General features: G+C 39.3%; 49 protein-coding genes and 1 riboswitch (1 of these 50 running past the window's edge). Of the genes, 9 read left to right on the plus strand and 40 right to left on the minus strand.

Annotated features, from left to right (window positions below; translation table 11 throughout):
• Positions 1–197: 197 nt before the first annotated feature.
• A complete protein-coding gene (locus tag EO120_RS02250; protein WP_127133886.1) occupies positions 198–1,826 on the minus strand; it encodes a phosphoenolpyruvate carboxykinase (ATP) in 1,629 nt (542 codons plus the stop codon).
• 302 nt (positions 1,827–2,128) lie between these two features.
• Positions 2,129–3,829, minus strand: a complete 1,701-nt coding sequence (locus tag EO120_RS02255) for a PAS domain-containing protein (RefSeq protein WP_127133887.1) — start codon at positions 3,827–3,829, stop codon at positions 2,129–2,131.
• A gap of 528 nt (positions 3,830–4,357) precedes the next feature.
• Here EO120_RS02255 and EO120_RS02260 point away from each other — a divergent pair.
• Complete coding sequence (locus EO120_RS02260; protein WP_127133888.1) at positions 4,358–5,131, plus strand: dioxygenase family protein; 774 nt, start codon at positions 4,358–4,360, stop codon at positions 5,129–5,131.
• 148 nt (positions 5,132–5,279) lie between these two features.
• Here the strand turns inward: EO120_RS02260 and EO120_RS02265 are convergent, their stop codons facing one another.
• Together EO120_RS02265 and EO120_RS02270 are read right to left on the minus strand one after the other, a co-directional pair.
• Positions 5,280–5,618, minus strand: a complete 339-nt coding sequence (locus tag EO120_RS02265) for an energy transducer TonB (RefSeq protein ID WP_127133889.1) — start codon at positions 5,616–5,618, stop codon at positions 5,280–5,282.
• A 12-nt stretch (positions 5,619–5,630) separates the two neighbouring features.
• Complete coding sequence (locus tag EO120_RS02270) at positions 5,631–5,999, minus strand: energy transducer TonB family protein (protein WP_127133890.1); 369 nt, start codon at positions 5,997–5,999, stop codon at positions 5,631–5,633.
• A 270-nt stretch (positions 6,000–6,269) separates the two neighbouring features.
• On the opposite strand from EO120_RS02270, the gene EO120_RS02275 reads away from it, so the two are divergent.
• Positions 6,270–6,446 (plus strand): type II toxin-antitoxin system HicA family toxin, encoded by a 177-nt coding sequence (locus EO120_RS02275; RefSeq protein WP_127133891.1) that lies wholly within the window; start codon positions 6,270–6,272, stop codon positions 6,444–6,446.
• Positions 6,447–6,460: 14 nt separating this feature from the next.
• A complete protein-coding gene (locus EO120_RS02280; protein WP_127133892.1) occupies positions 6,461–6,838 on the plus strand; it encodes a type II toxin-antitoxin system HicB family antitoxin in 378 nt (125 codons plus the stop codon).
• 121 nt (positions 6,839–6,959) lie between these two features.
• Here EO120_RS02280 and EO120_RS02285 read toward each other — a convergent pair whose 3' ends face one another.
• The 20 genes from EO120_RS02285 to EO120_RS02380 form a co-directional block, all read right to left on the minus strand.
• Entirely contained in the window at positions 6,960–7,643 is a 684-nt protein-coding gene (locus EO120_RS02285) for an energy transducer TonB (protein WP_127133893.1), read from the minus strand.
• 11 nt (positions 7,644–7,654) lie between these two features.
• Positions 7,655–8,059 (minus strand): ExbD/TolR family protein, encoded by a 405-nt coding sequence (locus EO120_RS02290; protein WP_127133894.1) that lies wholly within the window; start codon positions 8,057–8,059, stop codon positions 7,655–7,657.
• Positions 8,049–8,675, minus strand: coding sequence for a MotA/TolQ/ExbB proton channel family protein (locus EO120_RS02295; RefSeq protein ID WP_127133895.1), 627 nt, complete (start codon positions 8,673–8,675; stop codon positions 8,049–8,051). The genes EO120_RS02290 and EO120_RS02295 overlap by 11 nt, the downstream gene beginning before the upstream one ends.
• A 180-nt stretch (positions 8,676–8,855) precedes the next feature.
• Positions 8,856–10,736: a TonB-dependent receptor plug domain-containing protein gene (locus EO120_RS02300; protein ID WP_164725712.1), complete on the minus strand. Its 1,881-nt coding sequence runs from the start codon at positions 10,734–10,736 to the stop codon at positions 8,856–8,858.
• A gap of 116 nt (positions 10,737–10,852) precedes the next feature.
• Entirely contained in the window at positions 10,853–11,875 is a 1,023-nt protein-coding gene (locus EO120_RS02305; protein WP_127133897.1) for an ABC transporter substrate-binding protein, read from the minus strand.
• Positions 11,868–12,716, minus strand: coding sequence for an ABC transporter ATP-binding protein (locus EO120_RS02310; RefSeq protein ID WP_127133898.1), 849 nt, complete (start codon positions 12,714–12,716; stop codon positions 11,868–11,870). Before EO120_RS02310 ends, EO120_RS02305 begins: the two co-directional genes overlap by 8 nt.
• A 1-nt stretch (position 12,717) precedes the next feature.
• The gene (locus EO120_RS02315) at positions 12,718–13,764 is read right to left on the minus strand and encodes a FecCD family ABC transporter permease (protein WP_206512458.1); all 1,047 of its coding nucleotides are present in this window, start codon (positions 13,762–13,764) and stop codon (positions 12,718–12,720) included.
• A gap of 591 nt (positions 13,765–14,355) precedes the next feature.
• On the minus strand, positions 14,356–16,509 hold the full coding sequence (locus EO120_RS02320; RefSeq protein WP_127133899.1) for a TonB-dependent receptor: 2,154 nt from the start codon (positions 16,507–16,509) through the stop codon (positions 14,356–14,358).
• A gap of 369 nt (positions 16,510–16,878) precedes the next feature.
• A complete protein-coding gene (locus tag EO120_RS02325; protein ID WP_127133900.1) occupies positions 16,879–17,661 on the minus strand; it encodes an ABC transporter ATP-binding protein in 783 nt (260 codons plus the stop codon).
• Positions 17,662–17,666: 5 nt separating this feature from the next.
• The gene (locus tag EO120_RS02330) at positions 17,667–18,452 is read right to left on the minus strand and encodes an ATP-binding cassette domain-containing protein (RefSeq protein ID WP_241234858.1); all 786 of its coding nucleotides are present in this window, start codon (positions 18,450–18,452) and stop codon (positions 17,667–17,669) included.
• Positions 18,452–19,252, minus strand: a complete 801-nt coding sequence (locus EO120_RS02335; protein WP_127133902.1) for an ABC transporter permease — start codon at positions 19,250–19,252, stop codon at positions 18,452–18,454. Before EO120_RS02335 ends, EO120_RS02330 begins: the two co-directional genes overlap by 1 nt.
• On the minus strand, positions 19,242–20,189 hold the full coding sequence (locus tag EO120_RS02340; RefSeq protein ID WP_127133903.1) for an ABC transporter permease: 948 nt from the start codon (positions 20,187–20,189) through the stop codon (positions 19,242–19,244). Before EO120_RS02340 ends, EO120_RS02335 begins: the two co-directional genes overlap by 11 nt.
• 1 nt (position 20,190) lies before the next feature.
• Entirely contained in the window at positions 20,191–21,657 is a 1,467-nt protein-coding gene (locus EO120_RS02345) for an ABC transporter substrate-binding protein (protein ID WP_164725713.1), read from the minus strand.
• A 127-nt stretch (positions 21,658–21,784) separates the two neighbouring features.
• Positions 21,785–23,944: a TonB-dependent receptor gene (locus EO120_RS02350; protein WP_127133905.1), complete on the minus strand. Its 2,160-nt coding sequence runs from the start codon at positions 23,942–23,944 to the stop codon at positions 21,785–21,787.
• A 144-nt stretch (positions 23,945–24,088) separates the two neighbouring features.
• Positions 24,089–24,255: riboswitch (cobalamin riboswitch) on the minus strand.
• Positions 24,256–24,323: 68 nt separating this feature from the next.
• Positions 24,324–24,827, minus strand: a complete 504-nt coding sequence (locus EO120_RS02355) for a GNAT family N-acetyltransferase (protein WP_127133906.1) — start codon at positions 24,825–24,827, stop codon at positions 24,324–24,326.
• 55 nt (positions 24,828–24,882) lie between these two features.
• Complete coding sequence (locus EO120_RS02360; RefSeq protein ID WP_206512459.1) at positions 24,883–25,344, minus strand: GNAT family N-acetyltransferase; 462 nt, start codon at positions 25,342–25,344, stop codon at positions 24,883–24,885.
• A gap of 219 nt (positions 25,345–25,563) precedes the next feature.
• On the minus strand, positions 25,564–27,099 hold the full coding sequence (gene guaA, locus EO120_RS02365) for a glutamine-hydrolyzing GMP synthase (protein WP_127133907.1): 1,536 nt from the start codon (positions 27,097–27,099) through the stop codon (positions 25,564–25,566).
• A gap of 246 nt (positions 27,100–27,345) precedes the next feature.
• Positions 27,346–27,546, minus strand: a complete 201-nt coding sequence (locus tag EO120_RS02370; protein WP_127133908.1) for a 4Fe-4S binding protein — start codon at positions 27,544–27,546, stop codon at positions 27,346–27,348.
• Between the two features lie 209 nt (positions 27,547–27,755).
• The gene (locus EO120_RS02375; protein WP_241234856.1) at positions 27,756–28,688 is read right to left on the minus strand and encodes an HAD family hydrolase; all 933 of its coding nucleotides are present in this window, start codon (positions 28,686–28,688) and stop codon (positions 27,756–27,758) included.
• Between the two features lie 86 nt (positions 28,689–28,774).
• The gene (locus EO120_RS02380) at positions 28,775–29,962 is read right to left on the minus strand and encodes an amidohydrolase (protein WP_127133910.1); all 1,188 of its coding nucleotides are present in this window, start codon (positions 29,960–29,962) and stop codon (positions 28,775–28,777) included.
• Positions 29,963–30,256: 294 nt separating this feature from the next.
• On the opposite strand from EO120_RS02380, the gene EO120_RS02385 reads away from it, so the two are divergent.
• The 4 genes from EO120_RS02385 (at position 30,257) to pnuC (ending at position 35,168) form a co-directional block, all read left to right on the plus strand.
• Positions 30,257–31,039 carry a basic amino acid ABC transporter substrate-binding protein gene (locus tag EO120_RS02385; protein WP_127133911.1) on the plus strand — a complete coding sequence of 261 codons (783 nt, stop codon included), beginning with the start codon at positions 30,257–30,259 and terminating at the stop codon, positions 31,037–31,039.
• Between the two features lie 278 nt (positions 31,040–31,317).
• Complete coding sequence (locus EO120_RS02390; RefSeq protein WP_127133912.1) at positions 31,318–33,627, plus strand: tetratricopeptide repeat protein; 2,310 nt, start codon at positions 31,318–31,320, stop codon at positions 33,625–33,627.
• Between the two features lie 57 nt (positions 33,628–33,684).
• Positions 33,685–34,449: a nucleoside phosphorylase gene (locus tag EO120_RS02395; RefSeq protein ID WP_127133913.1), complete on the plus strand. Its 765-nt coding sequence runs from the start codon at positions 33,685–33,687 to the stop codon at positions 34,447–34,449.
• The gene (pnuC, locus tag EO120_RS02400) at positions 34,449–35,168 is read left to right on the plus strand and encodes a nicotinamide riboside transporter PnuC (RefSeq protein WP_127133914.1); all 720 of its coding nucleotides are present in this window, start codon (positions 34,449–34,451) and stop codon (positions 35,166–35,168) included. Before EO120_RS02395 ends, pnuC begins: the two co-directional genes overlap by 1 nt.
• 239 nt (positions 35,169–35,407) lie before the next feature.
• On the opposite strand, the gene ileS is transcribed toward pnuC, so the two are convergent.
• Positions 35,408–38,248 carry an isoleucine--tRNA ligase gene (gene ileS / locus EO120_RS02405; protein ID WP_127133915.1) on the minus strand — a complete coding sequence of 947 codons (2,841 nt, stop codon included), beginning with the start codon at positions 38,246–38,248 and terminating at the stop codon, positions 35,408–35,410.
• Positions 38,249–38,823: 575 nt separating this feature from the next.
• On the opposite strand from ileS, the gene EO120_RS02410 reads away from it, so the two are divergent.
• On the plus strand, positions 38,824–39,087 hold the full coding sequence (locus EO120_RS02410) for a hypothetical protein (RefSeq protein WP_127133916.1): 264 nt from the start codon (positions 38,824–38,826) through the stop codon (positions 39,085–39,087).
• A gap of 261 nt (positions 39,088–39,348) precedes the next feature.
• Here the strand turns inward: EO120_RS02410 and trpA are convergent, their stop codons facing one another.
• The 6 genes from trpA to EO120_RS02440 form a co-directional block, all read right to left on the minus strand.
• Positions 39,349–40,134 (minus strand): tryptophan synthase subunit alpha, encoded by a 786-nt coding sequence (gene trpA / locus EO120_RS02415; protein WP_127133917.1) that lies wholly within the window; start codon positions 40,132–40,134, stop codon positions 39,349–39,351.
• The gene (trpB, locus tag EO120_RS02420; RefSeq protein ID WP_127133918.1) at positions 40,127–41,323 is read right to left on the minus strand and encodes a tryptophan synthase subunit beta; all 1,197 of its coding nucleotides are present in this window, start codon (positions 41,321–41,323) and stop codon (positions 40,127–40,129) included. The genes trpA and trpB overlap by 8 nt, the downstream gene beginning before the upstream one ends.
• Positions 41,324–41,362: 39 nt before the next feature.
• Positions 41,363–42,886: an indole-3-glycerol phosphate synthase TrpC gene (gene trpC, locus EO120_RS02425; protein ID WP_127133919.1), complete on the minus strand. Its 1,524-nt coding sequence runs from the start codon at positions 42,884–42,886 to the stop codon at positions 41,363–41,365.
• A 184-nt stretch (positions 42,887–43,070) separates the two neighbouring features.
• The gene (trpD, locus tag EO120_RS02430; RefSeq protein ID WP_127133920.1) at positions 43,071–44,081 is read right to left on the minus strand and encodes an anthranilate phosphoribosyltransferase; all 1,011 of its coding nucleotides are present in this window, start codon (positions 44,079–44,081) and stop codon (positions 43,071–43,073) included.
• Between the two features lie 71 nt (positions 44,082–44,152).
• Positions 44,153–44,719 carry an anthranilate synthase component II gene (locus EO120_RS02435; RefSeq protein WP_127133921.1) on the minus strand — a complete coding sequence of 189 codons (567 nt, stop codon included), beginning with the start codon at positions 44,717–44,719 and terminating at the stop codon, positions 44,153–44,155.
• Positions 44,719–46,188 carry an anthranilate synthase component I family protein gene (locus EO120_RS02440; protein ID WP_127133922.1) on the minus strand — a complete coding sequence of 490 codons (1,470 nt, stop codon included), beginning with the start codon at positions 46,186–46,188 and terminating at the stop codon, positions 44,719–44,721. Before EO120_RS02440 ends, EO120_RS02435 begins: the two co-directional genes overlap by 1 nt.
• Before the next feature lie 541 nt (positions 46,189–46,729).
• Between EO120_RS02440 and EO120_RS02445 the strand changes: the two genes are divergently transcribed.
• On the plus strand, positions 46,730–48,031 hold the full coding sequence (locus tag EO120_RS02445; RefSeq protein ID WP_127133923.1) for an MFS transporter: 1,302 nt from the start codon (positions 46,730–46,732) through the stop codon (positions 48,029–48,031).
• A 326-nt stretch (positions 48,032–48,357) separates the two neighbouring features.
• Here EO120_RS02445 and EO120_RS02450 read toward each other — a convergent pair whose 3' ends face one another.
• From EO120_RS02450 to EO120_RS02490, 9 genes are all read right to left on the minus strand, one after another.
• Positions 48,358–49,290: a DMT family transporter gene (locus EO120_RS02450; RefSeq protein WP_127133924.1), complete on the minus strand. Its 933-nt coding sequence runs from the start codon at positions 49,288–49,290 to the stop codon at positions 48,358–48,360.
• Positions 49,291–49,418: 128 nt separating this feature from the next.
• The gene (locus EO120_RS02455) at positions 49,419–50,318 is read right to left on the minus strand and encodes a DMT family transporter (protein WP_127133925.1); all 900 of its coding nucleotides are present in this window, start codon (positions 50,316–50,318) and stop codon (positions 49,419–49,421) included.
• A 92-nt stretch (positions 50,319–50,410) separates the two neighbouring features.
• Complete coding sequence (locus EO120_RS02460; RefSeq protein ID WP_127133926.1) at positions 50,411–50,884, minus strand: NanQ anomerase/TabA/YiaL family protein; 474 nt, start codon at positions 50,882–50,884, stop codon at positions 50,411–50,413.
• Positions 50,885–51,071: 187 nt separating this feature from the next.
• Positions 51,072–53,141 carry an elongation factor G gene (gene fusA / locus EO120_RS02465; protein ID WP_127133927.1) on the minus strand — a complete coding sequence of 690 codons (2,070 nt, stop codon included), beginning with the start codon at positions 53,139–53,141 and terminating at the stop codon, positions 51,072–51,074.
• A 267-nt stretch (positions 53,142–53,408) separates the two neighbouring features.
• Positions 53,409–54,527, minus strand: coding sequence for a [FeFe] hydrogenase H-cluster radical SAM maturase HydE (gene hydE / locus EO120_RS02470; protein ID WP_127133928.1), 1,119 nt, complete (start codon positions 54,525–54,527; stop codon positions 53,409–53,411).
• A gap of 171 nt (positions 54,528–54,698) precedes the next feature.
• Positions 54,699–55,424, minus strand: a complete 726-nt coding sequence (locus tag EO120_RS02475; protein WP_127133929.1) for a YaaA family protein — start codon at positions 55,422–55,424, stop codon at positions 54,699–54,701.
• Positions 55,402–56,013 carry a hypothetical protein gene (locus EO120_RS02480; RefSeq protein ID WP_127133930.1) on the minus strand — a complete coding sequence of 204 codons (612 nt, stop codon included), beginning with the start codon at positions 56,011–56,013 and terminating at the stop codon, positions 55,402–55,404. Before EO120_RS02480 ends, EO120_RS02475 begins: the two co-directional genes overlap by 23 nt.
• Before the next feature lie 124 nt (positions 56,014–56,137).
• On the minus strand, positions 56,138–57,397 hold the full coding sequence (locus EO120_RS02485) for an Nramp family divalent metal transporter (RefSeq protein ID WP_127133931.1): 1,260 nt from the start codon (positions 57,395–57,397) through the stop codon (positions 56,138–56,140).
• A 29-nt stretch (positions 57,398–57,426) separates the two neighbouring features.
• On the minus strand, positions 57,427–57,671 hold the 3' portion of the coding sequence (locus EO120_RS02490; RefSeq protein WP_127133932.1) for a hypothetical protein. The gene runs 472 nt beyond the window's last position; 245 of the gene's 717 nt are visible here — the last part of the coding sequence; its start codon lies beyond the right edge, outside the window; it ends in the stop codon at positions 57,427–57,429.

The raw sequence follows: 57,671 nt of genomic DNA on the forward strand, positions 1-57,671 counted from the left end.
AGATTAAACCCTTATAACACTAGATATTTACTAGTATTACAAGGGTTTTTACACACACTTTTTGTCCTATAAGCCTATATCCGCAGCATAAAAAAAACATGGCCTACAAGATGAATTTACGTAGCCCCCAAAGGGGGCGTTAAGCGTACTGAATCTTGTAGGACATGTTTTTTTTACACACTAAAAGCAATATAAAATTACATTAATGTTTTAAGTACATCAAGCACCTCTTGAGGCAACTCATTTTTCCCATCTTTTAAGTTTTCCACGTATGTATAGCGGAATTCAAAAGCTTGGTGCAATTGATGGTGATATTCGCGCACATCGAATGGTGGCTCAAAACCTGGCACTTCTACATAGGACAAGTTTTCATACGCACCAAATGGTTCAAATATCAAATCACCTTCTACGAGGCGTTCTAATAAATCAAGGGTAATTTCTTTAGGAATTTTCTTTTCTAAGAAGAATCCTGTGTTCATAATGTAGCAATCAACACCACATTCTTTGAATAGTTTTTTGTAGCTTTCATAATCACGTACTAAAGGGTAAGTACGGAATGGATTTGCATATGGTTCGATAACAAGCGCATTTGGATCCACATTGGCATCTAATTTTTCTGCTGTAGAACGACGTGTTGCCAATGTAGCACCCATTGTCGATGCCAATACAGGGTCATCAATTTTAAGGATTGGTGGTAACGTTTTATCTTTCATTAACCACACGATAGCATTAACAGGTTCACCTACGTAGTTAACACGATTATCTGTCCAGAATTGAGATTTAATAGCACGACCGTTATTATTGCGCACATCCTCAGCTAATACTACTTTGCGACCATCCTCATCAAGAGTAACACCTACATTTTGCAAAGTTAACAAGAATTTATTCGCTGGATGTTCTACAGGGTAGTCCTGCATTTTATCAAAATAAGTCGGTTCCATCGCAATAGAAGACAAGTCACCCGTATTAATGATGTACGCATCATCATGCAAAATAGAAATATCGTAGCGACCATTATGTTTCTCATGGGTCAATGTAGATTTACCAGAGCCGGACAAACCGAATACACCGATAGTGTAAGAGCTACCATTTTTAAGATTATAGCGTTTCATACCACCGTGGCATGCCACATAACCATAGCGGTTTGCCAAGGACCATGCCAAAGTTAATGTACCTTTTTTATGTTCTCCAAAATAACGCATACCGAGAATCATAGCACAGTTATGAGCAGGATCAAAAATAGCAAGACCGCCTGGATGACCAGGAACTACATAATCAGGATCAGAATAGATATAAATATCCCCTTCTGGAATCTCTTGGCTATTTTTATAGAATTCTTTTACTGCATCATCAAAGAATTTAAAATTCATCACCCACGAATACATAATAGATGCGTGATCTTTTGGAATCATCAAATGAGCGCGAGCAGTAAATTTTTCATCTAAACCTACGATAACTTGTGTAGAAATCCACGCTTTATTACGGCTATCGTATACAGCGTCGCGTGCAATACCAGCTAATTCTACCTCATCGATGCCTTCATCACCGATAATGCGACGCGCTTTCGCATAACGACCAGTAGTTTTTCCATCATTCGTAACAAGCACCTTCGCATCCTGTGGCAAACCTTGCTCTTCAGGTTTACATACAGGCATATCTAATACGATAACACCTGGCTCTTCTGTGGCTAATGTATACGCTTCTGCTACAGATGTAACAGGATGCACATTATTACCGTAAAATGCAGTTTCAATAGTACTCCGTAATTTAGAAAATAATGGATTTGTTTTAATTTCGCTTTGATTCCAAACGCGTCTTGTTGACATGTTGCTCCTCACCTTTACTTATGGACTAGTATCTATAAAACAGCTTGTTTCTTGTGAAAGCTAAGGCTTATTAATCTAGCAATCTATACTTTCACGAAACATAGCAAATACTCTCATGTATATCTATTTTACCTTGTTATTTCAAATTTGTATACACAAAGCAATATATATTACATAACAATAAGCATTTTTCTTTCATTAGTGCAACATAATTAAAGGTGAATTATATATCAAACCAATTTATTTTTTATTAACAAATCCATCAATAACACAATTAAAAGTGAGTTATTTTTCAACCTAGTTTATTTTTTGTTAATAAATGTATCAATATTACGAATCAAATCATGTACATCAACATCAGCTCGTTGCGCAATCATTTCAACGGTCGCTACTTTTGCCATAATTTTCACCATTGGGGATTTAAGTTTTTCAAATTTAGGATTTAGGCTAATGAGGTAGTCCACAAGTTCAGGGCTTTGTTTGATTAATTTAGACAATGTTGTTTTTTCGTCTACTTTAAAAACGCCATTTGCATCAATTATTAATGCCTCGGCATCGGATTCTTTAGCTACTGTATTTACACTAGTTGCATCTTGAGTGCCACTATTCGCCATAGCCCCTATATTGCCTGTTGCTTGGCTTTCACCAACGTTAACGATAGAGCTTTCACCAGAATTATCCCCTACATAGCCCTTATCCCATGTGAGCAATGTTTGGGATCCAGTCAATTCGCGAATGTGCGTACAATCCTGCATCATTTCGAGAACGCCGCGGAATTTGCCATTCTCATCGCGCACAGCAGTGTATAACACATAGATAAATAGACCTGGTTTATTTATCCAGAACTCAGCTTGACTTTGCTCGCCAGAACGGAATTTTTCAATAATTTCTTCCACTACGTGCACCGATTTAGCAGGGTGACAATTTTTTACCTCACGACCGATTACATTGGCACTGCGTGGGAAGATACGATGCGAGGTATCACTATAGAACGCCACTAATTCGTTTTCATCTACATAGGATAAATCCACCGGCAAATGACGGAACAAGAGATTAATTTGTTCCAATGTCAACTTACCTGTAGCTACATCGAGGACTTGATTCTTCGCTGGCGCACCGCCATTAATAGGCCCTACATATTTAGATAAAAGGCCTGCCAAATCTTGAAGGAATGCATTAGACACATTACTAGCACTAGCTATGCCTTCTCCACCTATTGCACCACAACCATTTGCTGTAACATCATCGTCATTAACACCTTCTACTACATATACCGGTGGTGCTGAAATAATAGCATATCCGATTTCATGATCGCTTGCACTCATCCGTCCAAATTCTTCGTCAGACAATACTTTAACCGCTGTTGGATACAACACCTCTAACTCTTTAGCATTTAAATCGCGTAATTTTTCCAAGGTTTCTGGCATAGATGCAATAAATTCACTGAGTTTGTCTTCTCTGAGCAATGCATAGCTAGTGCTAATAGCATCACGCACGCCATCATCAAAGGTCCACATAATTCGTGTAGGACGGTCAAAACCATGGTCCTCTAACATTGGATATAATTGATTCTGTTTACGAGATAAATGGATACGCCATTGAGCTAAATTATCAAATACACCGAGCCAAGGATTTTTGATAAACTTATCTTGTTTCAATAATTCATCCGCTTCAATCGCCACTTTTTCTACAGCGTTGATCTCCTCAACATAGACCCACAAAGGATGATTTTTAGGATACACATTATTTGTGCGAACTAATACGCCGTCAAACAAGGCGAGCAAATCATCCATTCTATCTAAAATTTCCTCGTCTTGGTAAACACCTTTCAAACTTTGCTCTGCAAAGGCAAACTCATCTGGTGTGCATGTGCCTAATTTCTCTTTTAAAATGCGATTGCCTTCCATCAAAGACAATTTACCGTCCAAATACTCTTCTTTTACGGACACAATCACTCTATATCGTTCGTTGTTAATATCTAATTGTTGTTTTAATTCGTTCATATAGTGCCTCCTTATGGATTGTTTATGAAAATAATCTATATCGCTCACAACAGAAAGCTTATTTCTACAGTTGTGAACATCTATTGATAGGATTCTATCGGTGCTTACCTCATATAATAGTATATTTGTTTTGAAAGTAATTTTCAGTAGCCCAGGTTACACTTTTAAAAAATATTCAAAAATCCTATTCCCTCGAATGAGTCGGTTTAGCTCACCCATGTCTAGTATATAAGAATCTAATCATTACAATCTTTAATTCATAACAATGTAAAGCCACTGCTATTCACCTCAAATCTATCCATAAAGATAGTCACTATATCAAAATATCCTACTTGCAGTTATAGGTGCATAAGCATATACTTTAGATATATCGAAAATATTAAATTTATCTAAATATTAACAAGTATTATATGGATTCCATTCATTTTACTATGACACAAACCATTCTACCTGCTAATGACATTTAAAGATACTTTCACAAATACATTCACTATGACAAGGATTTATACGAGAAAGGATGTATGCTCTATGAAACGCATGCCCGTTATATTCGCCGGTCACGGCAGCCCTATGCTAGCCATCGAAGATAGCGAACAAACTAGAGGATTACAACAAATTGGAAAAGAGATTCTCCAAAATTATGGAAAACCAAAGGCTATTCTAGCCATTTCTGCTCATTGGTATACGAAGGGAACTTTCATCCAAAGTACTCCTGAACCAAAACAAATTTACGATATGTACGGTTTTCCCGATGAATTATACAAGATAACCTATCCTGTAAAAGGCTATATGCCACTCACCAAAACCGTGCAATCACAATTAGGTAACACTGTATCTATTCATGATTCATGGGGTATTGATCACGGCACATGGACAATACTTATCCACATGTTTCCTAACGCTGATATACCAGTTGTGCAACTGTCTATCAACGGTTATCTCAATGCTAAAAAGTCCTACGAATTAGGCAAACAGCTCATTACATTACGCGACGAAGGGTATCTCATTATTGGCAGTGGCAACATCGTACACAACCTAGGTGAACTAGAATGGAATAATGTTGGTGGTTCTACAGAAGCAATTGAATTTAACACCGCTATTACTAACGCTGTAACAAGTGGTGATATAAAAACTGTAACACATTTTGAAAGCCTACCTCATGCTTCCTATGCGGTACCAACACCAGAGCATTATTTACCGTTATCCTACACACTAGGTGCTGCCGATGGTGATGATGTGCGGATATTTAATGATTTATACAGCACAGGCTCATTATCATTGACTAGTTATATATGGGGCTAATGTTTTATAATCCAGTAATGCCCTACGTTTACACTCCATATATGGCGCAATATATATGCGCTATACACCACAAAAGGGTTATAGAACCAATCTACATTGGCCTATAACCCTTTTTTCTCATTCATTACTAGTCAAAACATCCCATTGTTTAAACATCTAAATCGATATATTCAGTTTTCGATGCTTCTACAGGATTACCAGCACTATCAGTAGCAGGTACATACCGCCAAGTAGATACGGCCTCAACGATAGCTGTATCTACCGCCCAATCACCAGTAGAGCCCTGCAATTCTACATTCTCTACCTCGCCATCCTTGTTGATATCAAAGTGAACATTAATACCTCCCACATCGCCATTATAGTGTTCTAATACATCAGTATCAAAAGATGGTGTAGACACTGGCATTGGCGATTGATAGGTAGCACCATAGGATATACTTGTGCCAAGTATAAAAGCACCTAAGCATGCAATAATTAATTTTTTCATGGAAAAATACCTCTACTTCTTAGTCACTGGCAATGTAATCGTCATGCCAATAATAGATTCATGTGGGGTCTTATCTTTACCAATCGCCGGTTTAAATTCCCATTGTTTCACAGCATCTTTTACGGCTTCATCTACTGGTTCATACCCTGAAGATCGTTCTACAAATACATTTTTTACTTTGCCTTTTTTATCGATTAAGAAACGAATGCGCATGTCATCTGCTACAACAGTTCCTTGAGGAATAATAGGCATCACTGGTTTGACTATAAAAACTTCCTTAGGTGGGGAAACAAAACCTGCTGCATCAACAGAGCTAGGTGTATATATGCCAACAGCTAAAGCCGCTACGGCAGTTACGAGCATGCGTTTTAGTACATTCATAATAAGACCTCTTTTACAATAATATTAGTATATAGATATAATACTAAATTCATGTATAGAAAAAAAGCAGTTTCATCTATTTTACTCGTATAATAACAAATATACTTAGTACCTTGACACAAAATATCCAAATTAAAATACACAATTTCCCTTAACAAATTCTTATAGATAAGAACAGTAGTACACTATATAATTAATAGTAAGTCAGGATTAATTTGTTTCTTTTATATTGAAAAATACGTGTATACGTGTTAATATAAGGAGAGAAATATGAAAGACAAAGATTTGCTAAAACTACTACTTCAAAATGGATGGAAAGATGTACGACAACGAGGTAGCCATCATCGATTAAAGAAAGACAATAAAGTCGAAGTAATCGCCATTCATGGAAAAGATGTCCCCACAGGACTATTAAATGCAATCTTGAAACGAACTGGACTAAAATAAAAGGAGTGATATATATGAGATTTATCTACCCTGCCATAATCCATGATGATACAGATGGATTATGGATTGAATTCCCAGACTTGGAATATACCTCTTCCACAGGAGATACTTTAACCGAACTATTGCAGAATGCCCGTGAAGCAATGGAATTATTTATACTAGGGGCTCTAGAAGATGGCGAAATATTAGCAACTCCATCAGCCATACGTGACTTTCCTATTACAGATTCTACATACCCTACACTAGTAGAATGTGATGTCGATTTAGCTAAAAATACAAAATCTGTAAAGAAAACACTAACTATTCCTGCTTGGTTAAACGAACGAGCATTGGCAAAAAATCTAAACTTCTCGCAAATACTGCAAGAAGCATTGATTGAAAAAACGATATAATAATATAAAAATACCTAGAGAAGAGGGGCATGACCTTCACTCTAGGTATTTTTAGTATTTCATAACAGTGTAGACTTCTCACTTATTTATGAATATCATGGTTCATCAACACTTATCTATTCTATTTAATATCTACTTGGAAACGTTGTATTGCACTCGCTTCAATAGGGTTACCATCAGAATCTTTAGCCGGATAGAATGACCAACCATAGACTGCAGATACCACCGCATCATCAGCTGGACCATAACCAGAAGATTTATCAACCTCAACAAATGTTACATTACCACTAGTGCCTACATAAAGGCGAACTACGATTGTGTCACCAACAGCTTGTGCTTTTGGCACTTCTGGAATCGATGGGTACGGTCGGCTAATAGGGCGCAAACCTTCTGACTTATCCACCTTTCCTTCACCTTTGTTACCACCAACTAATTGATTTTGTCCATCAGTTGGATCCTGAGCAGTAGAATTATTTTGATCTTGGTTCTGATTTTGTGGCATCGGTGGTGTTGGCGTGTTATCATCTACCTTCTTATCCTCTACAGGAATAGTATTAGGTGCATCTTTCACCATTTGCTGTACTTCTTCTTTAGTTGGTGGCGGTGGGATATCCACTTTTTGCTGTTTCGGTGCAGAAATTTGTGGTGCCGATGGCGCCACATCATCAGAAACAATTTCCATTTCGATGGCTTCTGGTTTTGCATTAGCTTCCGGTGCGGAGTAGTTAAGGTATACTGCGCCACCTGTTAATAGTAAACAGTTAATAAGAAGGGAGCCTGCAAGAGATGATTTCCATCTAGACATAGGGCACCTCCTTATTTACTTTCAGTAGCAATAGCAATTTTCGTGATATTCATTTGTTTCAACGTATCTAATACTTGTACGAATGCACCATATTGAGCAGCTGTATCAGCACGCAACACGACAGTCATATCAGTACCTTTAACTTGCTCAATTTGCAAATATTTAATCATGCCCTCAATATCTGTTTTCGTATCATTTACAAATACAGAGCCATCAGCAGTAACTGTAATGGGCACTTTCTTTTGAATGTCTACCTTAGCTGTTTGTGCACCTGGCAAATTGACTGGTACAGATTTTTGTACAACCATAGAGAGCATACTCATCATAAAGAATACGAGCAAGAAAAAGATGATATCAATCATAGGGATAATCATCAATCTTGGTTTATTTGTAGTACGTAAGCTTCTAAGCTGCATCGTTGTCACCTACCAATGCTGTCATGTATACGGCGCCCACTTCTTCCATTTCAGATACTAAGCTATCTTCACGTTGTACTAAATACGCATGAATAACAAGAGCAATGATAGCTACGCAAAGACCTGTAGCTGTAGCGATTAAGGCCTCCCCTACACCGCCAGTAATAGCGAATGGTTCACCATCGGAAACGGACAATACGGAAAAAGAACCAATCATACCAGTTACAGTCCCCAACAAACCTAATAAAGGAGCTAGTGTAACGATTGTTTCAAGATAGTTTAAATGCGCACGCAAACGAGCTGCAATGGCGCCTGCTGCACCTTGTAAAGCTTGTGTTTGTTTATCCACATCGTGAGGCTGAGATGCTGCAGTTTCAACAAGCTCCGCTGCTACCCCGCCATCTTCTTCACAGACTTGGCGCAATTCCTTCCATTTACCTTGTGGCACAAGTTCAGCAACTTTAGCTTTTAATGTATCCATATTGGATTTTGCTGCATTGTACATGCATACACGTTCAATCAAAATCGTAATAGCAATAATAGAACAAATCAATAAAGGCCACATAACAAGGCCCCCTTGTAGGAACAAATGTCCTGCATTAGTAATGAATTCCATAAAAACCTCCTATAGAATAAAACAAAATAGATTAATATCGTTATCCTACAATTCACAACTGAGAAATAACGACTAATAAGACTTGAATTATAACCATTTAATGATAATACATATCATCAATTAACGTCAAATTACCTTTCACTATTTTTTCACCAATTACAAAAATAGCCAAAACTTATATTAGAATGTATGACTCACACCAAATACAAAATGACGTTCTGGCATAGCATAAGCACCACGCACTAAGTTTGTAGCCGCACTAGATTCATAATGTTCATTCGTCAAGTTATAGCCTTTAATATAGAATTTCGTATCTGGTCGCCATTGATAATTGATATTCATATCCCATAAGAAGTAATTGTTGCTGGTATACAAATCACTGCGACCAGTTACATATGTAAAGTTATTGGAAATATCCCATTTATGTTTACTATATGTCAATCCTAGAATATACCCATTGGGACGAGTGTTACGATCATCACTAGCAAAACCTCTACCATTGGCATTAATGCGAATTCGACTATAATCATATCCAGCCCGTACACGCCAAGCATCATTGATTTTATAAGTAGCTCCAAGGCTCAATCCACGACGTTTCTCCTCATCCACATTGTAATAGCGAGTAATTCCATTCCATTGCCAGTTCAAAGCATTTTTCAATTTAGAATCGTATACGCTAGCAGATAAAGTTAATGTATCATTAATCTTGCTATCAACGCCAACCGTTACTGTTCTTGACTTTTCTTGCTCTAAATCAGGATTGCCTTTCATATACGGAGTATTAGCATAACGCATTTTTAATGTTGGATTATTTACTGCAGACCCCCAAGATGCATACACATGAGTATCTTCACTAATCCGTTTATTAACACCAATATGACTCGTCCAGTCCCCACCATAATCACTATGATGTTCATAACGTCCACCTAAATTCATGGACCACCCATCACCTAAAGTCCAACGGTCTTCCGCAAAGATGGATTTCGTAATAGCTTTAGCATCCATTGTAGAGCCATCATTGTTTTCCCATAAGTGTTGCTCTTCCCAAGAAACACCGCCTACAATATCATGATTCTTCAAAGTCCAATTTTTCTGACCTTCAAAGGTATAGTTTCTTAAATCATGCTCATACGGTGTGCCTGCAAATGGAGAATTCGTTTGATCACCATTACGAGTAAAGCGAAGGAATGTGCCTTCACCTTTTTCTTTCTGGTTAAACGTATAAGTCAAGCCTATATTAGTAATCGTAGAATCGAATGTAGAACCACGACCATATACAACACCTTGGGTTGGATTAGTTAAATAAATACCATATCCATCTTTAGCACGAGATCGTCCAAAATCAACAGTAGCACGATCTTTACCAAAATAGCGATCATAGCGGAAAGTCATATCTTCATGATCGCGATAACTATCATAGAATTCATGACTATTACCGTTAATATCGCGATAATCGTAATTGCCGCGTTTTTCTTTTGAATACGTTATCATATAACGATTTAGCTCATCCCCACCAGAATGAGCAATAGCGCCACGGCGGTGATTCCACGTACCATATTCAGCAGTAATAGATGTTTTAGTTTCTGGTGCAGGGTCTTTTGTAATAATATTAATAACACCAGCTACCGCCTTTTGACCATACAACGCAGAATTTGGTCCACGTACAATTTCGATATGATCTACATTATCCATCGGAATTTGATTAATATCTACAGCATTATCATTTCCAGAAACAGTAAGATGATCGAAATTTACACGCCGCCCATTTACAAGAACTAGAACACGAGTATCACCGTTCAACACAGGATACGCTGCAGAGCCATGATCTACTACATCAACATTAGATGCTTGTAATGCTTGAGATACAGAGCCAAAGTTTCCTTTTTCGATACTTTCACTATTAATAACACTAATATTCGCCGCTACGTCTTGAACCGCTGTTTTTACCCGCGTACCAGTAACGATGATATCATCTAATTGATACTCCACCGCCAATGCACTAGGCACAATGGACATAGCAATAGCACTTAATACAATGGATTTCAACACTCTTGTCTTCATAGTCATCTCCTACACAATCCCATAGGGGGATATTACACATTATTGTGAAAGCTAATTATAGCAATACTTCACAGCCATATACATTCCTAATTTTCTAATCTACTAGGGCTATATCATTAATTATCAGTTTCCAATCTATTTACAATCATTTCTAAGGCATCTACGACACGGCCATTACCATTATTAACAGCGCTAAACAGAACAGGTATAATACGTCGTTGTGCTACAGCCCGCATATGTTGCAGATTGGGGTCCTCCGCAATAGACTGAATGCCTTTTTGGGTGAAAGCATCCATATTAGCAACATCATTAGTCATCACCAAAACTATATAGTCAGGGTCATAACCGAGGATACGTTCAGGCCCCACCGTCATCATTCCTTTGGAAGCCAATGTAATAGCGCCAGCTTTATGAACAATATCATGAATAATATATCTATCGCCATATACCGTATAAGTGCTATTGCCATACGTTTGTAAGATAAGCACGGTGGGGCTTGTGCCCCGTCGTGTGGCACGCAGTTCTGCATCAGCGATGCGATTCATCAAACTTTGCTTATACGCATCTGTTCTGTCAGATACGCCAAAAATACGCCCCATATCGTCAATAAAAGGATATACGGTGCTCTCTACTGTCGGTTTACCTTGACGCACCGTAGCAGGCACAATATAGGTACCTACACCTCGCTTGTACCAGTTCCGAACATCACCTAATGCATTAGGTAAAAAATGATGATTCCACCCTATAATTAAATCGGGCTGCAGGGCTAGTACTTCTTCTTTAGATGGTACAAAAGGCGCCTGTAATGTCGGTAACGCACTATAGGCACTCGCCAATTCAACTGGTTCTACGCCATAAGGCTTTAAGGTTCCTATAATGCGATTATCTAGCCCTAAGGCAATGAGCAGTTCCGTCGCCCCTGGATACGTAACAAGTACACGCTGTGGTGGCACTTGATAAGCCACATCAATAGAATGTCCTTCTCCATCATAATTTTGAATTATCACCGCATCACTGCGGTCTAAATTTCTCAACGACTCCACTGTAACACCAGTACCATGAGTATAGCCTAGCCATAAAATACCAATGGATACGATTGTTCCTACCAGTATCTGTGCCCATTTAGATATCCTATACATGATGGTCACCTATCATAGGGGATTCCTTTACATTACAGATATTAGGTGCCGCTTCATAACATTTACTACTGTGCAAGTCTTCTACTACATAACGAGCATGAGGAATATCGTATTCATCATAATTAATAACCGACTCTACTCCATAGACATTAAACAAAGTAGATTCTGTAATGACCTCTTTCGGCGTTCCTAATTGCTGAATAATACCATCTTTTAAGACGCAAATACGATCACAGAATAGAGCCGCTAAATTGAGTTCATGCAAAGCCGCTACCACACCAATACCAAGAGATTTTACAATTTTTAATAATTCCAGTTGATATGTAATATCTAAATGATTAGTTGGCTCATCAAGGATGAGATATTCAGGTTCTTGTACCAAAGCTCTGGCTAACATAACTCGTTGTTGTTCACCACCGGATAATGTCATAAACGAGCGATTCTTAGCATGCCACATCCCCACCTTATTTAGAGAACTTTCAGCCAAAGCATAATCATATTCATTATCATCATCAAAACTCTTTTTATAAGGTGTACGCCCCATAAGAGCAATATCCATAACCGAAAAATCAAAATCAAGGTGTGTAAATTGCCCCATAACAGCAATCTTTTGAGCACTCTCACGAATGGATACATCTGCCAACGGCACATCATCAAAATAAATTTGCCCTTGTTGAATAGGATTAACTCGATAGAGGTGTTTTAACAGTGTAGATTTACCGCAACCATTAGGTCCAATAAGCCCTACAAATTCATGCCCACCTAAAGTCAAAGATATATCCTGTAAAATCTGTTTTCCTTCAACTACATATCGCAAATGTTCAATACGAATCGCTCTCATATTAACCTCCAAAATTCCGCGAATTACCAAATAGTAATTTCATAAATAATGGAGCACCCATAAGGGCTGTAATAATACCGATTGGCAAATCACCAGATGAGAGAAGTACACGACTCAATACATCTGCCCATACGAGGAAGATGGCACCAAACAATACGCCTACAGGCAAAAGGTTACGATGCGATGCACCCACTAAAGAGCGCATCATATGCGGAATTACTAGCCCCACAAAACCAATAATGCCACATTGAGATACAAGAACACCTACGAGAAGTGCAATAAGCCCCATATAGATACGACGTTGTTTCGTCACATCGATACCAAGTGTAATAGCAGCCTCTTCACCGAGAAGGAGGGCATCTAAAATGCGTACCCGGCTCATAAAATATGCTGTTATAACGGCTACAACAGCCATAGGCAAGACAAGACCATCCCATTTAGCATCTGCCAAAGAGCCCATAGTCCAAAATGTAGCCGATTGCATCCCTTCTGCATCACCTGCCATGTAAATGATAAAATTCGATAATGCCGTGCACAAGGCACTCACTACTGCACCTGCTAGGATAAGACGCACAGTAGACATACGACTTCGAATACCCGCTAATAAGAGTACGCCTACAGTGGCTACCATAGCGCCGATGAAAGCACCCATAGGAACACCGATAACAACACCTTGAACCGCCAATATACTACCTAATAAGATAGTAGCAACAGCTCCTACCGATGCCCCGGATGCAATGCCTAAAATAAAAGGTTCTGCCAAAGGATTTTGTACAGATGCTTGCATAACAAGTCCTGACAATGCTAGCCCTGCCCCTACAATAGCCGCTAGGAGAGCTCGAGGTACCCGAATATCCCAAACGATATCAGCTATAGCTGGTGCTACTAGAGGCTCCAGCCCCCACAGCTTGGCAACGATAATATGCCACACATCACTAGGTTGTATAGATACAGCTCCTGCTGATACAGCCAATACAATAGATACTACTAAAAGCAATATTAACCCCCACTGTACAACCACTAATCGAGTTTGACTGATATAACTCACCTACACTTTCTACTATACCAATACACTAGATATAATTTATCCCCTACCAGCCTATATATCTTCACATTACACATTCATTCCATCAAATGAGTCAATCAAATATATTAAACTATTCTCATACGAAAAGGTTCTTATGATTGTGACAATCATAAGAACCAATCTATTTGACAAATTATATCACTACCACATCATATGATAATGTATATTATTTTCATTGTCAATTTAGTTATTATATTTTACCAATGCTTATACAGATGTTACATAATATTACTACCTAACGTACAACCATCCTTTATTTGGCTAGCAAAACATATATAGACACATACTATAACACCAATTCCTATCATGGAATTTACGCAAATATAAGCGATGCGCCACACTGATAATGGTTGCTTGTGGACACAATATTCTCAATAACTCATACATACGTGCCTCATTATCCACATCCAAAGCCCCTAATAGTAGAAGTATAATTTTTGATACGACAAAGACTCACATCAAAAACAATGTGAGTCTTTCATTAGAACCTAGACAATTCCACTATGTAGTTTTAAATTAGAATGTATTTTTAAATTAGAATGTATTTTTAAATTAGAATTTAGTTTCCAAAGATACAACAGCGGTACGGCCTTTGCCAACATATACTGCTGGGTTATTACTCATAGCATTCCAGTAATCTTTGTTGAATACATTGTATACATCAGCACGCAATGTCATTGGGTGTCCACCAAAACCTTTAAACTCATAGCGAGCGCCTAAATCCCAAGTAACGCGGCCACCTACTTTATAAGTGTTCCATTGATCAATATAAGATGGACCTTGGTAGTTCGCACGAAGGTTAACAGATAAACCTTCCACAGATTTAATATCTTGCTCAACACGAGCCACTGCTTGCCAACGTGGAGTTCCCATTACGTCATTGCCTTCGTAGGAAGCTAGAGATTTGTGATATTTAGAGGTCAAGAACATTACAGAGCCCATAACACGAGTGCCTTCACGAGGTTCCCCAGCTACGGATACTTCTAAACCACGATTACGCACTTTCCCACCACTAGTTAAGTATTCACGACCATTACGTGTTTCTACGAGTGTTCCTGCTTGCTCCATTTGGAATGCCGATACAGTAGTCAAATATTTACCTGTATTGAACTTAGTGCCTACTTCAAACTGTTTAGTTTTATATGGTGCCAATACTTCGCCGTCATTAGCATAATTATTATCTACCAAATCACCAGCCGTCAAACCTTGCATATAATTTGCATAAACAGATGTTTTATCATTCAATTTATGAACTACTGCAAATGCTGGAGAGAATGCATGTTCTTTATAGGTTTTACCAGATGTGTTCACATTTTGTTTAATATGTTGGTAACGACCACCTACAACGAACGTCCATTTATCATCTTTTGTAGAAATAACATCAGTTAAAGCAACACCAGTAAGTAAATTGGAATCGTTTAAAGCTGCCCCCCAACCATAACTGTGATCATAGTTGGATACCGTATTAGCAGTCAATTTATTCATAGCCGTCCACTCACCAGTTTCATTAGTCATGTACCGTTTCCATGCTAATCGAGTAGCTACACCAGTTACTTCATGTTTTACAGATCCAGTCTGGAAGCGACCTTTTAAGCCAGCCTCTGCAGATATCGCTTTATTAATGTGATTATTATTGTGTAAACGATATTGCGCATTACCCTTTGCTTGGTAACGGAAATCATTATACACATAATCCATCTTAGTTTCACGCATACCAAGAGCAGCAAAACCTGTTAAATGTTTGGAGAAATCGTATTCATAGCGAGCAACACCGAATTTTTCAGTAACGTGACGATATGTATCAGGCAAACCATACTTTGCATTGTGATCCGCTTTAGGTAAACCATTTTGACCTATGTAATTATCCTGGATTTTTGTATTTGTAATTCCTGAAAACTGTAATCGATATTGAGGATTCTCAATATTATTATATACATAACCAGCATCTAAATAGAAACGAGAATGACTACCTTGACGGTCTACACCTAAGAATGCCGAATTAGTATTGATTTTTTCATCTTTAAAAGATGTAGAGCCATTTGTATGATACCCAGTAAAATGTACACCCCATTTATTATCAGCTGTACGTGCCCCTAAATCGATTTGTTGGCCGAATTGCTTACCGTCACCATAAGTAAATTTAATAGAATTTTGGTTTTCCCCTTGTTTAGCACGTTTTGGTACATAATTTACATTACCACCAACAGAACCATTAGGAGACATACCGTATAGCAACGCACTAGCGCCTTTTAGTACTTCTACACGATCAATGCCTTCCACACCAGTGTAGAATCGAGGAGCAATACCATGAAGGCCATTGAAGGATACGTCTTGTTGTTGCGCACGGAAACCACGAATAGCCCACGCTTGCGATGCACCAGACAATGTTTGATTATTTGTAGATGCGTCCATAGCAATAACATCGGTAATATTACTAGCCTGAATATCTGTAATCGTCTTATCTGTGAAAGTAGTAGCATTAAATGGTGTTGTCATAGTATCTCGATTACCCAATACACCATAGTCTGCCGTTCTAGCCACTTGCCCACCAGGAACTTCATTATGTTCACTAATTGGTGCTTCGTGAACACGCACACCAGTAACTACGATATCATCTAATTGATATTCCGCAGCATAGCCAGTAAATGGTAAAGACACCAAAAGAGCCGCACATAGCCAGTTTCGGTATTGTTGTTGCTTTTTCATACCCTATCTCCTTGTACACACTGAGAAAACACACCTATAATGTAACGCACCATTCCACAATTAATATAATTTCCAAAATAAATGGGAATAAGAACCGTTTCCAGTATAGAACTAATAATATATTTTACCAAAACAACAACAAATATCAATACCTAATTTAAAAACATATTAAACTAATCACAAAATTCCTATTTTATAATATTTATCATAACTTTGTATAATATAGCACTCATAGTTATTCTCAACTCTAAACATTCATAATGTAAAATCATTGTTTATAAGAAAGCAACCATTGAATTCCTTTCGCAATACGTAGCGTTTCGTCTTTAAAAAGCCCTACCACGAACTATTATGGTAGGGCTCTTTGTTTTATATATTATAATGACTGTCTATCAAGTTGCTTGTAAATATTGTTTTAGGCTCTGACAAGACTTTATCGGTGCTTCCATTTTCAATAATGACACCTTCAGATATAACGGCTAACGAATCAGTCATAAAAGACATTAAGTCTATATCATGAGAAATAAACAGATACGTTAAATTATGTTTTAGCTTTAACTCTTTTAATATATTAAGCACTATATCTTGTGCAATTGTGTCTAGCTGGGTCGTTGGCTCATCTAAAATGATAGTTTCAGGCTCAATTAACAAACATCGTGCCAAACATACACGTTGTAATTCACCACCACTTAATTCCGAAATCTTTCTAGATAAGATTGATTTCGCCAACTTAACCTCTTCCAACTGATTTATACAAAACCGTCTCGCAATGTCGTCAAATCGTTTGTGATGAATTAAATATACCTCAGCTAGAACCTCCTCTACTGTATATTTAGGATATACAGATGCATATGGATTTTGGCTGAGCAGTTGACATGATTTGCGAAATGCTAAATTTTCAAACTTGCACCATTCTTTTATTGACTTATGTTTATATAGAACACTCCCTGAATCATATGCCTCCAAACCTAAGAGGATGTTAGCTATAGTCGATTTGCCTGATCCACTAGAACCTACTAAACCAAATGAAGTTCCTTTAGCAATAGAAAAACTAATATTTTGTAATACAGATATGTCTTTCTTTCTAAAAAATCCAGTCCTATAAATCTTCTTTAAGTTCTGAACGGTAATCATTTCACAACTATCAAACATTACTCTTATTTCCCCACCCCTCTATTCAATAAAGTCTTCCTATAAAGGCTTTTAGACAACAATTGATTTAAGTATTTACTTTTAGGAGATAAGATGCATTTATACGTAACTCCACATTCTCTAATAAGACCTGACTCCATAACAACTAAATAATGACTTAAAACTTCTGCGACTTGTAAATCATGTGTAATCACAATAATTCCACAGCTAATATTTTCTTGTAGCTTTCTAAAAATATTCACCACTTGCTTACGCGCAATCGCATCTAACCCTTTAGTCGGTTCATCTGCAATAATCCATTTTGGATGTAGTAAATTAGCCATTGCGCAAATAACTCGTTGTTGCATTCCACCACTTAACTGAAAAGGATAAGAGTTTAAGATACGCTGACAATCTTCCAATCCGTATTCTTTTAATACATTATGTATTTCAGAAACATTAGAAACATCTTGTTCATTGAAATACAATAAATCTAAGAATTGTTCTCTAACTGTAAGTGTTGGATTCAAAGCCGTTAATGGATTTTGTGGAATATAAAAAATACCTTTTCCTCTTAGCTTATCTTTATAGGCACCATCCAACTTCTGGACTCCTACCTTAATTGTGCCACTAATCTTGGCTTCAGGAATCAAATTAACTATACTTTTACCAAGTAGCGATTTGCCACTGCCAGATTCTCCAACAACCGCAGTAATTTTGTTATGCTGAAACCTCACAGACACAGAATGAACAACTTCACCTTGTGCTAAAGGGAAAGAAATAGAAAGATTTTCAATTATAATATCATCCATCACAAATAGTATCCTCTTAATCTCTCACCTATATAATTTAAACATCCACAAAATAATATAATAGCTATTCCCGGAATATACACTAAACGAGGAAACGTACGATAATAAGTCATCCCTTCTTGTACCATAATTCCCCAGTCAGCCAATGGCGGTTGTATGCCTAAACCAATAAAACTAAGAGACGCTACCAATAAAATAGTAGTACTAATCCGCATCATCAGCAAAGTTAATGCCAAAGGAATAACCGTAGGCATAATATAATGCCTAATGCAATAAAAAGGTGTAGCACCTAACACAATTACTGATTTTACATAGGGCTTTGATTTTACAGCTAAAACTTCGCCCCTAATCATCTGTGCAAAAGATGTCCATGACGTTATAACAACAGCCAAAGTCAAACTAAACATCGAAGGTTCTAAGATACCAGTTATAGCAATCATAAAGGCATATCCTGGTATCCCCTGAAACAAGTACACTACACTTTGGATGCCATAATCTACCCATCCCCCAAAATACCCACTAGCCACGCCAAGAATGAGCCCCAAAGTCATCGTCAAAAAAGCTGCCAATATGCCAAAAGATATAGAAATTCGACTCCCAAGCATTAATCGACTTAATATATCTCTCCCCAAAGAATCTGTTCCTAATAAATATTCTGAACTCGGTTCCATTAATACATTCGATATTGCAACTTTCATAGGATCATGGGGCGTCCAAAAACAACTAACTATAGAGATAGCCAAAAATATAAATAGTATACCGACTGAGGCCCAAAAACCAAAGCCAAACTTATGATTCATGTGTTCCTCCTATAGAAATCTCTGGCTGTAGCCATACATATAATAGATCTATCACGATATTCACTAATATAGTTATAATCCCCATAATAACTATATAACCTTGAATCATTGGATAGTCCCGAAGCTGTATCGCTTGTAATACAGCACTACCCAATCCAGGTAATGAGAAAATCAACTCAACAACTACAGCGCCACCCAAGAGCGATCGACTATAATTACCTAATAGTGACAAAACGGATATAATTGAATTTCTTATCATATATTTATATATAATATGCCATATTGGCAATCCCTTTGCTTTAGCAAATAATATATAATTCATACTCCTAACTTCTTCTAGCGAAATTCGTTGTACTCTTATTAAATTACCTGTAACAGGAATCGCTAAAACAATAGCTGGCAATACTAATGAGTACAAAGAATCATATCCATTAGTTGGAAACAGGCTCCAATTTTCAGCAAAAATATGTATGCCAACCATAGCTAACCAAAAACTCGGTACTGTAGCTATAAAAATCGATATAAGCTCTACACTAGTTCGTATTGTTTTATGACTACTCATCACTAATATTATTGCTAAAGGCAATGCAATACTCATAGAAATCAAAACAGCAAATACAGTTAATAATACAGTAACAAAAGAAGCTGTTATCAACATATCAAGTACCGGCTCATTAGTTATATAAGAATTTCCCCAATTACCATGCAATAATCCTTTAAGCCAATCCGTATATTGTTCTATATAAGGTTTATCAAGCCCCAACTCATGGCGCTTTATCTGGATTTCATCAATTGTTGGTGCATTGGTTCCATCTAAAGTTAATGATACTAAAGCAGGGTCGGAAGGAGCCAGCTGCAATAAGATAAATGCGATAAGGGTAATACCTAGTATTGTAGGTACAGCAAGAAGAACTTTTTTCCATAAATAACTAGCCATATTACCTCCAATGAATAGTATCTAAGCTCACACCATAGGTTAGAGCTTGGAATCCCTCTATTTTTTGTTGATTATATACCAATGTGGTTCTGTCACTACCAAAAACTACTACAGGCATATGCTCAGAACTTATTTTCTGAAGTTCATTATATTTTATAATATGCGCTTCTTTCGTAATATCTGTTTTTAAGTTATTTAATAGTAATTCTGCCCTCTCGTCATAATAGCCCACATGATATAGTCTGTTCATGCTTCCGTTTTCAGCCAAATATGTTCTAAAAATACCTTCAGGCGCATAACTAGACATCCCCATCGTCCCCAAAGAAAAGTCATACTGACCCAGTGATACTAATTTTTTATGTGCAGCACCTTCTAAAATAGTAATGGACACATCAATACCAAGCTCTTTAAAAATAGCTTGATAATATTGTCCTACTTCCTTATATGAGTATCGGTTAATACCATATTGAGGAATTAACAAAGAAGCTTTAACACGTTGATTGCCCATTACTTCATGTGCTAAAGACTTTGCTTGTGTCTCATCATAAATAGTCGCCATAGGAATTGCATAAGGATTTAAGCTGTTAAGTATCGAACCATAAGGTACAGCCTGCCCTGAAAAGTAAGTATTAATTACATCATCACGATGAATAATTAATGATATAGCCCTAATCATTCTAGGATCAGAAAATGGCCATTTGCTTTGATTAACTGTAAGAACTTGATTTAATGTATTATTATTAGTTGATAACGCAAAGCGTTCGTCTTTTAACAAATCACGTGTTAAAGCTGGGGGTATTGCACCAATATCAACTACACCAACAATTTCTTCGGCCTTTAATGCAGCATACCGAGTATCAGCGTTAGGAATTGCACGTATCCGAATTGTATCAGCTTGAGCTAAATTACCATGATACATTTCATTTCTAGACAAAAGAACATATTGATTTTTTTTATACTCTTTTAGTTTAAATGGTCCTGTCCCAATATCAGCATTTATAAAATCCCCTGTTTTTAAATCAAAACTATTAGGACTAAACATAGCCGATGAGAAATTAATTAATCGTTCAGGAAATACAGGGTCTGGAGACTTCAAATGAAATATTACTACATTATCGCCTCCAGCAGTCGCATTAATGAGCCCTGGATACATAGCCTTTATATTAAATGAATAAAATGGAGATGGCTTTGTACGCATAGCTTGCCATCGTTGCACATTTCTTATTACAGCATCAGAATTAAATATAGTACCATCGTGAAATGTCACATTATCTTTCAAATAAAAAGTCCATTCCGTATTGTCCTCATTAGATTCCCAATGAGTAGCTAAAACACCAACCATAGAACCTTGTGCATCCACACCAATAAGGGGCTCCCACACCATAGCAATACTGCTTACAAAATAAGGGTCTTTAGGACCTGGTGCAATATCTCTAGGCGCAGCTAATACGATTTCGTTTGACTCCACACTCCCTTTTTGGTGAAATACTAATGCAATCGCAATAATCCAAACAAATAAAATCAGCCAAAACCATCTATAAGTTTTTAAAATATACATATATACCAAAAGGGGCTAATATAGCCCCTTTCTCCTTTTACAATTCAAATTGTACTGACATCATATACGTTCTTGGCGTAGACACATACACTTGATCACCTCGTGATGCCATCCAATAGTTTTTGTTAAATACATTATAGGCTGTTAAACTAATAACTGCTGGTGCATTGTTCCATCTTGTTTTATAACGTACACCTGCATCAAATACAGTATAAGAAGGAACATTAACCAAGCTTCCTGCACCATTACGAATAACAGAGTCACCAAAGTATGTTAATCTAGTCATTAAAGCCCAGCGCTCATTAGGATTGTATTCAACCCCCAATGTACCGCTCCAATAAGGTTGAGCACTTACACGCCAACCATCCTCACGACCACCTGCAGTTCGTTCTTTTTTTGCATCCAAATACATAGCACCACCAAAAATAGTCCACTTAGGTGCTACACGACCATTAATAGTCCATTCAACCCCTTTGTGTCTATCTTGACCATCTTGCATTAACCATGTACCTGTATTATCAGCAACAGTACGATTAACTACAATATTATTAGACATTTTAATGTCAAAAAATGCTAATGATGTGAGTAAACCATTTTTTTGATATTTTACTCCCACTTCATTCTGCTTAGTCTTAGCAGGCGGTAATATTTCCCCCGCATTTCTATATGCTGAACCAACAGGTACTCCTGCATCAAAATATTCAGAATGACTGCCATATATTGACCAATTATCGCTAGGCTTATACATCAATGCAAATGTCGGTGCTGTAGCACTAGATGTATTCGAACTCGTTAATGTACCAAGACGGTTGTTATAATTATTCGTTGTTGCTTTATGATAATGTACACCCCAGATTAAATCCCACTTTTTATATTTCACTTCATCTAAGAATGTAATCCCCCACATCTGTTGACGTGCAGCTAACCCGGTTTTATACCTTGTAATAGGCATACTAATTTGTCGAATAGTACCATCCAAATTACCCGTACCAAGCACACCAAAACTCTTACTACCATTATTATAGTTTGGTGTAATACCACTTTCACGTTCTTTCCAAGATTTATCAAAAGCTACCGTCACCTTGTGTTTTACTGCCTTCGAGCCAAAATCATGACGTGTACCAATTTGAGTATAATATGTGTTTTGCGGAGTCCCACCAATTTGATACTCTAAATCAAAATCTCCTGCACCATTTTTAATAGTATAGGAACTGAACTTAGCCATAATATTATTATCTAAATTATTTCGATTTAAGCCACCATTAAAGAATACAGTAGTGGTTTTATTTAATTTTTGCTCATGATTAAGACCTACAATATAGCCATATGTTGATTTATACATACCATTAAAAGCATAATTATTTTTACCATCTGGAGCTTTCGGCAAATAATTCACATTACCTAATTTAAACCAACGCATCCCATTCTCAACTTCACCATCTCGATAACCTAAGAATAAATTAGTTTTTGAGTTTGCCGTACGATGATCAATATTAGCATATATACTTGCTGTATTTACACGTTCCTTATGAACAGATGTCTCACCTCTTAGATATTCAGCATTAATCCGGACACCCCATTCCTTATTAGTACCGAAACGTTTACTCGCATCAATATATTGACCAAAATTACTTTTCCCTGTGAAAGTCTCCTTAAAAATAATACGAGGTTCCTCACCAGCTTTTTTAGTAACAAAATTTACCATACCACCTGCAGCTGTTGATTCATATTGAATTGCAGACCCAGTATATCCACCTGCTGGCCCATTTAAAAATTCAATATGATCCATTGCATATGTTGGCGCATTAAATTGCGTCATTAAGCCAGGAATACCATTTATCAAGCTTGATGTCCCATTAGAACGAATACCTCTAATCGTAAAATCATTATGTAATGTGCTCCCCGCCATACGTACAGATGGGTTGACACTTAGCACCTTATCCAAAGGTAATGTAGATGCCGTAAACTGCTCTACTGTTCTAGGCCCAATAACACTTGCAGAGCTAGGAGTGTCAATAATATCGCGCTCCCCCATTAACCCATAAGATGTATCCGTCCTTGAATACCCTCCTTGCAATACTTTTTCACGATTACCATAAACAATAATATCATCCAGCTGATACTCTGCAGCATGACCTACACAAGGATATGATAACAATACAGCCATTACAGCATAAAACAGCTCTCTCTTTCTCATATAAGCTCCTTAAAATTACACACACTACACACAAAAAAATAGGGTATATCTACAAACGCAGATATACCCTATTTATATAAAACATTATACTACTAGACTGTATATTATTTATATCATATTGCCTATCTATCACTCGTAGATTAAAACGGAAATATTAGATAGGCAGTTCTCCTGGCTTAGATTCATCGCATCTTTCACCTTCCCAGTTTCCCAGTGGCATTTTGAAAGTAGCTCCTCTTACAGTGGCGGGACCGCATCGGCTTATACCGATTTCTCTATTAAGTATTTACACCTACCCTAATTATATTCATTTGTTATTCGTAAGTATACTAAGAAGATATGAAAATAGCAAATTCAAAAGCTTCAATATAATTCCTTATTAAAATGTTAACCGCATTTGATACCATTTCGCCCCACCGTGGTCGGACACCGATTCACCTTCATTAACAAATCCAAATTTAGCATAGTAATGAATAAGTTTATCCTTACAAGTCAAAATAAGACCTTTCCGCTCTTCGTATTTAGCCAATTGAACAAAAGACTCTATTAATCGAGCCGCTACACCTCGATTCCGATACGCAGGTAATGTATTCAACCCAAAAATCATTTGCCATGCTCCTTGGGGATTGTGCAAAGATGCATCACTAAACATCTCATCAGTGAGAACCATTTCATCAGATACAAAACCATCGATAAAACCGATGGGTGTTTCACCATCAAAGATGAGGAGAAAATGGTCTGCATAATGCGCCAAGCGTTCTTCAAAAGCTTCGCGAGGCGCCGCTTCAGCAGGCGGAAAACATGTTGCCTCGATAGAAGTTACAATATCTAAATCTGCTGGTGTAGCTTTTCGTATTATTAGTGTATTATTATTTACGTTCATGATAGTCCTCCCATGATGGATTTTATACATCTTCAGCAATTATTATATTTAACTATTACAATGCTCGCCTCATATAAATAACATCATCCATCGGGTTATGATAATACGGTTCACATTCAGCAAATCCATGTTTTTTATATAAATAAATCGCAGCTTGTAATGGTTCAATAGTATCTAGTACCATTTCTGTATAACCAGATGCTTTGGCATGTTCCATAATGTCTACAATCAATTTATCCCCTAATGCATAACCACGACCTTCTGGTCGCACATAGAGACGTTTCATTTCACAACGTGTATCACTATGCTGATAATATGCTACCATACCTAGTACAACATCATTGTCATCAACAGCTACTAACAACTCACCATTCGGTGCAGTATATTTTTCAGCAATATCCGCCAATTCCTTATCTAAATTCTGGAACGATAAATCGCGGCCTAACCAATTTGTATATTCTACGATTAAATCCTTAACTTGATCTAAGTACGGTTTACCGTCGGTAATTCTAATCATGGTATCTCCTAAATCACTATTAATCACTATTGATAAACTATGATAGTTTTACATAAATGACATAAAATCAAAGTTTTATCTACTAATTATTTCTTTTACAATTTGAGATTGTTCAATAATTTAATTTGCAAGCTTTTTTCAAACACAATACTCACAAAACTGCTATTAATCAAACAAAGAGGCCGTTTTACCAGCCTCTTTGTTTGATTATATATTCTATTATTCCCACTCAATAGTTGCTGGTGGTTTAGATGTAATATCATACACGATGCGATTGATATGTTGCACTTCGTTTACGATGCGGCGAGAGATAGTATCCAATACATCGTAAGGGATACGTGCCCAGTCTGCAGTCATAAAGTCAGTTGTAGTTACGCCACGAAGAGCTAAGGTGTAATCATAGGTACGGAAATCACCCATAACACCTACAGTACGTGTAGATGTTAACACCGCAAAGTATTGGTTGATGTCTCGGTCAAGACCAGCATTAGCAATTTCTTCACGGAAGATAGCATCTGCATCGCGCAAAATATCGAGTTTATCTTTTGTAATTTCACCCATTACGCGAATGGCAAGACCAGGACCTGGGAATGGTTGGCGCCATACGAGGTAATCAGCGAGGCCCAATTCAGAACCGAGTTCACGCACTTCGTCTTTAAACAAATTACGAAGTGGTTCGATGAGCCCTTTGAAATCTACTACTGCAGGCAATCCCCCTACATTATGGTGAGATTTAATGACTTCTGCTTCACCAGTACCGGATTCGATAACGTCAGGATAAATTGTGCCTTGTGCTAAGAAATCAACAGAGCCGATTTTACGACCTTCGTCTTCAAATACGCGGATAAATTCTTCACCAATAGCTTTACGTTTCGCCTCTGGATCTTCAAGACCTGCCAATTTACCTAAGAAACGTTCTTCTGCATCGACGCGGATAAAATGCATACCGGAATCTTTGAACGCCGCTTCTACTTCATCACCTTCGTTTTTACGCATTAAACCATGGTCAACGAAGATACAAGTCAATTGGTCGCCTACGGCTTTTGAAATCAATGCTGCTGTCACAGAGCTGTCTACGCCGCCAGACAAAGCTAATAATACTTTGCCATCGCCTACTGTGTTACGAATGTCTTCGATAGCTGTTTTTGCGTAGTTTGCCATTGTCCAAGTGCCAGTGAAACCACATACTTCATACAAGAAATTGTGAAGCATTTCTTTACCATGTTCTGTGTGAAGTACTTCTGCATGGTATTGCATAGCGTACAATTTACGTTCCTTATTTTGCATCGCTGCTACAGGGCAATCTTTTGTATGCGCTACAATTTCAAAACCTTCTGGCACTTGTGCTACATAATCTACATGGGACATCCATACCACTTGCTCTTCATCAAGACCTTTAAATAATGGAGATGTAGTGTCTACTTTTGTAGGTGTTTTACCAAATTCACGATTATCTGCAGACTTAACCTCACCACCTAATGTGTGTGCCATAAATTGCATGCCATAGCACATACCAAGCACTGGAATACCAAGTTCAAAAATTTCTTTTTCAATTTTTGGAGAATTTTCTTCATACACGCTATTAGGACCACCAGTGAAAATAATTCCTTGTGGCTTTAGCTCCTTAATTTTCTCCAATGCTTTGTTGTATGGATACACTTCGCAATACACGTGATTTTCACGCACGCGACGAGCAATCAACTGATTATATTGACCGCCAAAATCGACAACAATGACAAATTCCTTGTTTTCCATTCGTTCCTCCATTAATCAAGAAATGTATACATTAACGCTACCCCGTTTATGTATGTTACATTCCATTATACCATATATTGGCAGCTATTCTAGAACTCTTTTTAACTGTCTCATACGAGTATCTAATAATTCTCCTATGGCAGTAATTCTTTCGGGTGAAAGCATGTCATTTTTATATAAGAATCTTTATTTTCAAATACTAATGGCAACGATTGACCGATGTGTAACGCAGGGCAAATAATATATCTAATCTTTGATATCACTATCATTTACCACTATCTTCACAGCCCCTACAGGGCATATGGAATAACAATCACCACATCGAATACAGCCTTTACCTATAATAAATTGTGTCGCTTCTTCTGAGATACAGCCTACAGGACAATCTATGGCACAGGCACCACATTTAACGCAGGTGTTATCAATATCAAATTGTATCTGACCCATAGATATCTCCATTTCATGTAAATGATATAAACAGTGCACACGTCTTGATTTCACAACTCTATAACAACAAGTATTTAGACTAAGCAGTACCTATAGGCTACGCACAGCGTATCATTCCAAGACTTCCCATTTCTATAACACCAAGTGTTTAAACTAGTGATACACCAGAATTTACGCTGCTATAATGCCAAATGTAAACTAGCGCTACACTAGAATATATCAACCCGTGCATTATGCGCCACCGCAGATAATATAGCCTCAGCCACTCCGTTATGATTATTATCTACTGTTTCATAGTGAGCAACAGATTTAATAGAATGTAGTGCATTGCCCATAGCAACACTATATTGGGCAAAGCGAAGCATGGATATGTCATTTTCGCTATCGCCAATGGTCATCACTTCATCAGATGTATATCCCCAATGTTTTGCTAGTGCCGCTACAGCTGTACCTTTTGTCGTATGAGGCAATACGAATTCTAAGTTGCCTTCACTAGACTCAAGGACATCATAAAAACGTTCTCGACCATCACCATCTACAGTGTGACCTTGAAAGGAATCTCGTAAATCACGGAGTATAGCATCGCGTTTTGCCGTATCATAGCCAAAAAAGATTTGTATTTTCTCTGGTCCTTCAGGCAATGCTTCTAAATGAGCCAACACATTGTCTACCATCGTCCGAGTTTGTAAAATAAAAGGCCGAATGTTAGGTCTGAAATATGCTTCATTCATATCTTCTACAGAAAGATTAACCGTTGGATACTGCCCAAAGATTTCTGCTTTCACATAAGCTTCTACAAAAACACCATAGGTCAACAGTCTTCTCACCAACCCTAATGCTAATGATTTATCAAAGGTAGTATGGAATAATTCTTTATTCTCCACCTTATCCATTACAAAGGCGCCATTGGTGCATATAAAATAACGCACATCAGGCAATGCATGAAATATATCATCCATTTCGTGCCATGCTCGACCCGATGCAATAGCCACTCGAATATTACTTTCACAAGCAACATTAACCGCATGATGCACCTCAGAATCGATGAACTTCGCATCATCTACCAATGTACCGTCCACATCAGAGGCAATAAACCGAATTGGCTCAACCCCATCTAACCCAATATAATTCTTGATTTCCAATATAATCCCTCTCGTTATGAATATATTATAAAATTTGGCATACTATCTCATTATGAATGTATCATAAAATTGACATACTCTAGTATCTATTTGCCAGTTGTAATCGAAGCAGAAAACTCAGCTATAATATTCTCTAATAATGCTGGTTGTTCCATCAATGTAACAAAAGTATAACCAATTATACGCGCCCCATCTACAATGGTTTTCTCAATGGTCGGTTCTAACATAGCATCAGCAAATTCTTTGGCGTGACACACCTTTGGTTCACCTGCAAGACGCAATTTAGGATGTAATGCAGCACATTGCCAACTTACATTACCAATATCCGAGCTGCCACTGATATCAGCAGGGCCTGGCATAAACGAAATATCTAGTTCAGCCATAACTCGTTCTACGAGGTGCGTAGCCTCTTCATTTTGATTCATGCCGTCATAAGAATTGCCGTAGTAATCATAAGCCACCGTTGTGCCTGTACAGAGGGCTGCACCGTCAAAGATATGCTTAATTTTCTCTGACACCGTATTGAGATAATCCCGTTCGGTATGACGCACCGTCACTTCTAATTCACCGAATGCAGGAATAACATTAGATGCACCGCCACCATTGATAATCCACGTACCGATACGAGTTTCAGGCAACACATGTTGACGCAACATATCCATAGCGTGAATAGCAATTTGCACGCCATTCACTGCATTAACACCATTCCACGGTTCTCCTGCACCATGAGCAGGTTTTCCATAAAATTGAGCTCGGAAACAATCAAGGGCAAGAAATTGAGAATTAGGGCGTGTTTCTTCCCCATCGAGGTGGACCATAATAGCTAAATCATAATTTTTAAACACACCTTGATTCACCATATCCACCTTGCAGCCTGTGGCTTCCTCATCAGGAGTGCCGATAATATCAACATCCATGTTGAAAGCTACGCCACTATCCGCCATATGTTTGAAAGCTAATGCCGCCAATACACTCATAGATCCACTGGCGGAATGACCACATGCATGTCCTACATCAGGTAATGCATCGTATTCACAAAGAATCACTAAACGGCCTTGTGGATTATCTACCTTTACCACATTAGCTTTAAAAGCAGTTGGCAAACCACAAAACTCATATTCTACAGGAATACCATATTTCTCTAATACAGCACCAATAGTTTTCACAGATTCAAATTCTTGTCCGGAAATTTCCGGGTTCTTAGCTAGTATATAATTAACCGCAATCGCCTCGTTGGCAAAGCTTTCACAAAAATGATTAAATTCGGATTTCATACGTACTCCTATATACTATACATACACTAGTTCAACATATATCAACATATATTCCCAGCTAATTAACATATATCATATATCCATATATTCCCTGGTGATTACCATATAATATATAACATATATCATCTATCCAACATAATATTCATATCAACATAATGATGCCTATATGGCACAAGTGCAAAAATCAAAATAATGTACCCTTAATTATACAATGTTATTGCCTATTGGTACAAAATTCCGTACAATATAAACAGATTCTATATGATTTTATTAATGCATTGGGAGGACACGTTCATGTTCAAATTCAAAAAATTGACCACCCTCGCCCTCGTAGCAGTAGCAGCTATGGGTATTTTGGCAGGTTGTGGCAACGAAAAACCAAAAATGACGCAACAAGAAGGCGTATTGCGCGTAGGTTCTGAAACTACATTCCCACCATTCGAATTCACTGAAGGCAGCAAATACGTAGGTTTCGACGTAGATTTGTCCGAAGCGATTGCGAAAAAATTAGGCCTCAAAATGGAATTCAAATCTATGGGATTTGATGCTTTGATTCCAGCTGTACAATCTGGTGATATCGACATGATTGCCGCAGGCATTAACTCTACGCCAGAACGTGAAAAAGCATTAGATTTCTCTGATGTATATTTTGACCAAGGTGGTTTCATCACTGTTGTACGTAAAGATAACGATACAATCCACAACATGGATGAATTAGCTGGCAAAACTGTAGGTGCTCAAATTGGTACTATCCCTGTAGAAATGGCGCAAAAAATCCCTGGCACTACGGTAAAACAAATCGATAGCAATGCTAATATTTTCATGGAATTAAAAGCTGGCACTATCGATGGCGCTATCATCGACAATGCGGTAGCTATGTACTACCTCAAACAAGGTGCTGATCAAGACCTTAAACTCGTTGGCGAACCAACCCAATCCCCTGGCACAGTATTGGGCGTGAAAAAAGGCAACACAGAATTACAACAAGCTGTTAATAAAGCTTTAAAAGAACTTAAAGAAGACGGCACATACGATAAAATTTATCAAAAATGGTTTGGTAACTATTTGAAAAAATAATATTTGAGGTCGAAAGGACCTCCGCCCCAAAGTTCAGAAGCCCACTTCTACCTTCGGTAGGAGCAATTCACTTTGGGGAGGAGGTCCTTTCTCGCGTCTAACTTTATTTTTACCAGACTCATAAGAGGGAGGACCGGTCTTTTCACTTTCGCTCATGTCAAGTTAGTTAGGGATAACGATGTAGTGTTGGTACGGTATGCTTTCATTATTTTTAGTCCTGTACCGGTTATGTTCATACGTTATATAATAAGCATGTATAATCGAAAGGAGGAAAATGGATGTACTTTACGGAACGGTTAGATAAGGTGTTTCGGATGATATTTATGTCCTATGATAAGGCACAGGCTAAAGATGGAGTGCGTATATTAGAGACTATTGTGAATGATTCCAATTGTGCCGAAACACCATTACAACCTAACATAACAGCCTCCGAGAAACGAGAAGTCGGCGATGCCTATGCCCTATTAGCGCGCGTGTATGCAGGGCCTCAATTCACACCAGAAGAATTAGAGTTTCCCGAAGACAATATGCGCACCTATCAATATTTACATGCTAGTATCTGCCATAAAAGCCCTATCGGAACCTTACAGGCTTTGCGCATCTCTGGAGCTATAACACCAACAGTACAACAAGACATGAGCCTCGATTTTAATGATGCTTTCACCATTGTCCTCAATCACGCAAAACAAGGCGATGCCTATTGCCAATATGTGGTGGGCAATGTATATTTTTGGGGCGATTATCATCGTATTTCCTCTGCAAAATATCGTATCGAACCGTCTGTGTCATCTTGGAAAGTGCGGTTAAGTAAATTCGCTAGTAGCCGTTCTCTCCGCTCTGCCATCCATGCTCTTCGTGGCACAATAAGCGATGAAGAACTAAAGAATATTGCCACCATAGAAGCCACCTATTGGTTTACACAAGCCCTCGACAATGGGCTCGCCTTATTTCAAGGGAATTTACGAAATATATATATCGATACCAACAATCTGGAAATGGCAAGAGCAACTGCCAAAATAGCCGCCCAGCTAGGTAATCCAACGATGATGCTCTACGCCGGCCTTGATGCGCACGAACGAGGTGATTATACCGAAGCACTGTCATGGTTTACCAAAGGAGCCTCCAAAGGTCAGTCCGAATGTATCAGCGAATTAGCGGATTATTACTTTCATTTTTATGAGGACGAAACATTCCAACGCACCATTCCTTTCGACCCGGCACGCGCTGTAGAACTCTATACAAAAGCAGCATCGCGGAACTTCCCCGATGCGGGGTATGCTGCACTACAAGCAGCCTTCGCCTATCTATTCCACATGGGATCCCTCCCTCTCGATTGGGGCCGCATTGCCGATTTAGTTCACACCGCAGCTATCAAAGAGCGCTACTTCTTCGCCTTACCCTATATTAGTTATACCCGCCTCCACGGCACAGGAGTATCGCCCAATATTCGCTACGCCGTTCAATCATTACAGCGCGTATTGGAAGAAGAGAAACGAGCGAAAGAGAAAGAACATCGCAAGCTCTTCTATGATATTACTAGCGCTTTGACTCGCGTTGCTATGGGCTACGCTTATGAAAAGGGCTATGTTACAGGCGAACCTGATTTAGACAAGGCCGTTCAATATTACGAAGAATCTCACCTGTATATAGTGCGTTATAAGGAATCCTTAGAAAGCTTCGCCGATCATCCCCGCAATTTCATACCTCTTGATGATGAAGGGGCTGAACGATTGCAAGCATTCAAGCAGATTAATGGCCACTGGGCCTACAAAGAAGGCATAACGGAATCAACAACTACAGTTCGATTGAAACACCCAGCGTATCCATGCAATGCCATTCGACTAGCTGTAAAAGAAGACTCTCAACTGTGGGACACTACAGTCTACGATTGGTCTACCATCGAACAAGCCCTAACAGAGCATAAGACCCTACGTCTTAGCTGGTATAGCAGATATGTATCTATAACGGACTATCTCCGCAACATATATGGTCTCACTGTAAAAGCCATACCAAACAATACATACCAATTAACAATGAATGGCTATCATTACGATGAAGGGCAAGAGCTGAGTTACGAAACTATCCGCACAAAAGACGAGACCTATGAGATACTCCACACATTGTATTGCGAAGAACGACTTCCTAACACCTTGGAAGGCTGGGCAATTGTAAAAGAACAAGAAACATCGACATGGCACTATGTACTAGATATAGACAACGAGCAATTCCTATTGGAAAACTACGACGATGCAACCGCTATGATTCAAGCCGCTTTAGATGGAATCAAAACCAAACGATATCAACAAGTCAACATTCGGACTCACGATTTTATAGGCCCATCCTATTTCATTTACCATGGAAATCAACACAATCCATTTCGCGTCCAACTTTTATTAAAAGAAGGAGCTCTAGAAATGCCTATTGACGACGGTGATATCATAAATATTCCTGGACAATCCTATTTATTTGAAACCTACTTTAACAGCCAAATATCCCTGAACTATTGGTTGCAAAAAACAACACAAACCTTAGATGTACCTGATGTATCGGAATGGAAACAAATATCCGTACCTAAACATTTACAATAATATAGTATATTTTATATACTTATTATAAAATATAGTTTTATACTGAGGAGTCCTTATATGGAAACAAGAGATAACTATCAAGAGGTTCAGGAAGCCCCTCAACCTCACATTCAATTAACATCCAGCATCGGTACAGCGAAGGCGATTATCGTAGGCGATCCGAAACGAGTAGATACCATCGCAGCTCATTTAGACAATGCTACGCCACTCGCTTACAATCGGGAGTACAAATCGGTAGTAGGAACCTATAAAGGACAGCGCATATTAGCCATGTCTACTGGTATCGGTGCACCGTCTGCAGGTATTGGTATCGAAGAATTACATAATATTGGTATTCAATACATCATCCGCGTCGGTTCTTGTGGTGCTATGAAGTCTGCTATTGGCTTAGGTAAAACGATTATCGCTGAAGGTGTTGTTCGCGACGATGGCTTATCTCGCCGCTATGTACCGGAAATCTATCCCGCTGTGCCTTCTTCCATATTATTAAATTTAGCACATCGTCATGCGCCAAATGCCTATTACGGTATCATCCGTTCTCACGATGGATTTTATTGCGATAACAATCAAGATGTTGAATCCTTTTGGGCCAACAAAGGTATCTTAGCTGACGATATGGAATCAGGCATTCTTATGGTCATCGGTCGTTTACGGGGACTGCACACATTATCTATTCTTAATAATGTAGTACTCTACCAAGGTGATATAACAGAAGGCATCAATAATCTAGTATATAACGAGAACTCCGTTTCCCATGGTGAGGAACAGTCAATCCTCATAGCTCTCAATATTTTATCGGATCAAGAATTGGAGAATCATTAATGACAACAACATCTAATAACTGGTTATATAATCAACTATTTACAAATTGGAAAACTTTTGAAATCTTTTACGTTCTATGTTTACTACTTGTACAAATCGCTGTCTTCATAGCCGTACCAGATAGTACTATTGGCATGATTTCCGGCATTTGCGGTGTGCTGTGCCTCGTATATGGTATGAAAGGACGAAAAATCTCATTCCTCTTTGGCGTTATTCAATGTATAGCCATGACTTATGTGGCTTGGATTAGTCAAGCTTACGGTTCCTTTGCCATGGGCATTGTGTATGTCATTTCTCAACCTATCGGCTGGTACTTATGGGGTAAAACACAAGAAACAAAATCCTTTGCTCCTGGAACACGAAAAAAAGTTTGTGCTATAGCGATCCTCGCTTGGGCCATTGGTTGGTTCATATTAGCTCAGTTAGGTGGTCAATTGCCATATTTTGACTCCATTAATTTTGTCATTAGTTTTATTGCCCAAATTCTCTATATCTTCAAATACAATGAAAATTGGTCTTTGTGGATTTTTGTAAACATCGCCAATATCATATATTGGTCAGCTCTATCCATTCAAACGCTAACAGGTGACACTACCGTAGGCTCCTTAGGAGCTAACTTATCTCAAGTAGCTCTCCAAGCAGCCCTTCTATTCAACTCTATTTATGCCACAAAAGTGTGGTCTAGCGGCGAAGCCAATAACGAAGGCGGTACTTTGTAATAATTTTGATGTAGAATGCAAATATTGTTCTTAGTCATACTCATTTCCTGTATAATGTAGCTTTAACTAATCAAATTGAATATGGCAAGCAAAAACGCAGATAGTTAGTAAATAAAACTAACTATCTGCGCTTTTCTTTTATCCTACTATAGATTTACGCCTCAACGACTGCCTCTATTGCAACTAGACTCTTCTAATTCTAGCAATACAATCGTCCAATCAATCGTTTTATTGTATCATTAATCCCCTAATGTTTTCACTACTTCTGCGCAACGATGGCATAGTGTTGGATGTTCACTGTCGGCACCAACAGAGTCGCGGTGAATCCAGCAACGCTCGCATTTTTCGAGTTCCGATGCAGTAACTACTGTAGCAACGCCTGTGTCTTCGTCTGCTACCGCATCTGCAGGTGCTTCACCAGTAGAGATATGTGCTTCGGATACGATAACCAACTTAGCAAGGCCTTCTTCGCCAAGGGCTTCGAGGGCTGCTAAAGCATCGCCAGATGCGTATACAGTAATAGATGCATCCAATGGATGGCCGATTGTTTTATTTTGCCGTGCTGTTTCCAATGCTTTTTGGATAGAGCTACGCAATACTAACAATTGATTCCATTTATCTGCCAATGCTTGATTATAATGCTCTGGGTGACCTTGTGGCCAATCGATGAGCATCACAGACTCAGGCATACCGTCTTCTTTTGGCATGTATTTCCATACTTCTTCAGCTGTGAATGAAAGCACTGGAGATACCATAGCTACCAATGTTTTCAAGATTTCATACATCGCTGTTTGAGCAGAACGACGAGCTACCTTGTTTTTGCTTTCAGCATACATAGTATCCTTCATCACATCTAGGTAGATGGAGCTAAGGTCTACGGTACAGAAATTGTGAATTGCATGGTACAACATATGGAATTCGTAATTTTCATATGCTTCTGTTACCTTTGCCCGCACTTCTTCAAGGCGCAATAACGCCCATTTATCAAACTCAGACAAATCAGCATAAGCTACTGTATCTGTATTTGGATTGAAATCATCTAAATTGCCAAGCAAGAAACGGAATGTATTACGAATTTTGCGATATACTTCGGACAATTGTTTTACAATGTCTTTAGACAAACGTACGTCTGCTTGGTAATCTGCAGAGGATACCCACAAACGCATAACGTCAGCGCCGTATACATCGATGATGTCGCTAGGTGCTACTGTATTACCTACAGATTTAGACATTTTGCGACCTTCGCCGTCCACAACGAAGCCGTGAGTCAATACGGAATTGTAAGGTGCCTTACCTGTTGTTGCCACTGCAGTTAACAAGGAAGAGTTAAACCAACCGCGATGTTGGTCAGAACCTTCTAGGTACATCGCACATGGTACATCGAGGCCATTTGTTTCTAAAACACCAGACCAAGAGGAACCAGAGTCGAACCATACGTCCATGATATCTGTTTCTTTTTTGAATTCATCATGACCGCAATGAGGACATGTAAAACCTTGTGGCAACAACTCTTTTGCAGAATGTGCCCACCAAGCATCAGAGCCTTCAACGGCTACTTTTTCTTGTAATGCGTGGATTGTATCATCGTTGATGATGTGCTCGCCGCAGCTTTCACAATAGTAAATAGGAATTGGCACGCCCCAAATACGTTGACGGGAAATAACCCAATCGCCGCGGTCGCGAACCATGTTAAAAATGCGGTCATGACCCCATTTTGGAATCCATTGCACTTGGTTATCAATAGCGTCGAGAGCCTGTTGACGATAACCATCTACGGAAGAGAACCATTGTTCAGTCGCGCGGTAGATAACAGGATTTTTACAACGCCAGCAGTGTGCGTATTGGTGACGAAGGCTAGATTTATGAAGCAATGCATTGTTGTGCGCTAAAATTTTAATAACAGGCACTTCTGCATCGTGAATTTCTACGCCCGCCAATGGGAATTCAGTATCACCATAACGATTATCATCTACTTGTTTTGTGTAATTACCAGTTTCATTGACTAAAGAAATGATAGGCAACTCAGTTTTGCCTTCTTTGTTATAGCGCATAACAATGTTAAAGTCGTCTTCACCATGTGCAGGTGCCGTATGAACACAACCGGTACCAGCCTCAAGAGTTACATGGTCGCCTAACAATACAGTAGATGTACGTTCCACGAATGGATGTTTAAACTCTGCTAATTCAAGATCTGCACCAGAGAAACGGTTTACGATTTCATACGCTTCAATGCCGATGTCCTTCATAGCCGCATCAACAAGTTCTGTAGCCATCAAGTAGTACTCATCGCCCACTTTAACCCAGCCATATTCCAATTCAGGATTTACAGAAATAGCCACGTTAGCAGGCATTGTCCAAGGTGTGGTAGTCCAAATAACAGCATAAGCTTGTTCAGGATTTAAACCTGCTGGCAATGTTACTTTTTGCTCAGACACGTAAGGGAACTTTACATAAATAGAGAAAGATTTTTTCTCAGCATATTCAATTTCCGCCTCTGCCAATGCCGTTTCACAATGTGTACACCAGTATACAGTTTTAAGGCCTTTATAAATATGGCCTCGTTTTGCCATTTCGCCGAAGATACCTAATTGTTTTACTTCAAACTCAGGACGTAATGTCAAATACGGACGGTCCCACTCGCCTAATACGCCGAAACGGATAAAATCTTGTTTTTGATTTTCTACGCATTCTAACGCATATTCCTTACATTTATTGCGCAAATCAAGAGGCGCCATTTCATGACGGTTAAGACCTGTGTTTTTGATAACCGCATGCTCGATTGGCAAACCATGCGTATCCCAACCTGGGATATAACGAGTGTAATGACCTGTCATAGTCTTGTATTTCATAATAATGTCCTTCAATGTTTTATTGAGGGCATGACCTATGTGTAATTTCCCATTTGCATATGGAGGGCCATCATGCAAAATGAATGGTTTTCCTTCTTTGCGAAGCTCCAAACGTTTGTTATAAATGTCATTGTCTTGCCAGAATTTCAAAATCTCCGGTTCCCGTTTCGGCAAATTGCCGCGCATTGGGAATTCCGTTTCAGGCAAATGTAATGTTTTACCGTAATCCATGATATTCTCCTTTATATAAAAAATCGCCCGTCCCCGAAGGGACGGACGTTATATCCGTGGTACCACCCTACTGACCTTCACTAGTAATAATGAAAGCTAACGCTCCTATTCAATCATTCTAGTCCGTAGGATACTGTGTAATTCCAATATCGCCCCTAGTCCATTGATGTGCGATGCTCTCTGTGAAAGCCACTTTAACATATAACGGTGTTCACCGGCAGTTACCTGCTTGCTCCAAAGTGATTCGCCTATCTCCTGGTTTTCAAACCTTTCAGCCCATGAGTTTGATCTCTGCTAAACCATCCTGAAATACGCCGTCTTTTTCAACGCAATATTTATATACTAGATAATTATAGAGCCCTTAATAGGCTGATGTCAAATACAATTTTCATCATATATAATCACTTTTCTTTTTTGTCTTCATCTTATATTCACTACAATTCATTACACTATAGTTGTATCCGATATACCTTTTATAAAAAAGTACTTTGTAATATACTACAAAATATAATATATTACATTCTAATGTAAGGTATTTTGGAAATATAAAATATAAGATTTTAAAGGAGACGATTATGAATATGTTAAAAAAATCTTTATTATTAGCTGCCTTTGGTTTATTAGCAGCTACAGGCATTAACTCGGCTAGCGCTGCTGACATCCACAAGGACTATCCAAATTACGAGTTACAACAACATAAATATGATGTAAAAAAAGCCGACACTTATAACAAAGAGAACAGCAACAAAGAAACACATAACAAAGAAAAAGCTAAGAAAGAGAAACACAAAAACAAGCAACATATAGAGCGCAAAACAGATTGCCCACTTCAAAAATAATCCCTAATACACACTATTTACACACATTATTTATGTCCACACATAAATACCTCTTTTAACACACACATAACACACAATATTGATGTAACACACCCATACATCAAAATAACTCTCATACAAATAAACAACACACACTATTTAAAATCCTGATACATACGTTAAAAATCCCAGAAGCCTAGATAATCAAACCTAGACTTCTGGGATTTTATTATTGAAGATACAATATAATCGTATTTCACTAGCTTTTTTATTTTGACGTTCTCATGCCTGAGCAACCGCAGCTTTCATAGCTTTCACATAGTCAAATAATACATCATCAGCCTTATCGCCATGTTCCGCCACTATTTTCACGATAGCAGATCCTACGATAGCACCGTCAGATACTTTTGCCATAGCTGCCGCTTGTTCTGGTGTAGAGATGCCAAATCCCACCGCTACTGGTATATCTGTGTATTTACGGATAGTATCAACAATAGATTTAATATCTGTTTTAATTTCGCTACGCATACCTGTAACTCCGAGGGACGATACACAATATACAAAGCCTTCTGCTTCTTTGGCAATCATTTCGATGCGATTTTCAGAAGTCGGTGCTATGAGGGACACTACTTCTACACCATGTTTTGATGCAAAATGTTGGAGTTCCCCTTTTTCTTCAAATGGCATGTCTGGTACGATAACACCAGCGATGTTCACCGCTTCGCAGTAGGCAAAGAATTTTTCACAACCGTATACGTAAATAGGATTTACATAGGTCATGAACACTAATGGAATTGTAATAGCATCATTACCAGTGCGCAAACGGCGTACCATATCGAAAATATCATCAATTTTAACACCTGTGCTAAGGGCACGCGTACTCGCTGCTTGAATGACCGGACCTTCTGCAGTAGGGTCAGAAAAAGGAATACCGATTTCAATCATATCCGCACCAGCTTTCACCATTGTCCGAATATATCGTTCTGTTGTAGCAATACCGTGGTCACCAGCAGTGATGAACGGAATGAATGCTTTGCCGTTTTTAAAAGCGTCCTGAATCTTACTCATGAATGTCCACCCCTCTATATTTCGCCATAGCCGCTACGTCTTTATCGCCACGACCAGATAAACAAATAATAATGATATCGTCCTTACTCATAGTAGGGGCGATTTTTCGTGCATGAGCCACCGCATGGGCGCTTTCAATAGCAGGAATAATCCCTTCTAAACGGGACAAGTATTCAAAAGCATCTACTGCTTCATCATCTGTTACAGGCACGTATTCTGCACGACCACTATCACGCAAATGAGCATGCTCAGGGCCGATTCCAGGATAATCAAGGCCTGCAGAAATAGAATATACCGGCGCAATTTGACCATCTTCGTCTTGGCAGAAATAAGATTTCATACCGTGGAAAATGCCTACCGTTCCCTTCGCCATCGTTGCTGCATGTTCTTCTGTATCGATACCGCGACCGGCGGCCTCGCAACCGATAAGTTTTACATTCTCATCAGGAATGAAATTATAGAACATACCGATAGCATTGGATCCACCGCCTACACAAGCCATCACCGCAGTAGGCAACTTACCTTCTACAGCGAGAATTTGCTCACGCGCTTCACGGCTGATGATAGATTGAAAATCTCGGACGATGAGTGGGAATGGATGGGCCCCCATAACGGAGCCAAGCACATAATGAGTATCCGCCATGCGATTAGTCCATTCCCGCATCGCTTCGGAAACGGCATCCTTTAGCGTGCTAGTACCACTCGTTACAGGATGCACCTTCGCACCAAGCAGTTCCATACGATATACATTGAGGGCTTGACGTTCGCAATCTTCAGCCCCCATGAACACTTCACATTCCATACCCATCAAAGCAGCTACAGTAGCCGTTGCCACACCATGTTGACCGGCCCCTGTTTCGGCGATAACACGAGTTTTTCCCATTCGTTTTGCCAATAACATTTGACCAATAACATTATTTAGTTTGTGGGAACCAGTATGATTTAAATCTTCCCGTTTCAAGTAGATTTTAGCACCGCCTAAATCATTAGTCATGCGCTCTGCAAAATATAATAAGGACGGACGGCCCGTATATGTCCGATGCAAATCCTCTAATTCGCGGATAAACTCTGGGTCATTTTTATATGTATTATACGCCTCTTCTAATTCGATAACGGCATTCATCAATGTTTCAGGCATAAATTGGCCACCAAACTCACCAAAATAGCCATGTCTTTGTTGTTCGCTCATATAACAACCTTCCTTAAATAACTACGAAAACTATAGTGCCTACTTATTAATAGCACTTACTAACTCCATAAAAGCCGAAATTTGTTGAGCATCTTTTCGCCCCTCTATTTCTACGCCACTGCTAATATCAATACCATAAGGGCGAACAGTACGGATGGCACGTGCTACATTTGTTGCATCGATACCTCCAGCTAACATAAAAGGTCGCTCAACTGTATCAAGGCTAGTCCAGTCAAAGCTATGACCTGTGCCGCCCCGTTCATCTTCGTGATATGCATCAAAGAGGAGCATATCTGCCGCACTATCTAGCCAAGCCTTTGCATCATCAGCATTACACACCTGTACTGCTTTCCATATATCAGCTGTGGTTTTCTCTTTCAATACTTGAATGAAAGTTTCATCTTCATCACCATGTAACTGCACCACATCAAGCCCTGCTATGTCCACTGCAGACACAATGTTTTCTATGGTTTCATTAACGAAAACACCTACAGTCTTAATACGCTGTGATGCGTGTTCTACATCAGAACCATTTGTATCATTCCCATTCAGATCAACCGCATCAGATTCCTTTACTTGTTGAGACCATGCTTGAGCGGCAATGTTAATATACGCACTTTCTTTACGGCGCAATTCTAACACCAGTTCCTTCGCCTCTGCCACTGTCACTTGTCGTTTACTCGGTGCAAACACAAGACCCATGTAATCTGGCTTAGCTTCTACAATAGCAGGAATTGTTTCTATCTTTGAAATGCCACAAATCTTAACAGCTGGTTTATAGTATATAGAACCATATAAATAAGCTAATTTTTCTATTTTATTAGAGGCCCGCATAAAACTTTCACCCATCAAAGCGACGCCAATATGATTGTCCCGCAATACTTGAATATCCTCAGGTGTTTCAAGACCGCTTTCAGATACAAATATAACATCATCGTCCACCAAATTGCGAAGACGCACGCTGTTATTCACATCTACGGTAAAGTCCTTGAGATTACGATTGTTCACACCAATAATACGAGCACCACAATCGATAGCCATTTGCACCTCTTCCGCATCATGGGCTTCCACCAAGGCGGACAATCCCAAAGAGTCCGCCAACTGACGGAATCTTGTCAATGCAGATACATCAAGGCACGCACAAATCAAAAGAATAGCCGATGCGCCCCATATTTTAGCTTGATAAATTTGGTACTCATCGATGATGAAATCCTTGCGCAGCACAGGAATATTTACAGCTGCAGCAATCTCTTGTAAATACTGTTTACTACCTTTGAAAAACTCCGGTTCTGTTAATACCGAAATAGCAGCAGCACCAGCTAATTCATATTCCTTAGCAATCTCTAGATAAGGAAAATGCTCAGCAATAATGCCTTTTGAAGGAGATGCTTTTTTTACTTCACAAATAAAATTAAAATCTTGTTGGCGCAACGCCGCCTCAAAGGGAAATCCTGTATCACTAGGCAAGGCTAATGCCGCCGCTTTTACATCTTCTAAGGGCTGTTCTAATTTCTCCGCTGCCACCCGATGTTTCGTAGATTCTACGATTCTATCTAATATCATTACAACCTCTCTTACATCCTATGAGGTACTCTAATACATTCAATAGTACTATATAATCCCCCTACAACACGCTGTATACTATCATCATATGAAGTCATTAACTCATTGTAATAATGCGAAAGCCTATTCAGTAACTTATCACAACACGCTGTATTCTATCATATATAGGGTACATCTTATATAATTATACGTTTTGTGTAGTTCTTACAAATTCTTCTAGTGTAGCCAACGCTTTTCCTGAATCAATCATATCTTTGGCAATACGAAGCCCTTCTTCTAAAGTTATATCGTCTTTGCCTAGGTAAATAGCCATGCCTGCATTTAATAACACTGCAGTCCGTTTACCGTCTTGCTCACCACCAAGAATACGGCGAGTAATATCTGCATTCACAGCAGCATCGCCACCAACAAGCTCATCTTGTGTGGCATAGTCAAATCCGTAATCCTTTGGATCAAATTCATAGGATTTAAAAGTACCATTGTTGATTTCACAAATATAACTTTTACCAGTAGCGGTAATTTCATCAAGACCATCGAATCCATGAACTACAGCACCACGTTTTACGCCAAGATTAGATAATACTTGTGCCAACGGTTCCACCAAGGATTTGTCGTAAACACCCATCAGTTCTACAGTTGCCCCTGCAGGGTTTGCCAAAGGACCTAAAATATTGAACACCGTGCGAACCCCTAACGCCTTGCGCACAGGACCAGCATATTTCATAGCTTGGTGATACACTGGAGCAAACATAAAGCACATATTGGTCTTATTAAGAACTACTTCGTTTTGGGCGCCATCTAATTCTAATTTACCGCCTAAGGCTTCGATTAAATCTGCAGCGCCACATTTGCTAGATACACTGCGATTACCATGTTTCGCTACTGGAACGCCAGCGGCAGCGATAATAAAACTAGCAGTAGTAGAAATATTGAAAGTATTCGCTTCATCACCACCAGTTCCAACGATTTCTAGCACAGTTCCTTCGTGTGGTACAGCACCAGCTTTTTCACGCATAACAGTAGCAAAAGCCGTCACTTCCTCTACAGTGGCACCCTTAGCCGCTAAAGCACATAAAAAGCCAGCCATCGGCACCGCTTCTATTTCACCTGACATAATTTGATTCATCGTAACCTTCGCTAAATCATAAGATAAATCTTGGTTATGTGTAACCTTATATAATGCTTCTTGTATCATATATAACTCCTTTATATCTACTACCATTACAATTTATCTTGAAATAGTAGTAGCTTGAGCAATAGGCTCATTTATTTAGATAAGAAATTGCGAATCATTTGTTCCCCATTCGGTGTCATAATAGATTCTGGATGAAATTGTACACCGTAAATTGGATAGTCTTTATGTTCTACGCTCATCACTTCGCCATCTGCTGTAATAGATGTAACGATTAACGCTTCAGGTATGGTGTCATCCAAAATGGCCAATGAATGATATCTAGCTACAGGAAATTCTTCTGGTATATTAGCCAATAATTTAGATGGATGTACTTGTTTAGCAATGCTTTGTTTACCATGCATCACTTGCTTTGCATAAGATACGGTACCACCGAATACTTCACCGATGGCTTGATGACCAAGGCATACGCCGAGAATGGGAAATTCCCCTTTACACTGCCGTAGCAAGTCTTCATATACACCTGCATCAGCTGGGCGACCAGGTCCTGGCGATAAGATAACATAGTCTGGTTGTAACGCCCGAATTTCGTCTACTGTTAATTCATCGCTACGGATGACTTTAATATCAGGATCAATGGAACCGACCAGTTGGTAAAGATTAAAAGAAAAGCTGTCGTAATTATCAATAAGGAGTACCATTATTCTACCTCCTGTGCTTGTGTAATAGCGGTTACCATAGATTGGGCCTTATAAATTGTTTCATTATATTCATTCTCAGGTACACTATCTCGTACGATACCACCACCAGAGCGAACAAATACGCGGCCACCTTTATTCATAGCCATACGGATACCAATACATACGTCCATATTACCAGCAAAATCAATATAGCCCACTGCACCACCGTAAACACCACGAGGGCTTTTTTCTAATTCGTGTAAAATTTCCAATGCTCTAATCTTCGGTGCCCCCGACAAGGTGCCAGCTGGTAATGTAGCACCAATAGCATCTAAGGCATCACGGCCCTCTTGAATATGACCTGTTACAGTACTTGTAATATGGATTACATGAGAAAATCGTTGTAATTGATGAAGTGCGTCTACTTTCACAGAACCGAATGTAGAAATTTTACCTAAATCATTACGACCTAAATCGACGAGCATATTATGCTCTGCCAATTCCTTCTCATCAGTAATGAGTTTTTGCTCAATCGCCTTATCTTCAGCCTCTGTTTTCCCTCGTGGCATAGTGCCTGCAATAGGGAATGTATACAAGGTTCCATCTGTAAGTTTCACCAATGTCTCTGGAGAAGCACCTGTCAATTCCACATCCCCACCAGATAGATAAAACATATATGGCGATGGGTTAATGGTACGAAGCACACGATAGGCATTGAGCAAGCTCCCTTCAAACTGCGCTTCACGGCGATTGGATACAACGGCTTGGAAAATATCCCCTTCCTTGATGTAATGTTGGGTTTTCTTCACCACCGCTTCAAATTCATCCTTTGTAAACTCCGACGTAAACTCAGATTTCAATACCCCTCTTGGCACATCTGCTTCTTCCCCATATTTCACTAGGTCTGCTAATGCTTTCAATTCGATTTCCGCTTTGCGGTAATTTCTTTCAATATCATCGGTGCCAATATTGGCGATAAGATAAATTTTATTTTTATAATGATCGAATGCAATGACCTTGTCAAAGAGCATCAAATCAACATCATTAACCATCGCCGCATCATCATCTGGCACGTGGAAATCGAGGGTAGGCTCAATATAGCGAATGTATTCACATGCAAAATAACCGACGAAACCACCGGTGAAAGTAGGCAATTCTTCGAGACGAGGACTCTTATATTGGTTCAAAATATTACGAATTTCCCCTGCTGGGTCAGAACATGGAAATGTACGCGTCACACTATCTTTGATAGTCATTTGATGATTTTTACAGAACAGCTCAATCTTAGGATCATATCCCAAGAAAGAATAGCGCCCCCAATGATTACTATTATCCGCACTTTCTAATAAATAAGTATGTCCAGACACTTGTTTCAACGCTTTAAGTACACTAATTGGTGTCCGCACATCGGACAAAATCTCCATATACACAGGCACAATATCGTAACCAGGTGCTATCGCTTTCACACGGTCAATACTTGGCTTCATCATAAGAACCTCCATCTGGCATAGCCAATAAAAAAACTCGCCCATGACAATCTAACGTCAAGGACGAGTTTACAGTTCTATATCATCGGACTAAGACCGATACGTTCTATAAATCGCGGTACCACCTTGTTTGAATGCAATGCATTCCCCTTTCGCAGGATACTAACATATCCCTCACGACTAACGCTCGTGTGACGTCGCACCATACTAGGAATGATATATGTGAAAACTCATTCCGTTCCCTGCGCCCTCGGTGGTCCATTTAATAAGCTGCATACTACGGGTTCTCAGCTAATCCCGCTCTCTGTGAGTGCATTTCCTATTTTTATCTCCACCTCATCGGTTTATGTAGGCGAGTATAAAATTATGATTCAATTATACGTTTTCTATAGAATAAAAGTCAACAACTGTTTTTTGATTATATAAAATAATTCATAATATGTTTGAAAGCCATAAACATCAAATTTAATAGAAGAGAAAACTTATGCAAAAACAGCATCGCGATGTTATATTTGCATAAGTTTTGTTATTTTGAATGTAGTTTTTGCATTATTTTTATGCTTTCCAATGTCATTTTTGCATTAAAAAAAGGTATACTAATACTAAGGAGTTTAGTTATGTATATAAACGAACCATTGAACATACAATTTATGTAAAAGGAGCTCTTATGGAAACTTGGAAACGAACGGTATATATAAGTTTAATCTGCGTTTTATGTACCTCTTTTGGGGTCAGTCAATTGGCACCAATTCTACCTCTTTATTTTCATGATTTAGGAGTAGAAACACCAGAGGCCATGTCCCTATGGTCTGGTTTGGCTACGGGAATTACATTTCTCATCGTCTGTTTAGCCGCGCCGTTTTGGGGGCGATTAGCAGATCGGAGAGGTCGCAAAATCACATTAATTCGCTCTAGTTTCGGCATGGCGTTATGTAATATTTTAATTGCTTTTCAAACGACACCTGAAGGGGTGGTGTTCATCCGCCTCATTCAAGGTTTAGTAAGCGGGTTTTACACAGCCACCATCACCCTCATTGCATCAGAAACGCCATTTGAAAGAACGGGCTGGGCCCTTGGTATGTTGGCATCTGCCAATTTAGCAGGTTCCCTCATTGGACCTTTGCTAGGTGGCTATATTGCGGACACTGTAGGTATTCGCAATGATTTCATCCTCGTCGGCATCCTCATGGGAGTGGCTGGCATATTAGCAACCATCTTTATCCACGAAAATTATCAACCAAAGCCAGATGTGGAAAAATTAACCATTGCCAAATTAAAAGAAAAAATCCCTGAATTTAACAGCATCATTGCATTATGTGTAGCATCCTTCATATATGCAATTTGTATTATGTCATTACAACCTATCATTTCCGTATATATTAAAGGCATCGTACCTAGTAACACAGAAAATTTAGCATTCATCGCCGGCGCCGTATTCTCCGCCATGGGGATAGCTCAATTACTCAGCAGTTCACCACTGGGCAAATTAGTAGATAAAATCGGCCCCCGCAAAGTTCTTGTAGTATCACTAATTTATGTAGGAATACTTAACATACCACAAGCCTACGTAACAGACATTTACCAACTAGCAACCATTCGATTCCTCCAAGGATTCGGACTTGGCGGTATGCTCCCTGCATTAAACACCTATTTATCGTCTAAAACACCTCGTGAATTTACAGGACAAATATTCTCCTACAACCAATCTAGTCTCTTCTTCGGCTATTTCCTCGGCGCCATCGGTGGATCTAGCCTTATGGCGTGGTTAGGATTTACCACACTCTTCTGGGTCAGCGGTGGGTTATTTATACTTACTGCACTTTGGATAGGATTGAAATTAAAATAGTCCGTCCTTAAGAAAAAAGAGATGATGTTCTCTCTAGGCCTCGGCTGGCCCCTTCTGACGGACTGCCGAGGCGAAATGTAAAAAAAGAACTTTATATCTCTCGTAGCCGAGCTTTGGCCCCTTCTGATGGACTGCCGAGGCGAAATGTAAAAAAAGAACTTTATATCTCTCGCAGCCGAGCTTTGGCCCCTTCTGATGGGCTGCCGAGGCGAAATGTAAAAAAAAGAACTTTATATCTCTCGTAGCCGAGCTTTGGCCCCCGAACGGGAATCAGGCCAGCCGAGGCCTAGAGAGATATAAAGTTCTTTTATTATTTCCGACTCATACTATTTCCGACTCAAATGCGCCATTACTTCTCTTTTTAGTTTCCGCTGTTTTTCATAGGCAATGATAAATACTGTTGTAAGGATGAGTATCATACCAAAAATGCCAAGGAGGGTAAATTCATTGCCCAATAGAGCCCATCCGAAGAGGGCCGCTGAGATAGGTTCTAAGGATGACAAAATAGATCCTTGTACAGCACCGATACGGCGCACGCCTTCGATATAAACGTTAAAAGAAACGACTGTTCCTAAGATGATGACTGTAAATAAGCCGAGCCATGTCATGCCGTCCCAGATAGCGTGGGACTCAAAATTATGGAATATCCCTACAGCCATGATACCGCAGAGAAACATAGCAAAACCAACGATGGACATGGCGCTATATTTCTTCAATAGTTCTATGGGTTGCAAGGAATACACACAGATACCTGCCGCAGATAACAGCCCCCATAACAATGCGTAGGCATTAAAATTAGAGAAATCTAGACCTTCTTGCAAGACCATACACACCGTGCCAGCCATAGCAAGAATGATACTGAGCACTTCGCCGATACTAGGGATTTTAAAATAGCGCACAAATAAATAAACAATGAGCATAGTCGGTGCTACGTATTGCAATACAGTGGCTACCCCAACACCAGATAACATGATGGCTTGGAAATAGGTATATTGAGCCATGGCGATACCAAATATGCCAAATACGAGCAATTTGCCGAAATCCTTGGCATTTTTGAACACGTTGAAAATGTTACTTCCATCTTTCACATAAGCTAACAAAATGGTCAACGCACCAGCCACGAGCAACCGCACCTCTAATAACCATTCGATATTGATATGTTTTGCATTCTCTAAAAACTGTACTGCCGTTCCTGAAAGTCCCCACAATAGGGCTCCAAGGATGGCGAGCCCCATGCCAATCCACTGTTTCTCCTCCATCTATAATCCCTCCCTATACCTCAAATAATACATTCATCTTAACAAAGGATATGTAACTTAGCAATACTAATGGACATAGTAAAAGGACATCACTTTCCTATCTAGAAGTGATGTCCTTTTCACATATATTAATCACTATTTCGTTTCTCTAAAGACGTAATAATAACAGTGCCAATAATCATAGCCATGCCAATAATACCGAGCAGACTAAATTGATTATCTAACAAAGCCCATCCGAAAAATGCTGCCGATATGGGTTCTACCGATGAAAGTATGGATCCAGACACAGCGCCAATACGCTTAACACCTTCTAAATAGGCATTGAATGATACAATGGTTCCGAGGAATACTACATTGAAGCAACCAATCATAGTCCAAACATCCCATTCAGCATACGAATGAGGCTGCTGGAATAACAAGCCAGCCATGATTCCACTAATAAGCATCCCCCACCCCACCATGGGTACAGTCCCATAAGTAGCTAGTAAACGTACAGGGGAAACGCTATATACAGCTACACCTACGGCCGACAATAATCCCCAAAACAGCACATCAGAACGGAAGCTTTCAACAGAAAAACTATCATTTCCCATCAGACAAATCGTGCCTGCCAAGGCAAGAATTACGGAAATGAGTTCTCCTCTAGTAGGGCGTTTGCCGTAACGGAGCAGCAAGTAGATGATAATCATGGACGGCGCCAAGTATTGTAGCACCGTAGCGATGCCGGCTCCAGCGATAACAATGGAGCGGAAATAGGTATACTGACATAACGCCATACCGAATACACCGAATATAACGAGGCTTATCGTATCACGCCAATTACGGAATACATCGAAAATAGAATTACCTTGACGAAACCATGCATAGAGGACGGTCAACAATCCAGCCGTAGTGAGGCGCATGGTGATGAGCCATTCTAAATTCATATGTCGATAATTACCTATGAATTGCACCGACGTACCAGAAACGCCCCACAACGTAGCGCCTAACAAGGTTAACGCAATGCCAATCCATTCATAGCGGGTCATAGAACGCCTCCTTACGCTTCTCAATCTAATAATGTAGTCTAATTCGATACGAACAATACATATCTAATATAATCGACACATAGTTTAGTACATTACTCATGTAACAAAGACACGTGCACCTTTACAACAACCTTACGAATAGAGATTGGTTCATGAACAGCCAGTAATGGACGATGAATATCAGACGGGAAAAACACCGTATAATAACCTTCTGGGCAATGAATCACACCTTCATCATGTGCTTCATTTGGATAGAAATAACAATCTCGTTCTGGATAGGATTCGATAGGTGCTACTAAACCACGGTCTACAAAGAACCCCATATTCTCCTCGCCGCACACCATGAATTGAATATCGATATATTCCTTATGAGACTCTGGTTTTGTAGCGGAAAACTCTTTTGTTTGCACATCATCGACATTGGCGTACATCAAAGAACCTTCTATTTCATGACGCCCACCAGGTAAAGATGCTAAATCTGTATGTTTAAGAAAATCTAAGGCCCGCACGATGGCCGCAGGGTAGCCCATTTTTGTGTAGTCTGCATAAATAGAAGAGAAAAACATCTTAACCAACCTTTCGTAAAAGTAACTTTTCTTAATTATAGCACAAGAAAAACCTCCGTACGCTACATATACGGAGGTTTTGTAAAATACTATTCAGTTTTATGACGTAATGTCAATTGTTATGCTATATTCGATTAGATTCAGTTGTGATTACTTTTTACACATGGATACCGCATTGGTTCTTACATTATTCATCAGATTCCTTATAAGCCGCGATAATTGCATCTGCCTCTTTGTGAGGAACCTCTTCATAACTGTAGAACTGGCGATTAAATACGCCTTGTCCTTGTGTAATAGAGCGCAAAACAGTTACATAATCTGACATTTCTGCCAATGGTACTTGTGCCTTTACAACGGATATACCAGGTCGTTCACTTTGTTCCATGCCTAATACGCGACCTCTTCGACTATTAAGATCCCCCATAATGTCACCCATGCAAGCGTCAGGAGCAAACACGTTGACTTCATAAATAGGTTCTAATAGGATTGGTTTCGCCTTCGGAATTACATCCTTGATAGCTTGTGACGTAGCCACTTTGAAAGCTAGCTCTGAAGAATCTACCGTATGATACGATCCATCCAAGAGTGTCACCTGCACACCAATCATAGGATATCCTGCAATTAAGCCTTTTTCTAGGGTTTCTTTGGCACCCTTCTCCACTGCTGGAATATATTGCCGCGGTACAGCACCGCCAAAAATTTTGTCTACAAAAGCAAACTCTTCCCCATCATATAATGGATCAACTTGAATTTTAACGTGACCATATTGACCATGCCCGCCACTTTGTTTTTTATATTTTGATTCTGTTTCTGCAGAACCTTTTATGGTCTCACGGTATGGAATGTATGGTTTCACCAATTTCACTTGTACACCGTATTTACGGTCCATCTTGCTTAAGATATGTTCCAAATGAACTTCGCCCATACATTCAATTTGCAATTGGCGAGCCTCTGGATTTTTTACCACTACACAAGTTGGGTCTTCTTCGGCTATTTTAAATACAGCAGTAGCTATTTTCTCCTCCTCACCTTTTTTCACTGGTTCCATAGCCACAGTGTAGAGAGGTTGAGGGAAACGAATAGCATCATATTTCACCTTAAAATCAAGCGATGTCAAGGTATCACCGGTTTTCGCATTTGGCAATTTCGGTATCACTACGATATCGCCAGCCTTTGCAACGGATACAGGAATTTGTTGCTTCCCTATGAGGGTAACCATCTTAGTCCATTTTTCCTCGGCCCCTTGATTTACATCAAATAACTTATCACCTTCTTTGAGTTCACCAGAGAAGATACGTACAAAACTTTGTTTGCCTGCGAATGGGTCAAGCAGTGTTTTAAATACGAATGCTGTTAACGGTTTATCAACATGTACTACACATTGATCACCACTGACTGCCTCTGTGGCCGTCATCACCTTTTTAGTAGCATCTGGCATGTAACGAATCATTCGATCTAACACTTGATCAAGCCCAATACGAGAAGTAGCACTGCCACACATGATTGGGCACACACGGCCAGTAATCATCCCTTCGCGTAGACCTTGGCGAATTTCTTCTAATGAAAGCTCTTCGCCTTCTAAATATTTCTCCAACAATTCATCGCTACCTTCAGCCGCAGCCTCTACGGTTAATTCCCGTATTTCTTGAGCCTTTTCCACAAGATGAGCTGGTACAGCGACCTCTGTTGGTTGGCCGTCCTTATATATAAACGCAGTCATTTTAGCTACGTCTATAACACCTTCAAAACTTTCACCATCACCAATAGGAATTTGCAATGGCATGATGGCCTTGCCAAATAATTCGCGCATCCGTTCAATGGTACCGAAAAAATCGGCGCCAGGAACATCCATTTTATTAATGAAAGCCATGCGCGGCATTTGCAATTCCACAGCGTAATCCCAAGCTCGTATCGTATCTGTTTCTACACCAGATGTGGCGGACAATACCATGAGCATGCCATCACAAGCACGCAATGCAGCCCTCACCTCTCCGTGAAACTCGTTGTAACCTGGAGTATCGATAAAATTGACTTTATGGTCTTTCCATTCACAAGGCGCCATCCCCAATTGGATAGTCACATTCCGTTTAATTTCCTCCGGTTCAAAATCCATAATATGTTTATTATCTTGACCACGGCCAACAAAATCGACGGCACCAGAGGTTAATAACAACGATTCAACGAGTGCCGTTTTGCCTGCCCCATCATGGGACACAACAGCTACATTACGAATTTGGTTACTGCTATACTCTTTCATCGGAATCGCCTCCTTACAAGAAATTTATGCTCTTGTTATAAGGTTTCGACGTGTGGGGGTAAAAGTCCTCTTTAACAATAAAAATATTTTCTAAAATCGAACTTCAATAATTAATTTCATATAACTTTTATGCCAAAAATAAATGTTGGAGCCACACCACAGGTGTCACCCCAACATTTATTATAACCCCGTTTTATACACCAAAAGCTTAACTACCATCTAGTCAATATCCCCGTAAGTGTATAACGGAATTTTATTCATATGCAGTTAAAACAACCCTGTCCGTTTCCCATAATGCTTAGAGTCGCCGTTTTGTTTCCAGCCAACGGTATCACCGATGGACATAACGCGACGTGTTAAGCAGTCTTTACATTTATCAGCATTGTCGTCTACGCATGGTTTGTTATCGTAGAGAAGGTATTTCCCGCGATGTTCTGGAATAGTAATGATAGGCATCAAGATATTAGCTCCTGCTTGAAGCCCTTTTTCTCGTCCTAATTTATCTAACGCTTGAAGTGCTGTTGTAGCAGCGATATTTACGTCTTTTAAGAATAGACGGGTTAAAGCGATCATTTTTAAACCTAATTGAATGCGTTTCAATTTGCCTTCTTCGGTGTCGATTCCCATCGCCAAAGCTTCTTGTCCTAATGGTGTATCGTGATGTACCACATAAGGACCCATGCCAATCATATCAATATCCATATCGCGGTAGAAGAGAATGTCGTTTACTAAATCTTCTTCTGTTTGACCTGGCAAACCAATCATAACGCCTGTGCCCACTTGAAATCCTACGCGGCGCAAACGGCGTAAACATTCTACGCGAGTATCAAAGGAGTGAAGTTCATCGTGAGGATGAATTTTTTTATATAATTCAGGGTTTGTCGTTTCAATACGCAATAAATAGCGACTAGCACCAGCCTCACGCATACGGCGATACGCCTCTTCTGATTGTTCTCCGACGCACATAGTAATGCCTAACGAACCATCGCCGATGGCCTTAATATCGCGAATGAGGTCTACTACATAATCGACGAACACATCATCACAGCGTTCGCCAGACTGCAAAGTAATAGAACCATATTCATGGTCATATGCCCATTGCGCCATTTTAATGATGTCTTCCCGATTCATATCAAAACGCTCGGTCTTATCATTTTCACGACGAATACCACAATAATTACAATTCTTGATGCAGCGATTAGAAAACTCAATGAGTCCTCTATAATACGCTATAGGCTGTACATAGTGAGATTTCACTTCATACGCCTTTTTATAAATTAACTGCAACTCTTCCTCGTCGGTTACAGACATTAAATACCGCAATTCGTCAACGGTGAGCCATTCATCGCCAACTAGGTCTTTCTTTAAAATATCTTGCACTTGCAAACAATTATCCCTCCTTTACCAATTTATACGTAATACAACTCTAGACTATTATTCCTGTACCAACTGGATTATTGGTGAGCCGTCCACGATTTTTATAAATTTATAAGTAATACAACACTAGACTATTCCTGCCTACACTTATCCGGAATAGTAAAACAGAATGTAGGTATACTAATTTTCAGCTGTTTTCTCATACCGAATCGTCATCGATTCTAATGGCACATCGATGCCCATTACATCTGTAACAAGATAGAATCCATTCAGCTCTCTAGGCAATGCTGAAACACTATCGATACGGTGTTCCAAGCAATACCGAGCCATCATGCCCCGGCTTATTTTCGAAGACGTGCTCATTTGTTTATATACATTGCCTCGTTGTTCCCAAAATTCAACGGTTACCACCACTGGATGGGCAATCATTTTAGCATATTCTTTAGACGCTAAATTTAACACCCAATTTTCATTATGAAAATACTCATGCATTGCCTCATGCCATACTTCATAGAGAGGAATGCCGATTTTATCTACCACATCAAGGCGATATTCGCAGATCTCCATATGGGGTTCTACAGCTCCATACAGAGCGGACATAACTACTAGGTGGCTTTCACCATAAGCCTTAGTCGCGTCATCTAAAGTAGACCAATCTAAATATTTAAACGCAATGCCATCATAGCTTTCTCCAGCAGCACCAACAGGCAAGGAGTTGAATTGTTGATATAACTCGTACAAAACTTGCGCCTTATCATCTTTAATTTTCAAAATTTTAGCCAGTGCTGCCGCATTAAGGGTCTGCACATGAGCCACGATAGACTCAGTAATGTGATTAAAATGATGTGCCCCTGTAGGCGTACCACTCAGGGTTTTAGTTTTACTAGGAGAGAGGACGATTTTCATGGGCTAATTCCGCCTTAATAGATTCCTCTGTGAGGTGATCGATAAGCTCTGGGTTCCATACCATCAATGGTACGGCAATAACATGAGCAGCTTTCATTTCTTTGCAGAGGCGAATACATTCTGTTAAGTATTGAGACTCCTTGTCGTGAATATCGCAGATAATAACGACGTGACGACCTTTAAGATTCACCCCTTCGTAGTCAATGCTTTCACCAGACACAGTAAGAACGCCCGTTTCCAAACGTCCATCGCTCATATCGCCGATGCGAGTCATAAAAATATGTTCAAGCAAGGTAGACACAGGTGTTACCACATGTCCAGTACCGACAAGGGCCTCTGGTTGGGCATGAATGAGGACGGTTTTCTTCCGTTTATCGGTGCGGAAATCGCGCAACGCCTTCTCCAAGGCAGAGAAGAACACGAACAGTTGCCATGGGTCAAAAGAACCAGTTTGGAACATGTCGATAACGGTACCATCTTCTTCAATATTAAGACGAGCTAACAATTCTTCCGCAATATCAGACACTACTTCATTATAATCAGATTGTAATGGTGCATTTAAAACAGGTGTTTCTTTTTCAGTCGCCATGGGGCCCCCTATATCATCAATCTTATAGCATATATAATAATTTGTACCACAAATGTGGTGATACACAAGTAAGAGATAGGGATTGCTTTCACAACAAACCCTATCTCTTATTGTACCATACTTTCTACCCTACATAGAGTAAATATATATTCATTATTGTCACAACAATACCGATAGACCACAATAAAACACCTGTAAATCTACGGTTCACATAATTTCCCATAACGCGACGACTACTGGTCATGTACAATTGCAAAAATATAGTAATAGGCAATTGTAAACTGAGAAACATTTGAGAAATAAGCAACGCTTGAAAGGAGTCTGTAATAAACAGAATCATCAACAGCGCTGGTACATAGGTGAGTGCCAATCCAAAACGACTGTGGAAATCCTTCATATCGTAGGACTCTCCAAACATGCCAGCGAAAATGCTAGCCCCTGCCATGCCTGCTGTAGCCGACGATGCAAGGCCAGCAAAAAGCAATGCTAATGCAAATATAGTACCTGCCGCAGGGCCGATGAGAGGTCGCAGCAATTCTTCAGCCTGTTCTAATTCCGTTACGCCTATACCATGAGAAAAAAAGACCGCTGCAGCCAAGAGAATCATGGCAGAATTAATCATCCATCCAATTCCCATGGACACCAATGTATCTAGGAACTCATAACGTAATTGTTTTTGCATCACCGCCTCATCTTGGATATTGAATTGGCGGCTCTGAATAATTTCAGAGTGCAAGAATAAATTATGTGGCATAATGACAGCACCTAAAATGCTAAGGATAACTAGCATGGATTCATTAGGTATACTAGGATTCACCCAGCCGATACCAGCTGCCACCCAATCTACATCGACCATATTCACCTCGACCAAGTATGCCAAAGCAATGAGGGATACGAAACCGGCAATGATGCGTTCCAGTTTACGATAGGAATTCGTCACCAGCATCACCGTGCACACTACCGCGGTAAGGACGCTACCGATGACAAGAGGCACATTAAAAAGCATTTTTAAAGCAATAGCGGCGCCAATAAATTCTGCTAGCGCCGTAGCTACTGCCGCAATACCGGTAGTACTGAGCACGATGCGAGATAACCAACGAGGTAAAAATTCATAGGCGCACTCCGCCAAGCACTGCCCACGAACGATGCCTAAATGGGCCACATTATGTTGCAATAAAATGAGCATAATCGTAGATAAAGTAACAACCCATAGTAACTCATAACCAAAACTAGCACCAGCCGCTAAATTGGCAGCCCAGTTGCCAGGATCGATAAAGCCGACCGTAACGATAATGCCCGGCCCAATGTATTTAAACACCTCACTGACCTGCTCTTTACCATTTTGATGGACTGTAAACAGTTTATTCTTTATTATATTAAACATTGTTTCTCCCTACGACGCCAGAAGATATTTTATAGGGTGAAAGCCAACTCTGTACGTACCCGACTATCTACGGTGGATTTTTTACTATCTGCTTTGCCGTAACGAATACGCACATCACCACCTACCTTCACACGAGAATCATCGATTTTGAATTTCTTCATTTTCTCTTTAATTTGTTCCTCTGTAAGAGCCTTTTCACTATTATTATTGACTCCATCGGCAGCCGCATCTAAAGCCTCTTGTTGAGCCTCAGAAAGTTTTGCTTTCCCCTTTT

The sequence above is a fragment of the Veillonella caviae genome, from assembly GCF_003992125.1.
Taxonomy (GTDB): domain Bacteria; phylum Bacillota; class Negativicutes; order Veillonellales; family Veillonellaceae; genus Veillonella; species Veillonella caviae.

Bases quoted from the DNA above. Each gene is read 5' to 3' on its own strand.
- EO120_RS02250 (WP_127133886.1), bottom strand. From the start codon at position 1,826: ATGTCAACAAGACGCGTTTGGAATCAAAGCGAAATTAAAACAAATCCA.
- EO120_RS02255 (WP_127133887.1), bottom strand. From the start codon at position 3,829: ATGAACGAATTAAAACAACAATTAGATATTAACAACGAACGATATAGA.
- EO120_RS02260 (WP_127133888.1), top strand. From the start codon at position 4,358: ATGAAACGCATGCCCGTTATATTCGCCGGTCACGGCAGCCCTATGCTA.
- EO120_RS02265 (WP_127133889.1), bottom strand. From the start codon at position 5,618: ATGAAAAAATTAATTATTGCATGCTTAGGTGCTTTTATACTTGGCACA.
- EO120_RS02270 (WP_127133890.1), bottom strand. From the start codon at position 5,999: ATGAATGTACTAAAACGCATGCTCGTAACTGCCGTAGCGGCTTTAGCT.
- EO120_RS02275 (WP_127133891.1), top strand. From the start codon at position 6,270: ATGAAAGACAAAGATTTGCTAAAACTACTACTTCAAAATGGATGGAAA.
- EO120_RS02280 (WP_127133892.1), top strand. From the start codon at position 6,461: ATGAGATTTATCTACCCTGCCATAATCCATGATGATACAGATGGATTA.
- EO120_RS02285 (WP_127133893.1), bottom strand. From the start codon at position 7,643: ATGTCTAGATGGAAATCATCTCTTGCAGGCTCCCTTCTTATTAACTGT.
- EO120_RS02290 (WP_127133894.1), bottom strand. From the start codon at position 8,059: ATGCAGCTTAGAAGCTTACGTACTACAAATAAACCAAGATTGATGATT.
- EO120_RS02295 (WP_127133895.1), bottom strand. From the start codon at position 8,675: ATGGAATTCATTACTAATGCAGGACATTTGTTCCTACAAGGGGGCCTT.
- EO120_RS02300 (WP_164725712.1), bottom strand. From the start codon at position 10,736: ATGAAGACAAGAGTGTTGAAATCCATTGTATTAAGTGCTATTGCTATG.
- EO120_RS02305 (WP_127133897.1), bottom strand. From the start codon at position 11,875: ATGTATAGGATATCTAAATGGGCACAGATACTGGTAGGAACAATCGTA.
- EO120_RS02310 (WP_127133898.1), bottom strand. From the start codon at position 12,716: ATGAGAGCGATTCGTATTGAACATTTGCGATATGTAGTTGAAGGAAAA.
- EO120_RS02320 (WP_127133899.1), bottom strand. From the start codon at position 16,509: ATGAAAAAGCAACAACAATACCGAAACTGGCTATGTGCGGCTCTTTTG.
- EO120_RS02325 (WP_127133900.1), bottom strand. From the start codon at position 17,661: ATGTTTGATAGTTGTGAAATGATTACCGTTCAGAACTTAAAGAAGATT.
- EO120_RS02330 (WP_241234858.1), bottom strand. From the start codon at position 18,452: ATGGATGATATTATAATTGAAAATCTTTCTATTTCTTTCCCTTTAGCA.
- EO120_RS02335 (WP_127133902.1), bottom strand. From the start codon at position 19,252: ATGAATCATAAGTTTGGCTTTGGTTTTTGGGCCTCAGTCGGTATACTA.
- EO120_RS02340 (WP_127133903.1), bottom strand. From the start codon at position 20,189: ATGGCTAGTTATTTATGGAAAAAAGTTCTTCTTGCTGTACCTACAATA.
- EO120_RS02350 (WP_127133905.1), bottom strand. From the start codon at position 23,944: ATGAGAAAGAGAGAGCTGTTTTATGCTGTAATGGCTGTATTGTTATCA.
- EO120_RS02355 (WP_127133906.1), bottom strand. From the start codon at position 24,827: ATGAACGTAAATAATAATACACTAATAATACGAAAAGCTACACCAGCA.
- EO120_RS02360 (WP_206512459.1), bottom strand. From the start codon at position 25,344: ATGATTAGAATTACCGACGGTAAACCGTACTTAGATCAAGTTAAGGAT.
- guaA (WP_127133907.1), bottom strand. From the start codon at position 27,099: ATGGAAAACAAGGAATTTGTCATTGTTGTCGATTTTGGCGGTCAATAT.
- EO120_RS02370 (WP_127133908.1), bottom strand. From the start codon at position 27,546: ATGGGTCAGATACAATTTGATATTGATAACACCTGCGTTAAATGTGGT.
- EO120_RS02380 (WP_127133910.1), bottom strand. From the start codon at position 29,962: ATGAAATCCGAATTTAATCATTTTTGTGAAAGCTTTGCCAACGAGGCG.
- EO120_RS02385 (WP_127133911.1), top strand. From the start codon at position 30,257: ATGTTCAAATTCAAAAAATTGACCACCCTCGCCCTCGTAGCAGTAGCA.
- EO120_RS02390 (WP_127133912.1), top strand. From the start codon at position 31,318: ATGTACTTTACGGAACGGTTAGATAAGGTGTTTCGGATGATATTTATG.
- EO120_RS02395 (WP_127133913.1), top strand. From the start codon at position 33,685: ATGGAAACAAGAGATAACTATCAAGAGGTTCAGGAAGCCCCTCAACCT.
- pnuC (WP_127133914.1), top strand. From the start codon at position 34,449: ATGACAACAACATCTAATAACTGGTTATATAATCAACTATTTACAAAT.
- ileS (WP_127133915.1), bottom strand. From the start codon at position 38,248: ATGGATTACGGTAAAACATTACATTTGCCTGAAACGGAATTCCCAATG.
- EO120_RS02410 (WP_127133916.1), top strand. From the start codon at position 38,824: ATGAATATGTTAAAAAAATCTTTATTATTAGCTGCCTTTGGTTTATTA.
- trpA (WP_127133917.1), bottom strand. From the start codon at position 40,134: ATGAGTAAGATTCAGGACGCTTTTAAAAACGGCAAAGCATTCATTCCG.
- trpB (WP_127133918.1), bottom strand. From the start codon at position 41,323: ATGAGCGAACAACAAAGACATGGCTATTTTGGTGAGTTTGGTGGCCAA.
- trpC (WP_127133919.1), bottom strand. From the start codon at position 42,886: ATGATATTAGATAGAATCGTAGAATCTACGAAACATCGGGTGGCAGCG.
- trpD (WP_127133920.1), bottom strand. From the start codon at position 44,081: ATGATACAAGAAGCATTATATAAGGTTACACATAACCAAGATTTATCT.
- EO120_RS02435 (WP_127133921.1), bottom strand. From the start codon at position 44,719: ATGGTACTCCTTATTGATAATTACGACAGCTTTTCTTTTAATCTTTAC.
- EO120_RS02440 (WP_127133922.1), bottom strand. From the start codon at position 46,188: ATGATGAAGCCAAGTATTGACCGTGTGAAAGCGATAGCACCTGGTTAC.
- EO120_RS02450 (WP_127133924.1), bottom strand. From the start codon at position 49,290: ATGGAGGAGAAACAGTGGATTGGCATGGGGCTCGCCATCCTTGGAGCC.
- EO120_RS02455 (WP_127133925.1), bottom strand. From the start codon at position 50,318: ATGACCCGCTATGAATGGATTGGCATTGCGTTAACCTTGTTAGGCGCT.
- EO120_RS02460 (WP_127133926.1), bottom strand. From the start codon at position 50,884: ATGTTTTTCTCTTCTATTTATGCAGACTACACAAAAATGGGCTACCCT.
- fusA (WP_127133927.1), bottom strand. From the start codon at position 53,141: ATGAAAGAGTATAGCAGTAACCAAATTCGTAATGTAGCTGTTGTGTCC.
- EO120_RS02475 (WP_127133929.1), bottom strand. From the start codon at position 55,424: ATGAAAATCGTCCTCTCTCCTAGTAAAACTAAAACCCTGAGTGGTACG.
- EO120_RS02480 (WP_127133930.1), bottom strand. From the start codon at position 56,013: ATGGCGACTGAAAAAGAAACACCTGTTTTAAATGCACCATTACAATCT.
- EO120_RS02485 (WP_127133931.1), bottom strand. From the start codon at position 57,397: ATGTTTAATATAATAAAGAATAAACTGTTTACAGTCCATCAAAATGGT.